This window comes from Kribbella sp. NPDC026596, from assembly GCF_040638415.1.
Classification (GTDB): Bacteria; Actinomycetota; Actinomycetes; order Propionibacteriales; family Kribbellaceae; genus Kribbella.
Genome location: NZ_JBEZYF010000027.1, coordinates 54,522 through 108,043, shown reverse-complemented (window position 1 = coordinate 108,043; position 53,522 = coordinate 54,522). Strand labels below are relative to the sequence as shown.

Sequence of the window (53,522 nt, the reverse complement as noted above, 5' to 3'; positions counted from 1 at the left end):
CGTCCTCCTCCTGCGATGGGACACCAAGCCCTACAAGCGCATCAGGAGGACGTTCCCGCGCCCGGACCGACACGCAGAACGTCTTTCTATGCCGCTGAGAGTGACGTGCGGTCCGAATTTTGGGACGTTCCTTCGGCGTCTTGATCGTCCTCCGCCCGCGGCCCGCCGAGCGCGCGGTTTCCGATACCGTCAGGCTATGGCTGGCTGGCAGAGTTTGCGCGTGGATCTGCGCTGGTTGAGCGAGGAGTCGCCGGGTGCGCTCGTGGTCTATCCCAACCCCGACGGCGAGCGGCGTGAGCCGCCGTTCGGCATCCAGTTGGCCGCTTGGGCCACCGACATCGCGGCCACGCTGACCGCCAAGTACGGGAGCCTCCTGGATCTGCAGGTCGGGGCGATGACCTTTCCGGCCAGACAGCTATGGGCGAGCGAGGACCTACCCCAGCTACGCGGCGCACCCGCCGAATCCGCCGGCCTCGAGGTGGAAGCCGTGTCGCCGTTGTCGGTCCGGACCGGGCGGTCCACGCACGAGGACGTGCTGGTAACCAACCGAGCCGCGCACGAGCAAGTGCTCCTCACCAGCGGTGCCCTGACCTCAGCGGTGACCGACAGCTCCGGCGGCATCGTCGGTCTGTACGTCGGTCCGCTCTACGCGCGCCGGGTGGGGTTCGCGCTCGAACCTCACCAGAGCCGCCCTGTGCCGGTCTTGATCGGCACAGCCTCGATGGTTCCCGACCTGGGGTACGCCGTACCGCCAGGAAAATGGCGGCTGGTCATCGCGCTTCACACCGACGGCGGCAACATGCTATCGGCGCAGCTGGACATCACCATCGCGCCCTAGACAGCACACGTCGCGCTTACCAGCCCCTCACCGGGATATACGCCACCCGCGCAGACCTTGCCCCGTCCTGGGTAGCAACCAAGAACGCACTGATTTGCCGCTGTCGGTGAAGGACGGAACTGTCGATGTGAGTGCCTGTGCACGCAATGGCCGGTACGATCCTTTGCTGCTTGGAGGTGTCGTGGAAGCCCTGTATGACCAGATGCTGGCTGTTGTAGAGGCTCCTCTACATTCCCTGATCCAGCCGACGGTCCAAGTTCGGGCTGGGGCGGTCATCGAACGGTGGCGCTTGCCTGAATCGGATTGCTCGGCGCTGCGCACCTGAGGCCTGCCCGAAGGGCCCTTACTCCGTCCGACGCCGCAGGCCGAGTCCCACCCTGTGCTAGCACACCCAACATTGCCAGTGAGGCAGAACGCCGGCTTCTTTCGCCCGAGCAAAGCCTGTATCTCCTCGGCATCTATGGCGCCGACTTTGATCCCAGTACCTCGATCCGAGTGGTTCACGCAGTTCGCGATCAGCCCCGGCAGTTCCTGCAGCCATGCCGGACCGGCGGAGTGATACGACCGGATCCGATCCGCGAGGGACGGTGGAACGATGCTCTCGACGTCTCCAAGTCTGCCGTCGTTCACGTCAACGCCCTTCGAGGCTCTGTGGATCACGCAGCGGGACGGGACTCCACAAACCAAGATGCGAGCGATGCCAGCCAATTTTGGCTCAGCGATGACGCGTCGTGCCCTCCGCGTGCCCTAACGAGAACATGCCAGCGGGCTCGACCGGTCACCAACGGGGTTCAACCGGTCGAGCCCACGCTTAGCGATCCACCGCTGAGCTACGCGGGAGCGTCACAACCGCCTTTGCAAGGCGGTGCTAACTGACCCCAACGACCCCGCACAACGAGCACGGAGCAGTCGCGCAGCACCGGAGACCGGGCCCCACGATGCGACGGGTGATGGGCATGGTTTTGGGCACGAACTCGCGTCTAACCGGGTGTGCGGGAGTCTACGGCGCGCGAAGCCAAAGACACTGAAGTACGCTCCTGGTGACTGCCTTCTACGACATGCACGTCTCTACGGATCAGAAGGTTGGGGGTTCGAATCCCTCCGAGCGCGCAATGTGATGTCTCACCTCCGAGCGCGCAACACCTCCGAGCGCGCAAACGAACCCCCAGGTCAGGAGCTAGATGACCTGGGGTTTCTGCTTGTTCGTGGCGGTTCTTGCTAACACTTCTGCTAACACGGCACCACCGCTGACGGATCTGGTCCGCCGTCTTCGTCGTCCTGGTCCTCGTCGACATGGTCAGCGGCAGCGGCGAACACCTTCAGCCCGACGCGGCGATCACGGAGCCGGCGCACGACCTGCCGACCCAAAGCCAGCCGGAGACCTCAGCTCGCCGGGCGCGGATCACTCTCATTCCGTCTATCGCCTGACGCCGTCCCACTGGCTGGGCATCAACGGCAGCATGGAATGGTGGAGGGATCTTTGGCTCTCGAAGGGTGTCCATGTCCAACGTGCCGGTTGCTCGCCCGAAGATCGTTTGTCTGTGCGGTTCCCTGCGCTTCAGCAGGGAGTTTGCGACCGAGCGCACGCGCTTGACGCTCGATCTGGCGATCGTCCTGGCTCCGGAGGCCACCGAGGCGCCTGTGCTGGACCCTTTGCTCGTGCGGGCCTTGGGCGAGCTGCACCTCCGCAGGATCGACCTCGCAGATGAGGTACGAATCGTGAACCCCAGTGGCTACATCGGGGAGGCCACCCGCCGCGAGATCGCGTACGCCAACGCATTGGGCAAGCCCGTCACGTACTTCCACGAACTGGCGATGGGGGACAGCTAGTCGGTTTCTCTGACCGACCGGCAGTACATCACCTAGTGTCGCGGATCTCCTGGCGGATCACACCCTCCCGCCGATCCTGTCGCCGATCCCACTTGCCGAATTTGGCTCTTATGGATCAAGGCGCGCGGCCGTGCGCATGCGGCCTCCGGCCGTTCACCGCCCGCGCCCGGTCTCGGTGTCTTTCCTCAGTACCAAGGGCATTGCCTCCGGCGAGGGCCTCACGACTCCGGGATGACGGGTCGATTTGGCCGGCTAGGGCGGAGTCGGGGCGGGTGCGTCTTCCCGTCGCAGGTCACACGACACGGCACCGCGGCATGTACCGGTGGAACCCCTCACCCGATGCCAGGGATCGTGCGCCGAGCCACTGTCGCAGCGAACAGCTCGACTTGCTCCGGGGCATGCTGGCACTCCCTCAGACAAGCAGCAGAGGAATCGCGCTCAAGGCCTCGTCTCGTACCTGGTCAGGATCACGCCGCCGGGAAACGTCCGCGTCTCCACCAGGTTCAGGTTCACCCAGCTGTCCAGCGCGGTAAAGAACGGTGTGCCGCCGCCCACCAGCACCGGATGAGTGACGATCTCGTACTCGTCGACCAGGCCGGCCCGCATGGCCGCCCCAGCGAGCGTTGCGCCACCCACCCTCATCGGCTCGCCGTCGTCGGCCTTGAGCCGGGTGATCTCCGCTACAGCGTCGCCGGTGACCAGGCGAGCGTTCCAGTCGACCTTGTCGATCGTCGAGGAGAACACCACCTTCGGCGTGTCCCGCCAGTTCCGCGCGAACTCGATCTGCGCCGGGGTGGCGTCGGGCTGCTGGTCGCCGGTCGGCCAGTGGGAACTCATCGCCTCCCACAGCTTGCGCCCGTACATGAACAGCCCGATCGCCAACTCCTGGTCGAGCCACCACTGAAACAGCTCGTCGCTCGGCCTGCCCCAGTCGATGTCGTCGCCGGGCGCGGCGACGTAGCCGTCCAGGGTCAGGTTCATGCCGTAGATCAGTTTCCGCATGGCGCCATGCCTTTCTGTCAGTCCGGCGGCCTTTCTCCGGCTGCCCGTCACCCCTCCTACGAACGCCTCACTCCGGATCCGACAGGTCATTGGCAGAAGTCTCACGAGGCTTCTCCGTCGGCGCGCCTATACGGCAGTGGCACTTGCTGGAGGCCCGCGCGGATGAGCTCCTTGGACTCCGGGTATGGGCCGGTCTCGGGAGTCTAGATCGGCTCGGCGCAGGAAACTGATCAATGCGCGATCTGAGTTCGGCGGTAGTCATTCGTGCTCGGTGCGCGCAGCAGTCTGCCCCCAACAGGTCCACACGAACCGCCATCGGGACAAAACTGGGCTTTGTGTTCTCCGGGACATGCCAGAAGGGGTGCTCGTCGCGCGATGGACGACCTAGGGCCAGAGCGGCAGTCGTGGACAAGAAGCTCGTTGAACTCGTCCGCCAGGTCGGGCACTCATATGGCGAGGTGGAGGCGGCAGTCGACCCACCCGGACCGACGCCAAGCCCGTTGGGGACGGGGCGGCGGCAACTTTGAATCTCGAGGACCTGGATCGAAACTGGCAGGGGAGCACCGCAAGACCCAGGTCAGCGCGGCGAGTGTGGCAATCGGTTCCGCTGCCAGGCATATGCCTGCCATGATTCCTGAGTGAGCACAGACCGTCGCGCGGGACACCGATTACCCGATGGTGCGGTCAGCCGCTGTTGGCGGGTGAGCCTGGCCGTCCGGCTCGGGATTGGAGTAGGGATCCTCGCTACCGCCCCGATCGCCCTGATCTCCACCGCGATGCAAGACGACCATCCGATCAGCGACCCGCTCACGGCGATCGTGATGTACGCGGTGTTCTGGTGGTTCGGCATCGTGCGGCCCGCGGTGTGGCTCTCGCGCGACGAGCTGGTTGTGCGCAATCCGCTGTGGACTCACCGGATCGCCAGAGAGAACGTCGTTTCGGCGAAGCCCGGATCGTTCGGGGCTGCGATCGGTCGGCGAGATGGTCGCCCTTGCATCGCCTTGGCCTTGCACAAGCCCAAGATCGCCGCGGAGGACCGCACGGACCGCGCGGTTGGCCTGATCAACTACTGGGCGCAGACCTCGCGATCGAGCAATCGAGGCGAGGTCCCTGAGAGCCTGTTCGCGGAAACGCCGGAAAAACGGAGCAGGCGGCGAGTTGGCGACATCGGGGCCGCGGCCGGGCTCGCTATCGCCTTCACCATTCCGGCCATACTCCTGGCCTGGCCGAGACACCCTCCGTGGGTCTCCCCAGTGGCCTGCCTCGCCCTGGTCATCGCTGTGGTGCCGTTCGCCGTGACTCGACCACCAGGGGACGCGTTCCGAAGCGATCGCTGAGGCGTGCCCTTCGTGCGCACCTCCGGGAGCGTGCCAGTGCGCACAGGTGGCCACACACGGGTACAACTTCCGTGCCCACTGCTCAGCCGGTAGCCGCTCAGACCAGCGCGACCGCCTTCCGCCTTTGCGCAGCAGTGCTGGCTGACCCCAACGGCGAGCACGGAGCAACTAGGCACGCGATGCCCGGCTAGGTTCGGCGACGTAGGACCTGAGCACATGCAGGCTCCTACGGATCAGATGGTTGGGGGTTCGGATCCCTCCGAGCGCGCAGATGAAACCCCAGGTCACAAGGTGGATGACCTGGGGTTTCGCTTTGTCAGGGGTGGATTTTGCTAACGCCTCTGCTAACACAGCGCCCCCGCTGACGGGTCTAACCGTCGTCGTCTTCCGCGGCCTGATCCTCGTTGACGTGGTCAGCAGCGGCGGCGAACACATCAGCGATTCCGGCAGCGTGGCGACGGATCACGGGCGTACACCCGGAGGTGATCGACGGATCAGCGTGCCCCAGCCGATCCGCCACGACGTGCACAGGTACAGGCACCAGTCGCGAGCTGACTTGGTGATCACTGAACGGACCTGCAACCTGCCGACTCGACCTCGTTGATCGAACGTCGGCCCCGATGTGCGGCCGGGCGCTGACGTGATGTCGCGAGACCCGAGGAACTCTACCGGCACCGCGCTTTGCGCCCGCACCGCCGCCAGCGCTGTCTGTGGCGCCTTGGAGCTGAGCGTGATCGCCACCCCGGAGAAGTCATGGCTCGACCCAGCCGAACCTCACGACTCCGGGATGACAAGGCCGATTTGGCCGCCGGCTATCTCGGAGCGGGTCGGGGGTGTGTGGGTCCTAGCTACTTGCAAGGCGGCGCAGATGCGGCCAACCAGCTCATCCGTTGCGCACGAAGCCCAACTCGTTGCCGTCCGGGTCCGTGATCGTGAACTTCCGCGTTCCGTAGGGCGTATCAAACAGCGGCTCGACAATCACGGCCAGGTCGCGAACCTCGTTCCAGAGGGCGTCCGGGTCATCAACGGTGAAGTTGAACCGCCCGCCTCGACCTTCGGCCTCCATTACTGCAAACGTCGCACCAGCCTGTGTCTTGAAGTGCGCGTAGTTCGGCGCATCCGGCGGCCAGTACGCCTCGACCTCGAAGCCTAGAACCGTTGTGTACCACTCGACGGCGGCGTTCAGGTCCTTCACGTTCGCGCGGACATGCTCAAGACTCGTCCCAGCCATGCCCCGAGCCTGCCACAGATCGAACCCTGGGGCTTAAACCAGAAGATCCCGCCACTGACGGTTGCTGCCCGTCCTCCAAGTCGTCCGTGGCGGGGTCGACGGCTGCGGTCAGCGATCCCGGCCGCGTGCTGACGGATGACGGATGACGTGGGCGTACGCCGCAGCGTGGTTGACCGGTCAGCGTGCCCGAGTCGGTCAGCAACCACATGGACGGGTACGCCGGCCAGGAGCAGCATCGTCGCGTGGACATGGCGGAGGTCGTGCCGAGCGTGCGGAGGAGGTGGACCGGCCGCAGCTGATGAGGTCGAGTACTTGGTGCTCGTCTCCGAGTTACCAGCCGTGGGTCTGGAGAAGTCCGCAGTGATCACACTGGCTGGCTCGGATCATTGCGCTGGTTCTGACGGCGGTGACGGCGTAAGTGCCTGAAATGTCACCAGAAATCAGGGCAGGATCGTCGCATGACCGCTCGGGACCGACTCGCGCGACATTCCGCCTTCTCCGACCCTGGCCGGCACGGTCGGCTGCTGCGTGAGCTGGCCGGGATCGAGGAGATCTGTACGGCCGTCAGCAATGTCGTGCTCCACTATCGCGCCGAGGCGCACCTGCTGCGCGATGACCGTCGCGGCGAGATCAACTCGCGCTGGGTCTCGGCCCTTCTGGACCTTGATCAGGCACGGCATCCCGGCCCGCTGCTGGATCCACGGCCGCCTGGCGACCGGGTAGCGGGATGCTGTCGTGATCATTGCCTGCTCGCGGTCGCCGCTCTGCGCGAGCACCAGACCCCGGCGCGGACCCGGGTGGGCTTCACCGGCTACTTCGCTCCGGACTTCCGCGGTGATCACGTCGTGGCCGAATGGTGGAATGGCGCCCGGTGGCAGCGGTTCGATCCCGAGCTCGAGCCGGGGAGTCGTTCGTTCGACGTCCGCGATCTGCCGACCGGTGAAGGGGCGCCTTTCGAGACCGCCGCGGAAGTCTGGACCGGCTGTCGTGCCGGTCGCCTCGATCCCGCGCGCTATGGCGTGGCTGCGGGGTCGGCGCTATCCGGTCCGGGATTCATCCGGACGTACGTGATCATGGAAGTCCTGCACCGCTTCGGTCACGAGGCACTCCTGTGGGACGAGGTCGGCACTGCGATCACAGATTCCGATGCCGACGTGGTCGCCCGACTGCTGCTGGCCGCCGACGCCGGAGATTCGGCGGCCGAAGATCACCTGGAGCGCCGGTTCCGGACCGATCCGAAGCTCCGACCGGCCCCAACAGTCACCCAACTCTCGCCATACGGAGACCCACCGGTCACGATCGACCTCACGTCGCGTCCGCGGCCGTGAGGTCGCCGCGAAGTGGATCTGTACCGTTGGGGCGTCACCCCGGTCGACTCCGTCCAATGGCCCGGTAAGACGTACCGAAGCACCGTGATGACGCTCGACCTGACCAACGACCGCCCGACCCGCACAACGAAGTCCGCACCTCAGGCTGCTCACAGACCGCCGGTTAGCTCCGTCCCCGTGGCCGCTCGGTCATACGGCCACCACGACGCGCATCAAGAGCGCGGTTAATGGGTTCGCCAGGCGGGCCGCTGGCACTGAGAATGCGGGTCATGACTATCTCCTCCCGCGTGGTTCGCTTCGCCGAGATGACCAGTACCGCATTGAGCGCGTTGCTGGCCGACGACCGTCCAGCGGCAGAGACCGAGCTCGGCTTCCCACTGGGCGACGAGTTCTTCACTGACAGGGCCAAGTGGCTCTGGAAGTACCGCCTCGATCAGCTGACCCAGGATCCAAGCACCTTCGGGTGGCTCGTAAAGCTCGTCGTGGCCGACGGGATCGTGGTCGGGTATGCCGGTTTCCACGGTCCACCAGACGCGGCTGGCATGGTCGAGATCGGGTACACAGTCGACCCACCGTACCGGCGACAGGGTTACGCCAAGGCGATCGTGGCCGCGCTCCTGGAACGTGCGGCGGCCGAACCCGTTGTACGGACCGTGCGGGCCACGATCAGCCCCACCAACCAGGCATCGCTGGCCACCATTGGGGGCTTCGGCTTCGTCGCGAACGGCGAACAGTGGGATGAGGAGGACGGCTTGGAGCTCATCTTCGAACGCCCCAGCCGCTGACCCGCATGTGGCTACGTGGCGCTGGTCGGCCGGGGATCAGTTGGCGGCCTAGGACGGTGCGGCGGCAACTCCTTTGGGGGAGGTTGAGGTTCGCATCCCTCCGAGCGCGCAACCAAAGCCCAGGCAGATCCCGGTCTGACCTGGGCTTTGGCATTTCTCGGGATCGCATCCGACGTCGACGTAGATGACCTTGGTGACGGTCGGCGGAGGTTTGGCGTCGGCGCTAGGTCGCCAGTGTGGCGACGGTGGCGAGGTAGTTGTGGGGTATCTCGGCTCGGGTTTGGAGCTCGATTGGATCGGCGTGCGGGACGAGGCGTAACCACGAGACGAGGCGGTGCACGCCGAGCAGCGCCTCGGTGGCGGCGAGGTCGGTCCGCAGGACTTGTGGGTCGGCGTCGAGGTGATCGCGCCAAACCGTCAGATAGACGTCGAGCAGCTCGTCGCGGTCTGTGCGAGACAAGGGCGCTCTGGTCCATTCGACCACTGAGTCGAGGAAGCCGTGCAGCGAGACGAAGGGGTGACCCCAAATCGCGTTACCGAAGTCGAAGAACCGCGGCCGGAATGCGCCAGCCGAGCGGTCGGCGAAGATGTTCGCGGGGTACACATCGTTGAGCTCCAGGTCGAGCGGAACGATGTCGCTGAGGGACGCGGTCCGTCGATCCAGTACCTCAGCGGCAACCACAGCTCGTTTCAGTACGTCTGGCCCGGGCCGCAGCGGATGTTCGGGCTGCAGCGACGCCCACTCCTGGGCGACGGCGCGCACGCGGTCACCGGCCGCGCTGGGTGCGAGCTCGATGACCCCGGGGTGCTCGGTCACGTTGAGTCGGCCGAGGACGGCGCACTGAAGGCGGGCCAGCGCACGGACGACGATGCAGCGCGTCGGCTGATCACGAACGTCAGGATGCGTGAGCGTCGTTCCCTGATCGTCCGTGAGCAGCCAACCGCGTTCGCGATCGACTGCGATCGGCACGATCACGTCCTCTGGCGCGAGCCGCGCCAACGCGGCGACCAAACCGGCCTCGAATCGATGTCCAGGATTGTTCTCCTTGAACCACACCAGTCCCTCGACGGACGGATAGCAGCGGACCACGGACCAGAAGCGAGCCCGATAGGTAACCGGCTCGCCGCTGACCCGGCGACCACGCTCGGCGAGGCGACAACCAACCCAAGCATCTGCAGTCCGCGTCCACTCTGGTGATGTCCAGCGGTGGACCCATTGGCCCTCAGCGTCTGGGCCTAGCGGTCTCGCCGGCGGCGGGTAGTACGGCACCCACGGGACGCTATCGCCCAGCCCCGACAGATCGACTACGAGACATTTGACGCTCGCGCGGCAGGTCGTATCGCCCACCTAGACTCGGCGGCATGTCTGGGTACCTGCAGGTCCCGACAGCAACGGCGACTCGTGATGAGGCGGTCCAGCTCGCGGGCTCGGCGGTCGGTGCCGGCCTTGCGGCGGGAGCGCAGGTTGTGGGGCCGGTCGTCTCGGTCTTCTGGCACGAAGGACAGTACGGCGAAGGCGAAGAGTGGCAGGTCCTGTTGAAGACCACGGAGCGCCGGTACGCCGACCTCGAGGCTCACCTGCTGGAGCACCACTCGTGGGGCAACCCTGAGGTGAGCGCAGTACCGATCACCGCAGGCTCCGCGGCCTACCTGGACTGGCTCGACCGGACGACGAAGGACTAGCCGCGAACCAGCTCGAGCCCGGCCGGAACCTCAGCGGCGCCTAAGAGTCGGACGCCGCGTCCTTGGCCAGCTCAGCCAAACGGAGCGCACATGCCGGACAGTCCCGGACACTTCCGCCCCAGAACGGGTTGCGCACGATAGCGATCTCGTCGTCAGGGACGCCGCAGAGTGTGCCGCCCGAGTCGTCGACGCCGTGCTGAAACACCTTCGAAGGACTCGTCTTCGACAAGGTACGCAGCCGCGACCTGCCCGTCGCTGCTGGATGGAGGCCTCGGGACAGATCTGAGTGATCAGTTTGGCCGCTAGGTTTCTCTGCGTACGTGTTCCATGGGGCCGTGTTGATGGGAGCCGGATGGGTGACGTCGTTGTTGTCCAGATGTCGGGAGTACCGGGCGCCGGCAAGACGACCATCGCTCGTGAGCTGGTGCGCCATCGCCGGCTGGTCGCGATAGACCGCGACGTCGTACTGACCGCGATGCTGGAAAGTGACGGCGCAGACAACCTGGAACGTCACGGCGCCTTGACCTTCGCCCGCGTCGCCAGCTACGACGTGGTGAAGGCGATGGCTGACGACGTCGTGGCACAAGGGCTCGGCGTGGTCATCGACAGCCCTTGCTTCTACGACGAGTTACTGGCGGCCGGGCAGGCGCTCGCGGCCAAGCACGGGGTGGCATACCGCTACATCGAGTGCGTCACCGAAGACATCGGCCTGCTTGACAGACGTTTGAGGTCCCGGCAGGCACTGCGCAGTCAGCGGCCATCTGTCGACGCGCCGCCGATCGATTTGGCCGCTGATCGCGAGCGCTCCGGTTCGGACCTGTTCGCCGACGGGATCGCGAACATGAAGCGGCCGGACACCTACCTTCGGCTCGACACAACCCAGCCGTTGCACGAGTGCGTCGCGCAGGCCTTGGCGTTCCTCGACAGCGCCAGTACGTGAGACCGCATGCGGCTGCCACACCGATACCGACCTGCCCTGCTGAGACTCTGCTGGAGGCAGCACCCTCGTCAGCGTTGGGGGCGGCCCGTGGTTGTCTGCGATCCTCTTCGTATGGCGGACATGTCATCGCGTCTTCGGCGACGGATCCGATCCGATTTCCCGGAGCCTGGAAGCGCGGAGGAAGTTGTGCGACTCGTGTCTGAGGCTAGTGACTCGGAGCGTGTTCAGGCCGCGATCGTCGTGTGGGCCCGAGGCGATTTGAGCCGGCTTCGCAGCTCATTGGAGCTGGCGAACAGTGATTGGCGCGATGTCCTCGTACGTGGTGATCTCGCGGACGCAGACTGGCCCACCAAGCTTGATGCGGAGCTGGGTCCCCTGAAGTAGTCGTGGCACGAAGCGCACTCTCCTGCCGCACTCCGCGCGTCGACCACCGCAGATCTACCTAGCGATTGTCGCCGCTGCCGCCGAGCATCGCTCGTTGCTGCCTGTCGGCAAGCTTCGCAATGTTGAGTTGCGCAACGTCCTCAAGAGGGACATCGAAGTGGTCCGCAATAACAGCGACGTACCACAGCGTGTCACCGAGTTCCTTTTTAAGATCCTCGATGTCCCACTGGGAGAAGTCGCTGTCTTTGTCGCGGACAATCTTCTTGGCTTTTTCGGCGATCTCACCTGTTTCACCTACGAGCCCGAGCAAAAGGTGGAACAGCTCGTTATGTTTCTCCTTGGGTGCAGCGGTGCGAAGGGCTGCCTGTTGATAGGAGTTCATATCCACGACGCAACTATAGGCTGACCAGCGAGGGCTCTTGTCGACGGTCGTGCGGGCTATTGTGGCTGAGTCCGCTGGGACGGGGCGTTGAGTAGTACCTCGTACAGGTAGAGGTCTCCGTCATCACCTACCTGGTTGAATCCGGCGCGTTCGAGGGTTCGTTGGGATGCGATGTTGTCCTTGGTTGTGTCGGCGATGACGCGTGACAATCCGTGCTCGGCGGCGATACCCAGTAGGGCGACGAGGGCCTCGCCTGCATAGCCCTGACCACGGGCCGATGGGGACAGGCCGTACCCGATCTCGATGCATCCGCCGTCCGGCCGGCCTTTGAAGCCGATGCCCCCGATGGCGTTCCCGTCGCTGGAGCGGGTGATCCGGTAGTGCCCGAGGGGACGTTGGTCCCCGTGCGCGGCCGTGCTTCGGAGAAAGGCTGTGACGCCGATGACATCTCCGTCGAACGGGAAGTCCTCAGCCCAGGCATCCCCGTCACCCGGACGTCGAGCGACGATGCGTTCGCCCTCTGCCGTGTCGATGGCATGCAAGCTCAGCCGGGATGTCTGGATGTCTGTCACAGCGCCAGCGAAGCAGGACCCGCCATCCAGGGCAAACACATTTCGGGAAGCGGATACTCGGCCCACGGCGGGTGGATGCCGGTGAAGCTCAAGCGGTTAGCGGAGGGTCGGTAGCCAGGGGTGGTCGGGGTAGCGCGGTGCGATGCGGTCGAGGAGCCAGCGTCGGCGTTCCGGATCCAGCAGCCCGGCGACGTCGGCGAAGTCCTCATCGTCCTTTGGGCGACCACCGCGTGACTTGAACAGGAGCACGATCTCCGGAGCCAGGTACGGGAGGCCGTCAGGCGACGTGAGCGTGATCTCGGCGAGAGGCTTCCGGATCGTTCCTCGACCCCGGTGGTAGACCCACTCGTCTGCATCGGACGCGGCGAAGAGGATCTGGATCGGGCAAGGATGCAGGTCGTCGGGGAAGACCAGCGCGTTGGGGCCGGGTGTGAGCTGTTCGCCGTGTGCCCAGGGACGGCGGACACCCGTCTCGGGATGCTGGACCAAAGGTCGCGGCCTGGTGAACGTACTGGCGACCTGGTCCAGATCGCGCGCAAGGACAACAACATCGACATCGCCGTGTGGCCGTCGTACGCGACCAGCGCACAGGTCGAGCGCCCAGCCTCCCGCCACCCAGTAGGCACACGGATAGTCATGGAATAGCGCGCGCACAGCGCTCAGCGCTACAGATCGGTCGATCGAACTCAAGGAGGACTCCTCGCACAAGTTGGATGCGGTGAGCCCCGGTGAGGGTCAGAGCCGCTGGAGATCCCGGCGAGGCGGCACCGCGCGTAGACGACGCATGTGGACCACCTCCTTTGTGCTCTGACGCTCGACGCAGCGTAGCAAGGATTGGTCACCCTATTCGGGCAGGCGGATAACCGGTTGTCTGGTTGTGGGTGGTCGCCCAGACTTCGGTCGGGTGGATGATGCTGAGCTTGACGTGTTGCTGAGGAACGAGCGGTATCCGCGGTCCGCTGGGTACTCGGGCCGGTGGATGGTCGACGGGGGAATGGGGCCGAACCCCGTGTGGCAGGCGGAGGCGTTGGCCGACCTCATGCCGCTCGACGCCGGTATGCGGGTACTCGACCTGGGTTGCGGAACCGCTTTGAGCTCGATCTTCCTGGCCAAGGAGTTCGGTGTTGAGGTGTGGGCGACTGACCTGTGGGTCAAGCCCGACGAGAACTCGCGCCGCGCGGCCGAGGCACACGTGGAAGACCAGGTTCACCCGATCTACGCCGAAGCCCATGCCCTGCCGTTCGCCGAGGACTTCTTCGACGCGCTCGTCAGCATCGGCGCCTACCACTACTTCGGCACCGACGACCTTTATCTCGGCTACTACTCACGCTTCGTGAAACGCGGCGGCCAGCTCGGCATCGTTCAGCCCGGTCTCGCCGAGGAGTACGAGACGCTTCCGCCACCACACCTCGAGCCCTACTGGAAATGGGACTTCTGCGCCTGGCACAGCCCCGCCTGGTGGCGCCGGCACTGGGAGAAGACCGGCCTGGTCACCGTCGAGGTCGCCGATCGACTGCTCGACGGGTGGCGAGACTGGTTGCAATGGAACGACGCATGCGACCATGACAGGGGTACGCCGGGACGGGAAGAAGCTCAGATGCTTCGCACCGACAGCGGCCGTACGCTCGGCCTCTCCAGAGTCATCGCCCGCCGGAACAGCTAGGCGCCTAGTGAACCACGCGATAGTCGACGAGAAGGTGGCCACTAGCTGAGGCAGTGCAGCGGATCGTCTCGAGCCGGATAGGCGGCAAACCGTCGAACAGTCGCTGCCCGCTCCCGACGATCGTCGGTGCGACAACGAGCCTGAGCTCGTCGACGACGCCGGCGGCAAGCAGCGTCCGCGTGACCGAAATGCTGCCGTGGACGCCGATGTCGCCGCCCGGCTCACCCTTGAGGCGCCGTACGAAATCGACCAGCTCGCCGTCGATCACACGCGAGTTGGTCCACTCGCGTTCGAGCGGCGTCGACGTTGCGACGTACTTGGGAACGGCGTTGATGAAGGAGGCGAAAGGCTGGATCTCGCTGTCCGGCCAGAACGCAGCCCACTCGTCGTAACTGCGGCGGCCGAGAACGACCGTGTCCTGGGTTTCGATGAGCCTGGCGCCGCTGGCATCCGTTTCGTCGTCCCAAGCGGTGATGAACCGGTCGGGAGCCTCAGCCACTCCATCGAGAGACAGGAAGTAACCGGCGACTACCTTGCGCGGGAACGACATGGTGGGGCTCCTTCGGACGATGTCGGCAGTGATTGATAGTCACCCCTACGTCGAACAAAGCATGGACATTTCGACACCGAAGCCGAGGAGCTTAGCGGAAGGCGGGTGGGCCGCCTTGGAGCCCGCGGCGTACGGCGTCGTCGTCGGCGAAGAAGTTCGGCACTCGGTCCTCGGTGTCGTAGTAGCGGTGGAAGACCGGGGTCTGCGAGCCGGACATCGGTGGCACGATCCAGCTCCAGTCGGCCGGGCAACGGCGACCTGCCCGCTCCTCGCGCTCCAGATGGATGAGGAACCTGTGGGACTCGGTGTGGTGATCGGAGATGGTGACGCCGTTCGCCTTGAACGAGTGCAGGACCGCACGGTTGATCTCGACCAAGGCCCGGTCTCGCCACAAGGTCGCTTCGTCGGAGGTGTCCAGCCCCAACTGTTCCGCAACCTCCGGGACCAGGGCGTAGCGGTCGCCGTCCCCCAGGTTGCGGGCCCCGATCTCCGTGCCCATGTACCAGCCGTTGAAAGGTGCGGCCGGGTAGGAGACGCCGCCGATGACGAGCCGGAAGTTGCTGATCACCGGGACCGCGTGCCACCGGATGCCCAGGTCCGCGAACCAGGGCAGCTCGGGGTGCTCGAGCGGGACCTCGTGGACCGCTTCTTCGGGGAGCTGGAACATCCTCGGTCCGTCCTCGACGGTCTCCACGACGAGCGGGAGTACGTCGAAGGCTCCCGGGCGTTCGGGCGGCTGCCACCCGCGCTTGATCAGTTCGGTGGTGTAGGTCAGGTAGCGGGGGTCCCCGAGAACACGCCCGTCCGGCTGCTCGTACCCGGCGTACCGAACGAGTTGCTCGCTCCAGATCCTGGGGGCGGACCGGTACGGCGTCTCGGGAGCGAACACGCTGATCATCGGCCGGATCTTGCCGCCGTTATGAGCCGCGCGCAGATGGTCGAAGCAGTGCCCGGCCACCTCGCCGGCGTTGGACACGGTCCGCAGGTCGCGCACCTGCAGGCTGCGCCAGTACAGCCGGCCGATGCACCGTGAGTTGTTGCGCCAGGCGACGCGGGCGCCGAAGGCCAGCTCCTCAGGGGTGTGCCAGTAGGTCCCGGTCAGGTCGATCTCGCGCATCACCGCGGCGACCCGCGGCCCGATCGACCCGGCCTGGGGGTTCTCGGCCCGGAAGAGCTCGAGGAACGCCGCGGCCTCGGCCCGAACCGCCTCGATGTCGACGTTCGCGGGGCTTCGCTCGGGGGCGGGCTGGCTCACCGGGTGGCGCCGCGTCGCCCGGATCCTCCCGGGACCTGGTGACCCCGGACGGCCGACCTGCCGGGTCTTGCGCCACGGCCTGTCGCCGATCTGGAGCAGCTGTTCTCCGGCGTGGACCGCAACGCTGTGGCGGGCGCGGATCCGAACGCCGAGGAAGAAGATGGCCAGGCTCAGTCCGAGCAGTACGACGGTCGCACGGCCGGTCGGCACGTACCAGCCGAGATCGACCGCGCCGGGACCGGCGACAGCCAGTCCGACGACTGCGAGCGGGAGGGCCAGAAGCCGGCGATTCTTCGTCGCCGGTGGGTCGGCAGGGGTCGTGTGGGCAGGGCAGAACTCTTGACGTTGCGTCTTCATATCACTCCGTCGGGAGCGTGATGACCGGCTTGTGGCCGGCGGGCACCTGGATGGTTGGCTACGAATCGCTCAACCGGTCAGTCCGAGCCCGCAGACTGCGGGCCGCCGCTCTTCCGGAAGCGGATCTGCCGGTCGCCCATGTCGTCGAACAACGGGTCGCCCTGATAGGTCGCCGCAGAACTCGGCTCGCCGGACAGAGGTGTGGTCCCGAGCCGGTCGACGTCGCTGGCGAACGACTCCATGATCGACTGCATCTGCGCCTGAGCCGTCTGTGCGTACGAGCGAACCTGCTGGCCGGCCGAGTCCATGGCTGCGTCGACGATCCTGCGCTCCTGGGCGCGTGCCTGCCCGATGCGCTCACGGGCATCCCGGCTGACGTCCTGGACCATCTCCTCGGCCACCAGCTGTGCTTGGCTGAAGAGTTGGACGACCTGCTCGTTCACTCGGTCGCCGAGTTGCTCGCGCTCGTCGAGCTCCGCCTGCACGCGTTGCAGTTCCGCCTGCACGCGCCGCAGCTCTGCCTGGAGACGTTCGTTCTCGGCCCGCTTCTCGCTGAGCTCTCGCTCCTTGGCCAGTGCCTGCTCAGCGACCAGATCGAGGTATCCATACACCTCGTCCGAGTCGAGACCCCTCATCCGACGCGGGAACGTCTGGTCCCGGATCGACTGGGCTGTCTGGTAACGCGGAGAGCCGTGGCGGTGGTTGCTGTTCGTCACCTGTTGTCTCCTGACCTGGTAGCGCCGGCACTCCGGTGTGCTGGTCCGCGGCTGCGTAGTAGAAGTGCTCGTACTTGATCTGCTCGGGCCTCATCCCGGCGGCGGCCAGCTGCTCCAGCGTGTGCGCGACCATCTGCGGGCCGCCGCACACCATCGCCGTACGCCCGTACAGCGCCTGCTGGGCCGCGACCGTGCCGACCTTTCCCCGTGTGCCGGGATAGGACGGGTCGTCCGACACGACCTCCGTGTAGTCGAACCATGGCCGCCTCTCGGCGACTTCTCGCAGCCGAGGGCGGTCGTAGAGGTGCCAGGGCATCCGGACGCCGTGGAGCAGATGGACCAGGGGGCCGGTGCCCGACTGTTGCCACTGGAGATCGATCTGCTCGAGGACCGCGAGGAGCGGGGCGAGACCGGTTCCGCCGGCGACCATCAGCAGGTCGGTCGCGTCGTTCTCCCACCGGGTCAGCCGGTCGCCGACCGGCGCTCCCAGCTTCACGGTGTCGCCGACCTTCAGCGACCGCACGACCGCCGGGCTCATCTGGCCGCCGTCGATCTGTTGCACGTGCAGGTCGATCGAACCGTCCCGGCGCGGGGCGTTGGCCGGGCTGAAGTACCGCCACAGCCGGGGGCGTTGCGGTATCTCCATGGACAACGACTGGCCGGGGCGGAACTGGAACGCGTGCCTCGGCTGGACGGTCAGCAAAGTGAGGTCCATGGTCCGCCGTTCGACCGAGACCACGTCGGCGTCCCACCAGTCAGGGCTGGACTCTTCGGACGTCTCCGCCGCCTCGACCATGATCCGCGCGACCAACTGGTAGGCCGCTGTCCAGTGGACGGCGAGATCCTCGTCCCACTCGGCTCCCAGGAAGTGCTTCAGGGTCGCGCACAGCGAAACACCGACCGCGTTGTAGTGCTCCGCGACGACGGCGTACTTGCGATGGTCGCGGCCGAGGTGTTGCACGAAGGCCGCATCGTTCTCGATCTGGTCGGCGTGGCTGACGATCCTGCCGAGTGCACTGACGAACTTGTCCCGCTGGTTCGACATCGAGAGCGGGAACATCGACCGCACCTCGGGATGGGACACGAACAGGTGCGAGTAGAAGTACAGCGGTACCTGTTCTCCGTGCTCCGTCACCCGGTCCCAGCTCTGCTGGAGGGCATTGGCATCCATCAGGTTTGGCTATCCGTCCCGGGGAGGCAGCTCCTCGAACGAAACGCGCAATCCATCAGGGGGCATCACCTGCTGCCGTTCATCGGCAGTTCGAGCCGTCGGGTACCGCATCGACAAGAGTTCCTCCCAGTCCAGTCCCCGAGACTCTTCCGGTCGTCCGTGCTCCACCCGACCTACCCGGGGGCCGGCGGGTTGAAACCGCGATGAGACTGAGACGTCTCGAAAACCTTTGCGGGAACAGCTTTTCGGCGACAGCGCTCGCAGCTGTTGCAATCGCTTGCTTCACACCGGCTCGATCACCAGTGCTCGACAGCCTTGTGGTCCTTCTATGCGGTCTGTAGTTCGGCGACGAGCTTCTCGACGCGGGCTCGGATGTCGTCGCGGACTTCGCGGACGACCTCGAGCGGTTGGCCGGCGGGGTCGGTGAGTTCCCAGTCTTCGTAGCGTTTGCCGGGGAAGATCGGGCAGGCGTCGCCGCAGCCCATGGTGATGACCACGTCGCTGTCCTTGACGGTCTCGGTCGCGAGCAACTGGGGTGTCGCGCCGGTGATGTCGATGCCGACCTCGCGCATTGCCTCGACTGCGATGGGATTGATCTGGTCGGCGGGTTCGGATCCGGCCGACCGGACCTCGACGGTGTCACCGGCGAGGTGGCGCAGCCAGCCGGCGGCCATTTGGGATCGGCCGGCGTTGTGGACGCAGACGAACAAGACGGTTGGCTTACTCATGAAGATGCTCCGGTGGTGTCGGGGTGCGGGGTGACGACGTCGTCGGCGGCACGCCCCGCGTCGGCGTACAGCAAAACCACAAGCCCGGCGCCGACGACGCCGCCGAACAACTGAAAGACGATGAACGCGGGCACCGAGCTCGGCGCGATGCCGGCAAAGGTGTCGCTGAACGCGCGGCCGATGGTGACAGCAGGGTTGGCGAACGAGGTCGACGAGGTGAACCAGTACGCCGACCCGATGTACGCCCCGACGGCGGCCGGCGCAAGGTTGGCACGGCCGGTCCACGCGAGCGCGAAGATCAGGAGAATCAAGCCCGCGGTGGCCACGACTTCGGCAAGCCACAGGTGACCGGCGGAGCGATGCGTCGTCGACCACGTCACGGCGGTCTCGCCGTACATGAGGTTGGCCAGTACGGCGCCGGCAATCGCCCCGCCGACCTGCGCGGGGAGGTACGCGGCGAGATCGCGAGACGTCAGTCCGGACCCGGTGGCACGTCCGAGCCACCAGTCGACCAGCGACACCACAGGATTGAAATGGGCGCCCGAGACCGGCCCGATGGCAAGGATCAGTACGGCGAGACCGAGCGCTGTCGCGAACGCGTTCTCCAACAACTGCAGACCGACATCACCATGAGACAGCGACGCCGCAGCGATCCCGGACCCGACAACAACCGCAACCAGAAGCCCGGTGCCGAGCCCCTCGGCCGCAGCGCGCCGCCACAACGGAGCTACCGGGCCACTCACGCGCGCTCCGGGGCAGCGAGGGCGGGGGCGAGGCGGTCGATGCGGTCGGCGATCTCGCGGTAGGCGGCTTCGAAGGCTGCGTCAGTACCTGCCGGCGCTGGGTCTGGGACGGACCAGTGCAGCCGCGGTCGTACGTCGGGATGGAGGTGCTCGTACGCGTTGTCGCACACCGCGATGACCAGGTCATCGGACTGGACGACGTCCTCGACCTGCGACGTACGCCAGGTGTCCGGGTTGAGTCCGTGCTTGCGCGCGACCCGGACCGCGCCGGGGTGAACGCGGGCGGCAGGCTCGGTGCCGGCCGACAGCGCGGGGACGTGACTGCGCCGCGACCAGACTGCCGCTGCCAACTGTGAACGGGCCGAGTTCTGCGTGCACACGAACACCACCCTCGGCGCCGACAGCACCGGTGCGGTGATCGTGGTCAACGCATCCGGAACAAGGCGTACGTACGTACGACGTCGATCGCCCTCGGATCGGGTCCTGACCACCACGCCCGCGTCCTCCAGGACCTTCAGGTGATGGGCAACCAGATTGGTCGGCATGTCGAGCGCCGCCCCGAGTTCACCCGGTGCCACGTCACCGGCGATCAGGGTGTCGACGATCGCCAGCCGCCCCGGTTCACCGAGCGCGGCGTGGATCCGGGCTCGATCGGCCAGGGTAGATCGCTCAGTGTTCATTGACTCAATGGTCACTGAGCTATTTCAGGAAGTCAATCCACCGCCAGGAGGCCGGCGATCCACTGCATGCGCTCGCGGATCGGCCAGTAGTAGACCCAGGTCCCGCGCCGCTCGCAGTCGACCAACCCTGCCTCACGCAGGACTTTCAGGTGATGCGAGATCGTCGGGCCGGACACATCGAACTGGGGCGTGATGTCGCAGACGCAGACCTCCCCACCGGCCGAGGCGATGATCGACAGCAGTCGCAGCCGCACCGGGTCACCCAGCGCCTTGAACGCCGCCGCACCCTCGGCCGCCTGTTCGACATCGAGCACCGCGGACGAGATGGGAGCGCAGCAACCACCCGCCGGAGAGGCGATGAGCTCGATCTGCTGTTTAGACATAGATCTATCTTGACTTCCATCTAATCAAGAGGCAAGCTGGGCGCTGATTAGATGAACTTCTAGATAGTGGGGATGAGGACATGACCGAAGCTCCGGTGGTGGTGATCGGCGCGGGCCCGATCGGCTTGGCGGCGGCCGCGCACCTGGCCGAGCGCGGGATCGAGTTCGCGGTCCTGGAGGCCGGGCCGAGCGTGGCAGCGGCGATCGACGAGTGGCGGCACGTGAAGCTGTTCAGCCCGTGGCGCTACGACCTCGACTCCGCCGCACGGCGGCTGCTGGAACGCGCCGGCGGCTGGACCGAACCCGAACTGGGCACGCTGCCCACCGGCGGCGACCTGATCGACGACTACCTCGAACCACTCACCAAGACCCCCGAGCTGTCCGGCCGCATCCGGTACGACGCCGAGGTCATCGCAGTGACCCGAGTCGGCTTCGACCGGATCCGTACCGCAGGTCGCGAAGACGCGCCGTTCCTGGTCCGCCTCGCCGACGGGTCCGAGTTGCTCGCGTCGGCGGTGATCGACGCGGCCGGGACCTGGCGTCGCGCGAACGTTCTCGGCGGCTCGGGCATCCCCGCCCGCGGTGAGTCGATCGCGGCTGACCACATCGCGCACGCGCTCCCCGACGTACTCGGCCGCGACCGTGACCGCTTTGCAGGCCGCCGTACGGCGGTCGTCGGCGCCGGTCACTCCGCTTCGACAACGCTGCTGGAACTGGGCGAACTCGCCGAAGAGGTCCCCGGCACGGAGGTGCTGTGGGTGGTCCGCGGCACCGACCAGGCGCGTACGTACGGCGGTGGCGACGCCGACGAACTGCCTGCCCGCGGAGCGCTCGGCACGCGCTTGAAGAAGCTGGTGCAGTCCGGCCGCGTCGAATTGGTCAGCGGGTTCCGGACCGAGGAACTGGCGCCGACCTCCGACGGCCGCGTGGAGCTTGTCGCCGGCGAACAGCGCGTGGTTGCCGACACGGTCGTGAACTCGACCGGGTTCCGCCCGGACCACGACATGGTCGGTGAGCTACGCCTCGACCTGGACCCGATCCTCGGCTCAACGCGGGCACTGGCGCCGCTGATCGACCCGAACCAGCATTCCTGTGGCACCGTTCCGCCGCACGGCGTCGACGAGCTCGCCCACCCCGAGCCCGGCTACTACGCGGTCGGTGCGAAGTCCTACGGCCGGGCGCCGACGTTCCTCCTCGCGACCGGGTACGAGCAAGCCCGTTCGGTCGTCGCCGCACTCGCCGGCGACTGGGAAGCCGCGCGCGACGTCCAGTTGGACCTGCCCGAGACCGGAGTCTGCTCCTCGAACCTCGCCTATGGCGACGGTGCCGAGGAGTCCGGCGGCTGCTGCGGCCCCGCACCACAAGCCGTCCCGGCGGGGCGCGGCCTGGCGACGGGTATCACCGGCGGCCTACTGACCGTCATCGACAACACCCCCACCAAGCAGTCAGGCTGCTGCAACTGACGACAGCCACCACCTCCGCGGCCGGCACACCAGTTGCCGGCCGCGGAGGAATCCGCCGCGAGGTCGTCGCCGCTCTCGCTGTCACCACCACCATCGGGTACGGCGTTCTGTACTACGCGTTCAGCGCCCTCCTCGAGCCGATGCGCACCGACCTGCACATCTCCACCACCACCGCGACCGGCGCCCTCGCTGTCGCCTCCCTGACCAGCGCCGTACTGGCGATTCCGATCGGCCGCTGGCTGGACCGACGCGGCGGCCACGGCCTCATGACAGTCGGGTCGATCCTCGCCGCAGCCTCGGTGCTGGCCTGGTCTCATGTCCACACCACGACTGGCTTGTACGCCGCCTTCGTTGCCCTCGGCATCGCATCGGCGATGGTCCTCTACCCGCCGGCCTTCGCGGTCATCGTCGCGTCGACCGCACCGCAAAGGCGCACCACGGCCTTGCTCGGCATCACACTGGTCGCCGGCTTCGCCAGCTCGATCTTCATCCCGCTGACCGGCCAGCTGATCCACGCGTACGGCTGGCGCCAGACCCTCGCCATCCTTGCCGGCGTCATCGCGGTGGTCACGATCCCGTTGCATGCGCTGGCACTCCGCCGTACCCGACCCATCACGGCACAGCCCGCACACCATCCGCGACCGGCACCCAGCCGCGCTCTGCATGACCCCGGATTCTGGCTACTCGCGACGGCCTTCGTACTGCACAGCGCGGCACTGGCCGTCATCGGCGTTCACCTGGTGACTTACCTGACCCGACTCGGCCACCAGCCAACCACCGCCGCGACCCTGGCCGGGCTGCTCGGCCTGCTGTCAGTCACCGGTCGAGCCACCGTCACCATCCTGGGCCGTTGGCTCCCCATGACCGCGATCACCGCCGTCATCATCACCCTGCAAGGCATTGCGCTAGGACTACTCCCCGCCGCCGGTCGGAGCGTGGCAGGCGCCGCCATATGCCTGATCCCGTTCGGGCTCGGATTCGGTGTCGCCTCGATCGCCAAGCCGGCCATCCTGCTCGACCGGTACGGCGACCACGGTTACGCCACCATCGCCGGCATCCTCGGCACCCCCACGAGCATCGCCGCCGCCACCGCCCCACTCGCAGCCGCAGCGCTGGCCACCGTCCTCGGCTACACCCCCCTCATCCTCACCGCCGCGGGAAGCTGCGCCCTCGCAGGCCTCGCCCTGACCGTGACACATCACCTCCACACCTCGCCCGCACGGATCTTGCGATGAGCGGACGTCATCGGTGCGTGTGATCGCGACGTGCGGCGTATCGTCGGGGCAGGGGGCGAGATGACGAAATTGACGGTTGCGGCTGTGCAAGCGGCGTACGTGCTGATGGATCGCGGGGCGACGCTTGCCAAGGTGGAGGAGTTGCTGGCCGACCCCGCAGTACAGGCGGCCGACCTGGTCGTGTTTCCCGAGGCGTTCGTGCCTGGTACGCCGATCTGGATCGACGGGCCGCCGATCTGGGACGGTGACGAGCAGTGGTTCGCGATGCTGGCCGACCAGGCCGTCGTCGTACCGAGCGAGGCCACCGACCGGCTCGGGGCAGCGGCTCGGCAGGCGGGGGTCTATCTGGTGATCGGGATCAATGAGCGCGAGGCCGCGGGGAGCACGATCTACAACACGTTGTTGTACTTCGATGCCAACGGCAACCTCCTCGGCAAGACCTATCACGCCGGGGTGGCCGGTTCGTCCAACCGGCCGGGGCCGGCCTTGCTCGTGACATTGGTGACCGGTGCGATGAATCCCTGGGCACCGGCGACAACGAAGTAGGCCACGCCCAGCAGAATGCTCTCGGTCGCAAGGAAGAGATACATCGACAGCGCACCACCGAGGGCGCCCATCGGTATGGCCGACCGGCTGAGCCAGCTCTGGTTCACAGCAGCGACGATCGCCGCAACCCCGATCGCGGACCATGCCGATGCCTCGGGCCACACCGACACGACGGTAACGCCGAGGAAGCCGGCGAAGACGAGCTGCCGAGTGACACTGTTGACCAGCAGCGTTACGCCGTACACCGCGCGCTCGAGCGTGGTCACCGGCTGATACGGCCTGACCTTGTCGCCGGAGACCATCGTGATCCTCCCGCTGCGCCGCACCTGCACCAAGCGGGTAACCATGACGGCCAACAGAGCGACCGCCAGTGTCGCCGAAAGAGAGGCCGCGTTCGTTGGCGACCGCAAACCAAGATATTCGAGCTGACCACCATCGGCGGTTACCACCAGGGCGACTGCCACAGCCGCGATTGCCACGTTCCGTCCGGCGGTGCTGGTGTACTGACGGATCCGACCATTCGCATCACCAGCGGCAAGCGATTGGACGAGCAGTCGATGGCTACGGCGTGCGAGCCATGGCGCGACAAGCAACAAGTAGGCCCAGAGGATAAGAGCGAAGGCGAGGTTCCAGCCGCGCACCTCGGCACCACCTATCGGTTGACGGAATGGTGGGAGCACCCTACCTGCGGCGCCGACCGCCACTGCCGATGATCGGTGGGACGATCGTGATTATTGCGTTCCAGGAAGGATCGGACGTCATGGTTCGCTTGGTGGTGATGCGCCGGTTGGAGGCGTACAGGCGCGCCCCGCTGTCGGTGCGCAGGGCGATGGCGGTGATCGTGGCCGCAACGGTGGTGAGTGTGCTGGCCGGTGGCGTGCTGATCACCGTGGTTGATCCGGAGGAGTTCCCGGACCTGGGTACGGGGCTGTGGTGGGCGTTGCAGACGGTGACCACGGTCGGGTACGGCGACGTGACCCCCGAGAACACGGCTGGGCGGCTGGTGGGGGCGCTGTTCCTGCTGGAGGCAATCGCGTTCGTGACGATCGTGACCGCGGTGATCACCTCCAACTTCGTGGAGCGGGCGCACCAGGAGCGGATCGCGGATTCCGAGACCGCGGAGGCGGTGGGTATCGAGCAGCTGACCGCGCAGCTCTCGGAGATCACCTCGAAGCTGGAGCGGATCCAGCGAACCCTCGACGTCGGAGGACCGGCCGGAGCGCGCACCACGCTCAGCTGAACGTCCGCGCCTTCGGGGGGCGCGGTTGGGGAGTTTGGTCAGTGCCACACGTTGTTGTGCTCGGCGGCGCTCTCCGGTATCGCGATCAAGGAGGCCATCAGGCAGATCGCCACGTAGAGGGCCATCGTCAAGGCTTCCTTGCCGAGCTCCGACCTGTGCTCACCCACGCCCGACAACGGGGCGGCAGGTTCGTCCGCCATGGCGCCATCTTCCCATTCAGCTCTGCGACCGTCCACGCACTCCGCCCAGGTTGGTTGTCGTGGTTGGTGGGTACCGCTGCGGAGTGACTTCTCCGACCGAACAGCTTGCGCCTGCTCTCGATATCGACGCCCGACTCACCGACATCGAGCGCAGCTTGGATCTGCTGCTCAACATCACGCCGGTCAATGGGGCAGAGGCGTGGGCGGACTTCGAACGGGGTGACTTCGGGATGGCCCCCACCCTCCGGCTCAGGCCGCTGGAATTCGAGCCGGACCTGGTGCGACGTGACCTCTACAGCCTCGAGATCGAGAATGTCACCGACCCTGCGCTGCACACACTCTTCCGGGTGAAGCGGGACGAGATCGCACGACAGATCACGGCCCTGGAGGATCGCGACACGTCACGGTTCGTGTACGGATCGCTGCAACTGTACGGCGGGATCGCGCAGCCCCTCGCGTCCGCCGCGGAGGAACTGCTCGAGACCATTCCAGCCCAGGCTCCCAGCTCCCGCAGTGTCACGGCCGGCGTGTTCGCGGAGGCGGCTCGTGCGGAGTTCGATCGATACCGTGCTCTGTATCCGGACTTCCCGGTGCACGTCGAGGTGCGTGACGACATCTCCGAACTGATGGTGTCGTTCGGCCGGCTGCTCATCCCCGAAACCGCCGCGATCAGGTCGGACCGCGTCGAGCCCTTGCTGCACCACGAGGTCGGCACCCATGTCGTCACCTACCAGAACGGCGCCAGGCAACCCCTGACCCTGCTGACGATCGGACTGCCTGGGTACGACGAGACCCAAGAGGGTCTTGCCGTGCTCGCCGAGTACCTGACCGGCGGACTGGACCCGCGGCGTCTCCGCGTACTCGCGGCGCGAGTTGTTGCCATCGGCAAGATGCTCGACGGCGCCGAGTTCCTGGAGATCTTCGAATCGTTGCGGGCAGATCATCAGATACCGACGAGGACCGCTTGGTCGATCGCCATCCGGGTCGTCGTCGGGGGCGGTTCCGTGAAGGACGCGATCTACCTCCGCGGGATCACGCGTCTGCTCGAGACCCTCGCGGAGGGCAGCAGCCTCGATGTCCTGTTCGTCGGCAAGCTCGCGTTGGACCACATCCCGTTGATCCAGGACCTGCTCGACCGCGAGGTACTCGAGGCACCGTGGGTCCGCCCACGCTGGCTGGATGTGCCCGGCGCTCAGGAGCGCCTCGACCGACTGCGTGCGGGCGCGTCGGTCACGGACCTGTACGAAGGAACGGTGTCGGCATGAGGCTTGCATTCTTCGTCAACAACGTCGCTACCGAGATCGACGAGTACACGACTACGCGGCTGGCGAGGGCCGCGGCCCAGGGCGGACATGAGGTTTGGTACGTCGGTGTCGGAGACGTCGAGCTCGGTGAGAGCGATGGCCGACTGGTGGCCCGGGCTCATGCCGCAGAGTTCGCGAAAGACGACACGCTCGAGACCTTCATGGAGCGCATCAAGGAACGCGATGCCGAACGGATCGTCATGGACGACCTCCATGCGTTGTTCCTGCGCAACGAATCGATCGCAGATCTGCAGGAGCGGCCGTGGGCAAGTCCACTGGGTGCGGTCTTCGGCCAGATGCTCAAGGCGCGCGGCGTCACCGTGGTCAACGACCCGATGTCCCTGACTCGCGCACCGAGCAAGCTCTACCTCGAGGAGTTCCCCGAGAAGATTCGTCCCCGATCGCTCGTGACGCGCGATCCAGAAGCGATCGAACGGTTCGCCGGCAAGGTCGGGCACTGCGTCGTCAAGCCGCTGTACGGCGCCAAGGGCCGGAACGTGTTCATGATCGGCGCCGGCGGCGAAGCGAACCTCGCGCAGATGACGGAGGCCGTGCTCCAGGACGGCTACGCGATCGTCCAGGAGTTCGTCGACGGCGGCGAGGACGGCGATGCCCGGATCTTCTTGCTCGAGGGACAGATCCTCGAGCGCGACGGACAGCCGGCCGCCTTCCGGCGGGTGCCCACGGGCAACGACCCGCGGGCCAACATCAGTACGGGCGGACGTTCGGTCCCGCTCGAGTTCGGTGACGTCGAACGCGGCATCATCGAAGCGATGAGCGAGAAGCTCGTGGCCGACGGCATGTACTTCGTCGGCATCGATGTGATCGGCGACAAGGTGGTCGAGATCAACGCGGAGAGCCCGGGCGGAATGCAAAGCGTCGAAAGGCTCTACGACATCGACGTCTGCCCCACCATCATCGAAGCCCTGGAACGCCGTACCGCCTCGAAGCCGTGAGCCGCGGCGGCCTCGGGCAGACCGCGCTCGACTTCGCCAACCACTTCGCCCCGGCCAAGGCGACCTAGCCGTCTTCGATGTTCGCGGTGTTACCAGTTGATCGGGCGGAGTTCGGGGCCGACGATGTGGCCCTGGTGGGGAGAGGTGTGCGCCTGGTCGTGGAGGAAGTGCCCGGCGTACCAGACGACCACGTCGGTGGAGTTGATGGACTCGGCGGTCAGGTACTGGTCGAGGCGGCATTGGGTGTCCGCTGGTGAGCCACCGACGACGCCGACGCCATCGTCGAGTTCGGTGGCCCGATAGCGGAGGAACCACAGGTCGGCCACGCCATACGCATCGGCGGTGCCGTCCGCCGGTCCGGGTGTGATGCCATAGCCGCGGCCACTCTGGGCGTCGAGCACGCGCCAGCGACGAGCGAACAACGATCGCGTCCGCTTCGTCTCCCGGACCAGACGCCACCACGGCGGAAGACCGGGGAAGATCAGGCCGCGCTGCTCGACAACGTCGTTGCCGGCGCCCTCGATGTCGAAGTCCAGGCGCCAGTACACATGGTGCTGGTGTCGCATGCAGGTCCGGGGATTGCGGGTACCGGCGAACCCGAACCGCGGCGCGATGGTGCCGTCGTCGCGCAGTCGCCAGTCCGACATGTAGCGGTACCAAGCGGCTTGGACCTCGCTGACGATGCGCAACTCGCCGTCCTCGTACCACAGCGCGACGCCCTGGAAGTTCCCCGCGTCGGTCCCGGACTCCAGGATCGTTGCCGGCGGGGACGTGCACACCCGCCAGCCCGGCCCGACCGGGTCGAAGCCGTTGGCGAGGAAGGGGGTCTCTTGGTTCTGCCAGTCGCGGAAGGTGACGCCGTTGTCGTAGAGCACGTTGAGGATCGGTACGTGCGCCTGCCACAGGACGAGCCGCCCGCGGTAGGTGACGTGCCTCAGCTCCACGCCGGACCCTTTGCCCAGATGGGTAGGTGCGGACGCGCGCGGCCGGACGACGACCAGATTCCACAGTTCCTGGCCCCCGCGCAGTACCCGGACGCGGACCCAGTCACGGCCTCCGGCGTCAGGCAGGCTGTCGACGCCCACCGGCAGGCTCTCCTCGCAGTCCCCGTCGAGCCCGTGGAAGGGATCCGGGTCCCACTCCACGAGCCGGTCGCCGATGTCGACCGCGACGTAGCGGTGGCGCCGTTCGGCCTCCGGGTCGAACACCCCTAACGCGATTCGCCGCAGGGTCGTCCCGTCGTCCCGCTCGACATCCGCGAGCGGTGGCATCGGCTGGTAAACCACGACATCGTCCCGGCCCCGCAGCTCAGCGAACTCCGGGTCATCACGGAGCACCTCGAGCGCAGCACCAAGCTCGCCGGTGGTCGGATTCGGCCGGAAGGCGCTCTGCGTCAGCTCGACGTCGTCGCTGTCGAGCCGACCAGTCACCTCGACCGAGCTGTTCTCTCGCGGGTCGAAGACCATCGCGACGAATCGTGAGCTCTCGTCATGCTTGCGCCCCAACAGGGTCGGGCCGAGAACTATCAGAGCGGATGGGTCGGCATCACCGAAGTGCTCACGGACCCGTTCGTGGCGCACCAGGACATTCCGCGCATGCACCAGCCGCTCGGACAGCTCGTCCTCGTAAGGCTCGACGACAACCTCAAGATCCTCAGGCATGGCAACCCCCTTTATTACCTCGGAGGCGACCGGGCCAGGACCAGATACATCGGGACCACGCCGGCGCCAACTGATGCGGCCGTTTCTTGTCGGAGGGGCGTGTTAGCTTGCGGCAACTGGGTGGCGAGAGGGGATGTCATGGCTAGTTTCACGCGGTCCGATGACCTGCAAGGCGCGGAGTTCGTCGATACGAATCTGCGGGGGGCGCGGTTCGTCGGGGCTGATTTGTCCGAGGTCGTGATGCGCGGCGTCGAGGTGCGCGCGGCAGACATCGACGCACCCTGGCTCTCTGACGGCGAGACGTTCTTCCGCGTCAACGGCGTCAACGTGATCCCCTTCGTCGAGGCCGAGCTCGACCGCCGCTTTCCCGGCCGATCCGAGCGACGGGCCGAGGATCCGGACGATCTGCGCGCGGCCTGGGCTGCCCTCGAGCGCACCTGGGCGGCCACGCTCGAACGCGTCGCGGCGATGCCGGCCGACACGGTCGACGTGTCAGTGGCCGGCGAGTGGTCGTTCGCGCAGACGCTGCGGCACCTGGTCCTTGCCACGGACATGTGGCTGGGCGGGGCGATTCTGGAGAAGGAACAGCCCTTCCACCCGATCGGTCAAACAGACACCGGGACGGGGGACGACGGCCGCTTGGACATGTCGGTCTTCACGACGGTCAAACCGACGTACGCCGAGGTGCTCGACGTCCGAGCGGGTCGCGTCGCGATGGTGCGCGACTTCCTCGCCACAGTCACACCGGAGGTACTCGCCGCGCAGCGCAAGAATCCCCACGCCCCCGACTACCCCGAGACCGTTCTCTCCTGCCTGCACGTGATTCTCGAGGAGGAGTGGGAGCACCACCGGTACGCCGTACGCGATCTCGACACGATCGAGGCAAAGCCCGACGCCTGAGCAAATGCTGTCGGATCAGCGGATCGCATAGCCGCCGAGGGAAGGTTCGAGCTGTTCGAAGGCCTGGCGCGCCAGGTCGGCGAGCTCGTCCGTCGTTTCGGCACGCGTCTTGCCTTCGAGCGTCATGCGAAACGCTTGCCGGAAGAGGACGCGATGAACCGCGGCGAGTTGGGCCGCGGCGACCGCCAAGGTGATGTCTTCGCCCGTCTCTGTGCCGGTCTCTGCGGCGAGCGTGTCAGCGATGGCCACTTCGCGCTGTTCGTCGATCTCGCGTAGCCGGGCGAGCAGAGCGGGACTACCGGTGATCATCTTGACGAATCCCTCACTGGCCAGCCCGACCGATGCGTCCTGACGTCTGAGTGCCTCGAAGTACGCACGGTGTAGCGCAGCCAGAGCCGATTCCCCGCTCGCGCGGCCGGCGATCGCTTGTGCGGCGTGCGAGGCGAGCTCGACGTGCTGGTCGAAGACCAGATCTTCCTTGCGCGGGAAGTAGTTGGTGACCGTCATCTTGGCGACGCCGGCCGCCTCCGCGACCTCGGCGATCGTCACCTCGTCGAAGCCACGCTCCAGGAACAGCCCCGTCGCCACGTCCGAGATCTGCTGCCGGGCCAGCTGTTTCTTCCGCTCCCGCAGTCCGGACCCACGCTCACTCATACGTCGCAGCCTAGCGCATTTATGTCCGACCCATAGATAGGTTTGACATAAAATTAGGTCGAGCATATGGTTTTGCCGAACCTAGAGAGACGGAGGTGCGGCATGCCAGTGGAGACCGGTCACCGGGCTGGGAGGCGAGGCGGGCTGGTTCCGCTCGACCCGATGCTGCTGCGGTTGGGCGGCGTACTCAGCCTCGCCGCGGTGCTGGCCGGGTTGGACGCGACGATCGTGAGTGTCGGCATCGACTCGATCGCGAGCGATCTGGGTGGACCGTTGTCCACGCTGCAGTGGGTGTCTACGGGCTATCTGCTGGCGATCTCGATCGTCATCCCGCTCTCCGGATGGCTGGCTGATCGGTTCGGTGGCCGGCGAGTGTGGATGGCGTCGGTTGCGCTGTTCGTGGCCGGATCGATCCTGTGCGGCTTCGCCTGGTCGGTGCCCGCGTTGATTGCGTTCCGGGTCATCCAGGGCGTCGGTGGCGGAGTGATGCAGCCGGTCGGACAAGGGATCCTGGCGCAGGCGGCCGGACCTGATCAGCTCGGCCGGATCGTCGGCGTACTGGTCATCCCGGTGCTGTTCGCACCAGTCGTGGGTCCGGTCATCGGCGGAGTGATCGTGCAGGACCTGGACTGGCGCTGGATGTTCTTCGTGAACGTGCCGGTCGGGGTGCTCGCGCTGCTGATGGCAGTGCGAGTGATCCCTGAGGACCGGCCCGCAGCAGGTCGCGAGCAGCTCGACTGGCTTGGGCTGGGCCTGTTGTCACCGGGTCTTGCTGCGCTGATCTTCGGCTTGTCCGCGGTCGGCGATCACGGCGCCGGCTCGGTCCGTGCGATCGTCCCGCTGATCGGCAGCGTCGTACTGCTCAGCGCTTACTGCGTGCACGCGGTTGTCACGAGGAAGGCGCCGCTGATCGACCTGCGCCTGTTCGCCCGTCGTGGTTTCACCGCTGCCACGACGAATTCATTCCTTCTCGGCGCCTCGCTGTACGGCTCGATGCTCGTCCTCCCGCTCTACTTTCAACAGGTCGAGCACAGAGGTGCCATCGAGGCCGGATTCTCACTCGCACCGCAGGCCCTTGGTGCCGCGGCCATCTCGCACGTCGCCGGCCGTCTCACGGATCGCATCGGTCCTCGTGGGGTGATCTTCGTCGGCATCATGCTCAGCCTGGTCGGCACCGTACCGCTGGTATTCCTCGGCTCCGGCCTCGCCAACTGGATCATGCTCGTCGCGTTGGCCGTCCGCGGTGCCGGGATCGGCGCGACGATGGCTCCGGGGATGGCGACGGCGTTCGGCAGTGTCGAGCGGTACCAGGTTCCCCGTGCCGCGAGTGCCTTGAACGTGATGAACCGCGTCGGCGGCTCCATCGGCACCGCAGTACTTGTGCTCATCCTCCAGGGCCAACTGGCCCAACACACAGGCAATCCGGCCGCGGCGTACGGCGTCACCTTCGCGTGGGCGCTTGGGCTGTCGGTCCTTCCACTTTTCCCCGCACTGGCGTTTCCCGCCAAGAACAAGGAGATCCCATGTCCTCCGAAGTGATCGTGGTCGGGGCCGGCCCGGTTGGGTTGACGCTCGCGATCGAGCTTCAGCTCGCCGGAGTCCAGCCCCTCGTGCTGGAGCGGCTGGCCGAACCCGCTCCCCAGCGCAAGTCACGCGGTGTCGGTCCGCTGGCCTTCGAGGCGCTCCAGCGCCGTGGACTCGGCCCGGCGCTCGAGGCCTGCCAGCCCGAGCGGCAGGACGAGAAGAAACGAGATCATGGCAGCGCGAAGAACCACTTCGCGTGGATCCACAAGATCGATCCTGAGCTGCAGGAGGAGCCCGATCGCACCGGGCGGCTGATCTGGCAACCGGACCTGGAGCGGATCCTCGCCGACCACGTTGTTGCCCTCGGCATCGACGTACGGCGCGAGTACACCGTGACCGACCTCGTCCAGCACGCCGGGGGCGTCTCGATCACCGTCACCACACCTGATGGTGAGCGACGGCTCGAGGCGGCGTACGTCGTGGGGTGCGACGGTGGCCACAGCGCGATCCGCAGGCTGGCCGGATTCGACTTCCCGGGCACCCCGCCGATCATGACGGCGCGCCAAGCCCAGGTCGAGATCGTCGATCCGGACAAGCTCCCGCCGTCCGGCCGGCTCGAAGGCGGGATGTTGATCCACGGCCCGGGCGTGCTGGGTACGTTCGATTTCGTCGAGGGTCCCGACGTACCGCGGGGTGCGGTCACGCCAGAGGAACTGCAGGCGAGCGTACGGCGGGTCGCCGGCGTGGACGTGAGTATCACCGAGGTCAGCGACGCGCTCCGCTTCACCGACAACGCCCGTCAGGCGAGCACGTACCGACTCGGCCGGGTCTTGCTTGCCGGAGACGCGGCCCACGTGCATTCGCCCAACGGCGGACAAGGTCTCAACCTCGGCCTGGTCGACGCGGTCAACCTGGGGTGGAAGCTGGCGGCGCAAGTACGAGGCGTGGCGCCTGAGGGGCTGCTCGACAGCTACACCGAAGAGCGGCACCCCGCCGGCGCCGCCGTACTGGCCAACACCCGCGCACAGTCCGCCCTGATGCGCCCCGGTCCCCACACCGACGCACTGCGCGACATCGTGTCCGAACTCATGGACATCCGCGAAGTCAACCAGTACTTCGGACGCCTCCTCGGAGGCCTCGCGCACCGCTACACCTTCCCGTACACCAAACCCGACGACCACCAACTAATCGGCCACCACTGCCCCGACCTAACCTTCACCACCGCGACCACTTCCTCCCGACTCAGCCAGTTCACCCGCTCAGGCCGCGCCGTACTGCTCACCCCACCCCACACCCCCACCCTCAAGGCGGCATCCGCTTGGCGCGATCGCCTAGAACTCATCGAGATCAACTCCATAGACGACAACCGCCTATCCGCCCTCCTAATCCGCCCCGACGGCGCAATAGCCTGGGCCACCACCCCCGGCGAACCGCCAAACGAGCTGCAACTCCAAACAGCCCTCACCACTTGGCTAGGCATTCCGTCAACGTCGCGGTCGGATGCGATCAGGTGATGCCAGCGGTTAGTTGAGCAACTTCAGATATGGCGCAATCGCGGCGGTGTGGTGGTTCAAGCGCTCGCGCGGGTCATCCCAGGCGATGCAGATCCACAGGGGTCCGGAGCTTTCAACGGTCCCTGTGCCGTACTCGAAGTGGTCGACCCTGTCGTCCTTCTCCAGGTCTCGCCAGGTCAGCGTGGTGCGGTCAGGGCGCCGGGACAGGGCATCGTCGACCGGCGTCCTGACCAGTCCATGGGTGAGCGCTGATCGGTTCTCCTCGCTCTTCCGCATGTGAACACCCTGGCCGTCGTCGGATGCTTACAGCGAGTAGTCGCTTGTATTCCTCGGCGAGAGGCGACAGGAATACGGAGCTGGGGGAGACTTGGGTTATGACCTTTGGTGACCGGCTGCGTGAGTTCCGCGAGCATCGCGGGTGGTCGCTCGGTGACCTGAGCAAGGCCACGCACTTCAGTCGTGGGCATCTGAGCAACATCGAGAACGGTCGGAAGACGCCGACAGATGGGTTAGTCAGCGCATGTGATCGCGCGCTCAGGGCCAAAGGCGAACTGATTGCGGCCGCGCGCAACGCGACGCTCCTCAAGCTGGATGAGGTGCCGTGGCAGACGGCGGAGCTGGTGCAGCGAATGCAGGCCAGTGACACGACGCCTCAGACGCTGGAGATTCTGCGATCCACAGTTGAAGAGCTGTGCTGCCAGTACAACCGGCGCGATGCCTTGGAGCTACGCGAGGAGGCTCATGCGTGGCTCAACCACGTCGGCGATCTCCTCACCCGTCCAGTCGGCTTGAAGGCACACCAGGAACTGTTGGTGGCAGGCGGTTGGCTGGCGCTGCTGGCCGGTTGTGTGGAGTACGACCTCGGCCTGCGGGCGGCGGCCGAGTCCACCCGGACAGCGGCGCTTCAACTCGGGCTCGAGGCAGGCCATCCGGAGATCGCCGGCTGGGGTCACGAGATGACCGCATGGTTCGCCCTCACCCAGGGGCGCTTTCGTCAGGCGATCGCGGCGGCACAGCAAGGTCAAGCCGTCGCGAAGACCTCCAGCGTTCACGTCCAACTCATCGCGCAGGAAGCCAAGGCCAAGGCTCGTCTCGGTGAATCGGGCCTTCAAGGCCTCCTGGAGTCCGGCCGCGAGATGCTCGACCGCTTGCCCTACCCGGACCGGCCCGACAATCACTTCAAGGTGGATCCCGCGAAGTGGGACTACTACTCGATGGACGTCCATCGCATCGGCGGCGACGACCAGATGGCGCGGCAGCACGCCGAGACCGTCATCCACGACAACCTCGCTCCGGACGGTACCGAAGTCAGCCCGATGCGCATCTCCGAATGCCGGATCACCCTCGGCTTCATAGCGGGACGAGAAGGCGACCTGGAGCAAGCCGTCGACCTCGGTCTCGACGGCCTGAAAGACAGCCGCCAGTCCCGCCCGCACCTCCTGATGATCGCCGGCGAACTCGGCCAGGAACTCCGATCCCGCTACCCCGCCGAAACCCTCGTCCACAACTTCGAAGCCACCCTGAAGACCGTCTGACAACGGCCCCGCCGCCGAACAGACCCCTCCAGAAACAAAGTCCTTGGCCGCGGTCAGGCGAGCGCATCTATACGAGGGGAACCCATGCTGAGCAGGCCTACCTCGGCCTCGGATTCCAGCTGTGGGGTCGGTTGCCTGGTGGCTTCCGCGATCGCGATGGCTTGGTCTTCGACGAGGTGCGCTTGTGGAGGCCGATCACGCCCAAGACGTCCTGATCGATCGCCGAAGTGGTTCAGGGGCACGGGGGTGGATCTGCTGGATTCGTTCAAGACTTGGTGGGGTCCGCTCGTAGGTTCGGGCTTGTGATGGTCTAGCGGAGGAGTGATATGAGCAAGGTGTTCAGTGCGCACGCTGTATCGGTTGATGGGTATATCAGTGGGCGGACTCCCGATGGGGCTGACGAGTTCGGGCGTGGGCTTGGTGATGCGGGGATGCTCTTCGACTGGTACTTCGACGGGGAAACGCCGAGCGAGCTGTTCGGCGGGTTCAAGTTGAGTGAGCCGAGCGCCAGGTTCTTCGACATCATCGCGGCGCGGGTGGGGGCGACCGTCTCCGGGCGTACGACGTACGAGCACTCGAGCCACTGGGGAGGCGACGGGCCGCATCCGACGGCACCGCTGTTCGTGCTCAGCCACCGGCCAGCGCCTGAGATCAGCGAGAAGCAGACGCTCGTCACCACGGGGATCGAGGACGCGATCGCGGCGGCGCGGGAGGTTGCCGGGGACAAGGATGTCGCGGTCATGGGCGGCGGCGCACTGACCTCGGCCCTGGCGGCGGACCTTGTCGACGAGGTGATCCTGCATCAGGTGCCGATCCTGCTCGGCGGCGGTCGCAGCTTCTTCCAGGAGGTCCCGAAGCACGTGCGGCTCCGGCTGGTGGAGGCCATCCCGGCACCCGGTGTCACGCACCTCCATTACGAGGTGGTCCGATGATCCTCGTCACGGGCGGCCTGGGCATGATCGGTGCCCACACCGCCCAAGCCCTCCTGGATCTCGGACATGAGGTCGTCGTCACGACACACCGCCGTACCGAGGTCCCGTCATTCCTCGCCGGCCAGGTCACCGTGGAATCCCTCGACGTCACCGACCGGGAAGCCTTCCTCGCCCTGGGCGAACGCCATGACATCAGCGACATCGTTCATCTCGCCGGCAGCATCCCCGACGAGGACCCGGTCGACTTCTTCCGTACGGACGTGACCGGCCTGCTCAACGCGTTGGACGCCGCCCGCACGTGGGGAGTCCGCCGGTTCGCTGTCGCGAGCAGCCTTGGCGCGTACGTCGGCCGGACCGAGATCCCCTGGCACGAAGAGCTCCCGCTGCCGACCGCGCAACTGCCGCACCTGATCATCGCGTTCAAGAAGGCCGTGGAGCCGCTGACCACGCACAGCCTCCAGGGCAGCGGTGTCCAGCCGGTCGTACTCCGGATCGGGACCATCTGGGGACCGCTCGTCGATCCGGAATCACCGTTCTTCTACATTCCGCCGTACATCAGCGCCGTACTCCGCGGTGAGCAACCGAAGCCGCTGTACGCCGACGACGGCGGCGACTGCTGTTACGCGTCGGACGCCGGGCGCGCGATCGCCCTCCTGACGACCGCGGAGACGTTGCGGCACGACACCTACAACGTGTCCAGCGGCCGGCCGTACACCAACCGCGAGTTCGCAGAAGCCCTGCAGGCGATCACGCCTGGCCTGAAGCTCGACCTCCTGCCCGGGCGCCAGGCCGGTCCCGGCGCAGACCCGTACCTCGACATCACCCGGCTCACCCACGACACCGGCTTCGAGCCCACCTTCGACGTCGCCAAGTCAGTCGCCGACTACGCCGCCTGGCGCACCAACAACCCCCGCTGACCGAGTCACTTCGCGGCTGATTTGAGAAGGAACCAGTAGTTGGTAGTGGGGCCTCAAGAGGCGCTGGTACGGTTTGGCGTTGGTCATGAGTGTCAGCGTTTAGCCCCGGCTTGCTGGCCGGCAACCCTCCGTTCGTGGGTGGGGTGCCCCGGGTGAGGACCAGGCTCGGCGCAGGAGTGCCGGGCAAGCCGCGAGTGGGAGGTTTGGCATGGCATCGTTGCGGTTCCGTTCGGCCGGGGCGGAGGACGCCGACCAGGTCGCGTTTCTGCACGCCGATAGCTGGCGTCGGCACTACCGGGGCGCGTATGCGGATTCGTTCCTCGATGGGGACATCGACACCGATCGTCGGTCGGTCTGGTCAGGACGGCTGGCGGCGCCGGCCAGGTCCGCGACCATCCTCGCCGAGTACGACGACCAACTGGCGGGCTTCGTCCACGTCGAGTTCGACAAGGATCCGCGGTGGGGCAGCCTTGTCGACAATCTGCATGTTGACTATCGGCAACGCCGTACCGGGATCGGCACTCAGCTTCTGGCCCGCGCCGCAAACGCGGTCATCGGCGAGGCGAACAGCAACGCGATGTACCTGTGGGTGTTGCAGCAGAACACAGACGCGCAGCACTTCTACCGGGCGGCGGGAGGCAGCTCGGTAGAAACGGCCGCCGTACCACCGCCTGGCGGAGATCCGACTCGACTCAACGGCACTCCGAAGTGCCAACGGATGGCCTGGCCCGATGCATCGCAGTTGGCCGGATCGCTGAAAGCGGATTGAATCCGTCGTCTGGGAGATTGGGGAGATAGAGCCCAAGGAGGAGACCATGCGACCACTGATCGTCTTCAGCGACATGACCCTCGACGGATTCATGGCCGGACCGGACAACGACCTCGACTTCATGGCCGATGACCCGCAACTGACGAGCGAGCTGACCGGCGAGCTGATGTCCGTTGCGGACACGATCATCTGGGGCCGCAAGTCGTTCGGACCGTCGGCCGCCTACTGGACGACCACCGAGGGCGACCTGGCTGCGTGGCTCAATACAACGCCGAAGTTCGTCCTGTCATCGGACAAGAGCTTCGACGTCAGCGCCTGGGAGAACTCGACCCTGGCCGCCGGCGACGGAGCGGACCAGGTTCGCCAGTTCAAGGAGTCCACCGGCGGCGGCCTGGTCGTGTTCGGAGGAGTACAGACCGTACGCTCGCTCGTCGCCGCCGATCTCGTGGACGAGTACTGGCTCAAGCTCAACCCCGCGATCGTCGGTCGCGGCGGATCGATGTTCTCCGAGGTGGGCGAACGCAGGAAGCTGACGTTGAACAGCGCGCGGTCCTACCCCTCCGGAACCGTTGCGCTGGTCTACTCGACGCACACAGGCTGAACCGAGAAGGTGGTTGCGACGTAGGGATCTGTGTCTACGCTCATCGGGGAGGGCGATTGGTGCGGATCCGGCTGCTCGGAGGTTTCGGGGTCGATCGAGGGGGACAACCCGTCGATGGCCACGTCTGGCGTCTGCGGAAGGCGCGGACGCTGGTCAAGCTGCTCGCGCTGACACGGGATCAGCGGCTGCATCGCGACGTACTGCTCGAGGCGTTGTGGCCCGATCGGGCTCCGACGTCCGCGGTCAACAATCTCCACCAGGCGCTGCACGTCGCCCGTCGGGCGCTCGCCGGTGACGAGCCGAGCAACGGTCTGCTCGAGTTGCGCGACGACTTCGTAGTCCTGCTCGCGGACGGTCTCGTCGAGGTCGACGTACGGACGTTCGAGCAGTTGGCCGCGCTCGGGCGGACCAGCGGTGACCTCGCCGACCTGCGCGCCGCGGTCGCCGCGTACGCCGGAGATCTGCTCCCCGAGGACCGGTTCGAGGACTGGGCCGACCGGCCGCGGGAGGAACTCCGGGCGACCTTCTGCGATCTCCTCGTGGACCTGGCGGAGGCGACGGAGAACGACGTAGAGGCGCTCGACGCCCTGCAACGCGCCCTCGCCATCGACCCACTCCACGAGCGCGCCGTCCGCGACCTGATGCGGCGTCATGCGGCGATGGGCCGATCATCGGAGGCCTTGGCCCAGTACGAACGCCTCCGCACCGACCTGCGTACGACGTACGGCACCGATCCGGATCCGGAGACCCAACGCGTCTACCGCGACCTCCTGACAGGAAACGACGAGGAGAACCGGCCCCGCCACAACCTCGCCCCCGCCCTGACGAGCTTCGTCGGACGCGAGCGCGAGATCGCCGACCTCCATCGCCTGCTGGACCGGGGCCGGTTGGTCACGCTCACGGGAGTCGGCGGTGCGGGCAAGACGCGACTTGCGGAGGAGGCTGCGAGGCGGCTGCTCGATGCGTACGCCGATGGCATCTGGATCGCCGACCTGGTCCCGGTGGCAGATCCGCGGCTCGTGCCCGACACGGTCGCGGCCGCATTGGGACTGGATCCCGCAGCGGGCTCGGACCCATTGCGCACACTGATCACCCGCTTGGCTCCACGAAACCTCCTCCTCGTTCTGGACAGCTGCGAACACCTGCTCGCTGCCTGCGCCGGACTCGCGAGCGCAGTACTGCGAAGCTGCCCTGGCGTCACCGTGCTCGCGACGAGCCGCGAGCCTCTGCACACGCCGGGCGAGGTGACCTTCCGGGTGCCCTCACTCGAGCTGCCGGAGCCTGAGGATGCCGGTGACCTGAGCCGGCTCGGGACGCTGGCTTCGGTACGGCTCTTCGTCGACCGGGCCCAGGACGTCCGGCCCGGCTTCGTCCTCGATGCGGACAACGCCGCGCCCATCGTGGAGATCTGCCGTCGTCTCGACGGCATTCCACTGGCGTTGGAACTGGCCGCCGCCCGCGCATCGCACCTGGAGGCGGCGGAGATCGCCGAGCGGTTGAGCCAGGCTCTTCCGTTGCTCGGCCGGCACGGCGAGATCACTCGGCATGCAACGTTGCGGGCCGCGCTCGAGTGGAGCCACGCGTTGCTCTCGGACGACGAGCAGATCCTGCTGCGGCGGCTCGCGGTCTTCGCCGGCAGCTTCTCGTTGCCGTCGGCCGAGGAGGTGTGCGCGGACGATCGGATTCCCGCCGCGGACGTGCTGGACGGCCTCGGTCGCCTGGTCGACAAGTCCCTCTTGCAGGTCGACCACGACGGTCCGCGTTCGCGCTATCGCCTGCTGGAGACCATCAGGCAGTTTGCGCGGGAGCGACTCGTCGCCGCGCACGAGGTCGAACCGCTGGAGACAGCGCACTTCGAGCACTTCCTGGAGTTGGCCTGCGCCCAGGATCCGGAACGGTCCAGCGTTGTCGTCGAACGTCCACAGTCGCTCGACGTCGACCACGACAACCTCCGCGCGGCGCTCGCGTGGGCGGTGCGTCACGATCACCAACAGGCCCTGCTGCTGGGGGTGAACCTGTCGCAGTACTGGCTGGCGCGGGGTCATTTCGCCGAAGGAGCCGGCTGGCTGGAACGCATTCTCGACGTGGCCGTCGTACCGTCCCGGGATCGGGTCCGGGCGATCTTCGCACTCGCGGTTCTCGACGCCCGGAGTGGTTTGAGCGACCGGCTCCCGGGGCTCGGAGACCAGGCTGTCGCCGTCGCCGAGCAGTCCGACGATCCCACCGACATCGTGTCCGCCCGGGTCCTGCGCGGCACGCTTCTCCTCGGCAGCGGAGACCTCAACGAGATCGAACAGACCGCCATGGAAACGCTCGCGCAGGCCGACTTCCTGGGAGCGGCACCCGTCGCCGCCTCCGCCCAGCAGTTGGCCGCGATGGCCGCGTTGTTCCGCGAGGACGTGAAACCGGCACAGCAACGGTTCGCCGAGTGCCTCGAGCGGCTGAGCGTGATCGACCCGGCAGTTGGCCCGTTCTTCCCTGCCGTGACGGCGTGTATGCCGCTCGCCCCTGTCGACGGCTCGATGGTGCCGGTGTTCGAGGAGACCTTCCTGCTCGGCCGTCGGGTCGGCGCCGTCCGCGGCCGGGGCTACGCCTTGTCGGCCTTCGCTGACGCCCACCGGTTGGCGGGAGACCTGGCCGGCGCGCTCGACGCCGTACGGCGGTCTGTCGAGGTGTTCGCCGGTGTCGACGACGCGGCGGGTCTCGGCCACGCGCTCAACCATCTGGGGTGCATCGAGCGCGACCAGGGACTGTTCGAGCCGGCCGAGGAGCATCTCCGCGAGGCGCTGCGGATCCGGGAGCAACTGGGCGACCGCCGCGGCGAGAACCTGACGCTGGCCAACCTCGGACTGCTGTCCGCGGCGGCCGGCGACCCCGCGACGGGCCGGCGGCTCACCCGCGTCGCCCTCGACCGCGGCGAGGCGGTCGACGACGTGCCAGGCGCGGCCGGCGCGCTGCTGAACCTCGTCGTCGTCGAACTTTTCGCCGGCCGGCGGAAGGCCGCCCGGATGCTGGCCGAACAGGCGGTGGAAGCCTTTCGGCCACAGGGTTATCTGCGCCTGGAGGCATGGACTCGGCTCCTCGCCGCCGAGCTCGCACGAGACGACGGTGACGTGGAGACCTTGTCCCGGCACGGCTGGGTGGCGGTCGAGATCTTCGCCCGGCTCGGCTCCCGCATCGGCATCGCACGGGCAGCCGCCCTCCCCCTGACAGCAGCACGCTAAGTCACGCTAAGCCATTGCGAAGTCAGCCTTCCTACTGTCGTTCGGGTCCAGGGAAACCCCTGGGTTCGACGAATCAGGAGTAGAGATGACAACGACGCAAGCGCGGCAGGACACGCTCGGGGAGGCCACGCTCGGTGAGCTCGCCGAGGGACTTCGTGGCGAGCTGATCCGCCCGACCGACGCTTCGTACGACGAAGCACGGTCGATCTGGAACGCCGCGCATGACAAGAGACCCGCGCTCATCGTGCGCTGCCGCGGGGTGGCCGACGTCATCCGGGCCGTGGAGTTCGCCCGTAGCGAGGGGTTGACGCTGGCCGTCCGGGGCGGCGGTCACAGCATCCCCGGTTTCTCGACGACGGACGGCGGCCTGGTGATCGACCTGTCGCCGATGAACTCGGTCCGGATCGATCCCGACCGGCGCCGCATCGTGGCGCAGGGCGGCTGCGTCTGGGGAGACGTCGACGCCGAAGCGCAGGCCTTCGGGCTGGCCGTCACCGGCGGCCTGGTGTCCACAACCGGTGTCGCGGGCTTCACCCTCGGCGGCGGGATCGGCTGGCTGGTCCGCAAGGCCGGCCTCGCGTGCGACAACCTCGTCGGCGCCGACATCGTCACCGCGGACGGCCGGTACCTGCACACAAGTGAGGAGGAGAATCCGGAGCTGCTCTGGGCGTTGCGTGGCGGCGGCGGCAACTTCGGTGTCGTCACGTCATTCGAGTTCAAGGCGCACGAGGTCGGCCCGACGGTGTTCGCCGGTCTCGTCTTCTACCCGGGCGACAGCGCAGCCGACGTACTGCGCGGCTTCGGTACGGCGGCCGCCGGCGCACCCGACGAGTTGTCGCTGGCCATCAACCTGACGACCGCGCCACCGCTGCCGTTCCTGCCCGAAGAGGTGCACGGCAAGCCGATTGTCGCCGTACTGGGCATGTGGTCAGGGCGGGTCGAGGAAGGCGATGCGGCGACCAAACCGTTCCGCGAGCTCGCGCCGGTGGTTGCCGATCTGTTCGGCCCGATGCCGTACAACGCGATGCAGACGCTGCTCGATCCGCTGTTCCCGCGCGGCATGCGGAACTACTTCCGCTCGGCGTTCTTCAGCGACCTCGAGCAGCCGACCGTCGACGCGCTCGTCTCGGCCCACGCCCAGGTGCCGAACGGCGTGTCCGAGCTCCACGTCCATCACCTCGGAGGGGCGATGGGCCGGGTTCCGGCGGACGCCACCGCGTTCGGCACTCGCGACCGTGAGTACATCCTGAACGTGGTCGCCCGTACGCCGGACGCGGACGGCTACGACGAGGCCGTCCAGTGGGCTCGCGCCTCGGGCGCCGCACTCGGCCCGAACGCGGCGTCGTACGTGAACTTCACCGGCGAGACCAACGAGGACATCGTCCGGGCGTCGTACCCGACGACGACCTACGACCGCCTCGTCGCCGTGAAGAACACCTACGACCCCACCAACCTGTTCCACCTCAACCAGAACATCCAACCCACCAAGTAGCAGCACGCAGGCCTCAGGCCCAGGTCATCGACCTGGGCCTACGGGCTGTCGACGCGGGTGAGGATGCCGGGCAGACAAGTTGGACAGGTCGGTGCGACGACATCTGCTGCCATGGAGCCAACGTACGTCACTTGATCAGCGCCGTCGCTGCTTCGTGGATCTTGGTGAGGGCCTTGATGAGGTGGGCGCGTTCGGCCTTCGTCAGCGTGGCGGTGAGCTGATCCTCGAGGTGCTGACGCTCGGCCTCGATCGGTTTACGGAGGGCGCGGCCGGCGTCGGTGAGCCAGAGGCGGACGAGTCGGTGGTCGTGCGGATCGGGCCGGCGTTCCATCAGCCCGGACTCCGCCATCCGGGTCGCGAGCTTGGTGACGGCGGGCGTGGTGACGTTCACCGCGGCGGCGATCTCGCCCGGCGTACGCCCGTCCTGCTCCCACAACGCGGCCAGCAGATGGTCCTGCCCGAGCCGCAGCCCATGCCGTTGTACGGCGGCGTCCGCGGCCACCCGAAGCGCCTTCGACGTCTTGCTGTGCAGGTCCAGGAACTCAGGCATCAAGGGACTCCAGATTGACGACCAGATCGTTTACCGGTTAACGTTCCCAGAGAGATCGTTAACCGGTAAAGGAGTCTCCCATGCTACTCATCACCGGCGCCACCGGCCACGTCGGCCGGCTCCTGGTCGACGAGCTCGACCGCCGCGGCGCCGAGTTCAAGGTCCTCCTGCGCGCACCACGCACCGACGTACCCGGCGAGCACCTCATCGGCGACCTCGGCCGGCCGGAAACGCTTGCACTGGAAGGCGTCGACAAGGTGTTTCTCCTCGCGCCCGGCATCGGCCTCGAGCACACCGAGAACGTCGTCACCGCCGCCCGGGCGGCGAACGTGCGGCACCTCGTCTACCTCTCGTCGTACGCCGTACTCGGCGAACCGATCCCCGCCATGGGCCACTGGCATCACGAGCGCGAGCAGTTGATCCAGCGGGCCGGGATCCCGGCGACCTTCCTCCGGCCGACCGGCTTCATGAGCAACGCGTTCGACTGGCTGCCGACGATCCGGGACGGCGGCTACGTGCTGGACCCGATCGGCCCCGGCCGTGCCGCACCGATCGACCCGGCCGACATCGCGGCGGTCGCGGCGACCGTCCTCACCGAGGAAGGACACGAGAAGAAGGACTACACCCTGACCGGCGGCGAGACGTTCACGGTGGCCGAGCAGGTCGTGATCCTCAGCCAGGCCATCGGCCGCGACCTCGAAGTCCGCACCGTCGAGACCCCAGAGGACGCGGTGCGGTTCCGCTACCCCGACGGCGCCCCGCCGGCCCTGGCCGCAGCGCTCGTCGAGGGTCTCCAGCTCATGCGCGCCGACACGGTCGGCCTGCGCACAGGCGCCGTACGCCGCCTCACCGGTCAGGACCCACGGACCTTCGCGGACTGGTGCCGGCAGAACGCCGCAGCCTTCAGGTAGACGGTTGAAGTAGCTCCGCAGTACCCACCTCAGGGCGTGGTGAGTACTGCGCAGCCGCCTAGTTGGCCTCTTTGGTGGCCCAGTAGTGCCATTGTGGGGACGCGACCGGGGAGCGGGTCAAGCCGTCCGGCCAGGTAGCCGGCAAGTCGTGACTTCGCGCCGCGTACAAGATCACCTCCGATGCGGTGCGGTCGCCGCGGACGGCGACCCGTGCGGCGGTTTCGGCACGCATGTCGTTGAGGTAGTGGATGGCGGGCAGGAACTCCGCACTCAGCCGTGGACTGAGCCGGCCGACGGGTTCGTCGTCCAGCCGGATCTCGACCACGATCCGATGCCGGTCCTGGATGCCGTCCTCCTCTTCGATCGCATGCATGGTGGCGTACGCCCAGCACTCGCCTTCCGCCCGGAAGAACGGCGCCAGTACGTCGGGATGGACCTCGCTGCCCGGTACGACGATGCCGCTGCCGGGCGGCAGCAGGTGGAAGCTGCCGGGTGGCGGCAGATTCACCGGGACGAGCATGTGCGGCTGGCCGAGGGCCACCGCCACGCTGGCGTGGAACTCGGTGCCCTGGTCACCCTTGCTGTCCCAGTCCGCCGGCTCCCACTCACTCACCCACAGATGGCACGGCACCTGCGGTTGCAGGCCTTGTGCCACCAGTTCTGACAGCACCGGGTGGTACCGGTGCGCGTCGTCCCTCGGCAGATAGCCGACAACCTTCCCCTGCACCCGTACGGCGATCGATCGGGGGTCGAACCGGTTGTGCGGTTCCGGGACGAGGTCCGCCTCGGTGTCCAGGTCTGCGCCACGCGCCGGGATGGGGTCGGGGAACAGGCTTCGGATCGCCTGCTCGTGCGGAGTCTCCCGCACGACTTCCTGACCGCACCACAAGGCGTCGCCCCACAGACTGAACGGAATCAGTTCCATCCTGCCCTCCAGTCCTTCTGACCGGCTTTACTCGGCTCATCCCGTCCAGACCCCTGGCCGTTACACCGAGTGAGCGTATGAAAACTAGAATCCCCATGGAAGGGCCGTTTCACGCATCGTGCAAGAGTCTGATGCGCAAAGGTATCCCTCCGTCCGTAGTGTGGACGCGAATCGTCTTGTGCAGCGAGCGAATCGGCAAGGATCGTGCAAATGCACGGGAAGGAAGCTCATGCAGGGCAGTAGTTCAGTCGCTCGATCGACAACCGTCACAGGCCCTTCGGCCCTTGACGCGGCAGCGATCGAGGCCGCGGTCAAGCGACTCGACAGCGTCGCGGTGCGTACACCGTTGCAACGCAACCTCCGCCTCTCCGAACGCACCGGCGCGCAGGTCTGGCTGAAGCGGGAGGACCTGCAGATCGGCCGGTCCTACAAGCTTCGCGGCGCCTACAACCTGATCGCCCAGCTCGACGACGCGGCCAAGGCGGCCGGGGTCGTCTGCGCGAGTGCGGGCAACCACGGTCAGGGCCTGGCGTACTCGTGCCACATCCTCGGTGTCCACGGCAAGGTCTACGTTCCGCGTACGACGCCACGCCAGAAGCGGGACCGGATCGCGGCACTCGGCGGCAAGCAGATCCAGGTGATCGTCACCGGCGACACGTACGACGACGCGGCCGCCGCGGCACTCGCGGAAGGCGAGGCCACCGGCGCCACGACGGTCCCGGCGTTCGACGACCTGAGAACCGTTGCAGGACAAGGGACTGTGGCCGTCGAGCTCGTCGAGCAGCTCGGCCAGGCGCCCGACGTACTAGTGGTTCCGGTCGGTGGTGGTGGGCTGGTCGCGGGGGTCGCGACGTGGCTGGCCGAGCGGCATCCCGGCGTACGGATCGTCGGCGTCGAGCCGGCCGGAGCGGCGAGCATGGCCGCGGCGCTGGAAGCCGGCGAGCCGGTGACGTTGCCACACCTGGACAGCTTCGTGGACGGCGCCGCCGTACGGCGGGTTGGCGACGTGACACTGCCGTTGGTCCAGGCGGCCGGCGTCGAGATGATGTCGGTGCCCGAAGGACTTGTGTGCTCGGAGATGCTCGAGCTCTACCAGACCGACGGGTTGATCGCCGAGCCGGCCGGCGCGCTGTCGACAGGTGCCTTGGGCAACGGTCTGGCGGTGCGGCCGGGTGAGACGGTGGTCTGCCTGCTGTCCGGCGGGAACAACGATGTCAGCCGGTACGGCGAGATCCTCGAGCGATCGCTTGTGCACGAAGGGCTCAAGCACTACTTCCTGGTGACGTTCCCACAAGAGCCGGGCGCACTCCGCCAGTTCCTGGACGAGGCGCTCGGCCCGGATGACGACATCACGCTGTTCGAGTACGTGAAGCGCAACAACCGCGAGACGGGTGTGGCACTGGTCGGCATCGAGATCAGCCGGCCGGGCGATCTCGAGGGACTGAAGGCACGGATGGACGCGGCACCGCTCGAGATCGAACGCATCAACCCGAACTCACCGGAGTTCCGCTACCTGATCTGAACGCACTGATCCCGCCGAGCGTTCTCCGCGCCGGCGGGATCACCACCTCGTCGTCAGTTCTTCGTATGCCTCGCAGTCCGCGGATCCTGCGGATGCGTGCCATCGGCCCAGTCCTGATCCCGATCCTGCGTCAGGTCAGCTGCCTGCGCGCGGTGGTCCTCCGACTCCGCACGGGCTTCCTGCGCGGCCTCCTGCCGCTCAGCCGCACCGGCCGCGAGGCGACGTGCCTCAGCTGCCTTCTCATCGGCGATCGCTTGCGCCTTGCGCGAGCGCGCCTCGACCTCATCGGCCACAGCCTGCTGCCGCTCGGCCTGCACTGCCGAAGCCCTGGCCTGCTGCTCGTGCTCGTAAGCCTCCTGACGCTCCCGCTCAGCCCGTCGCTTCGACGACCGCGACGAGGCCCCAGCGAGCAGAGCCACCAGGATGACCAGCACCGCAACAGCCACAACAATCCACAAAATGGTCATTCCGTCCATCGCCCCTCCAAGGCTCGATGTCCAGAACCCCCGGTACCCGGACCTGCCTCGGCCTAACGCCGAAGCCGGTCCGGGTTGAGGTTCAGACCAGTCCGCGGCGGGCGGCCCAAACGATCGCTTCGATGGCGGTGCTGAAGCCAAGGCGGTCGCAGACCAGGCGGGTACGGCGGCGGACAGTACGTTCGGACAGGTCGAGCCGGCGAGCCACCGCGTCGACCGGCAGCCCGGTGGCGAGCAGTCGCAGAAGTTGCAGGTCGTCGTGGCTGATCTCGCGAGGTGGCACCCGGCGAGCGAGGGGGCGGAGTTCCTGGGGGAGGACGGTCATACGGATCACCTTGTTCCGAACATCCGGGACTCGGCGGCGTCCCAGTCGGCCGGTTTGCCCTGCGGGTCGTAGCGCCGCAGGTGATGGGTGGACCGGACGAGGGCGCGCATCGCGCTCAGGTCCGGCAACGGCTCGCCCAACGCGCGAGCCTGAACAAGGACGTTGCCCAACGCCGAGGCCTCGACCGGCCCGGCCAGTACAGGCAACCCACAGGCGTCGGCGGTCAACTGGCAGAGCAACTCGTTCTGCGAGCCGCCGCCGATGACGTGCAGTACGTCGACCGCCCGGTCAGCGATGCTCTGCGCCGATCGCAACGTCCGGCGGTACGCGAGCGCGAGACTCTCCAGCACACACCGCACCGCGGCGGCGCGCGATCGCGGCGGCTCCTGCCCGGTCGCACGGCAGTGCTCGTCGATCCGTTGCGGCATGTTGCCGGGGGCAAGGAACTCCGGGGCGTCCGGATCGATCAGTACGGCGAACGGCGGCGCGTCGGCCGCCTCCTGCAACAGCCGCGGCAAGTCGTCGTCCCCCCAGACGCGCTGGCACTCCTGCAGAATCCACAACCCCATCACGTTCCGCAGGAACCGGGTCCGCCCGTCCACCCCACCCTCGTTGGTGAAGTTCGCCGACCGCGCTTCCTCCGTCAGCACCGGCGCCTCCAACTCCAGCCCCACCAACGACCAGGTGCCCGACGAGATATACGCAAACCGCTCATCCCCAGCAGGTACGGCGACCACCGACGAAGCAGTGTCATGCGACCCCACCGCAATCACCGGCGTCGCAGCATCAAGCCCAGTCTCCTCAACCACGTAAGGCAGCAAAGTCCCCACCACCTCACCCGGTTCACGCAGCGCCGGCAGCAGTTCCCGAGGGATCCCCACCTTCGCGGCCAGCACGTCACTCCACCCCCGCGCACGCACGTCGTACAGCTGAGTGGTGGAGGCGTTCGTCCGCTCGGCCCCGACCTCCCCGGTAAGCCAATAGCTGAGCAGATCCGGGATCATGAGCAGCACCTCGGCCCGGTCGAGCGCGTTCTCTGCAGCTAGTTGGTAGATGGTGTTGAACGGAAGTTGCTGCAGGCCCGTGATCTCGTAGAGCTCGGAAGCGGACACCTTCTCCAGGACCCGTTCCATCACGCCGTCGGTGCGGGAGTCGCGGTAGTGGACGGGGTTGCTGAGGAGGCGGCCGGAGGTGTCCAGCAGGCCGTAGTCGACGGCCCAGGAGTCGATGCCGATGCCGTCCACCGCGCCCGCCGTACGGAGGCCTTCGAGCAGGGAGCGGTAGAGGTGGAGGATATCCCAGTGGAGGGTGCCGGAGACCTGCACCGGACCGTTCCAGAAGCGGTGGATCTCGGTCAGGTCCAGGCGGCCGTCGCCGACCGCGCCCAGCATGACCCTTCCGCTGGACGCGCCCAGATCTACCGCGGCGACACGTTTCATGGGGAGACGACGGTCAGGTCGAGGTCAAGGAGGTCAGCGACCGCGGCCAGGTCCTTGGCGCGGTGACCGGTACCGAGCGCCCAGTGATGCGCGACCCCGGAGGCCGACCACGCGTCGGTCCACTCGCCCGGATCGCACCCGAAGTCGACCCGCGACGTAGTGTTCCCGATCTGCAGCAACGGCCCTGGTACGACGGTGCCCTCGGACGCGATCAGGTTGAACGAACCGTCCCGGCGCTGACCAAGTCCGCACGCCGTCACCGGCCCGTGCTTCACGTCGAACTCGACCGACACACCCCAACCGCGCTTACCGTGATACACCCCGAGCCCACGCAGCAACGGCTTGGACGAGCTGATCGCCAGGTGCGCCGGTCCGTCGTGGCCCATCTCGACCACGTTGTCGTTGAAGTTCAGCGCCTGCAGCTCGGTGAACGATCCGCCCGCACCCAGCCGATCCATCACCAGCATCGCCAGCGACGTCCGCAGCTCGTACTCACCGGCCGCCGGAATACCCCTTGCCGTGAGCAACGAAGCACCCAGGATCATGCCGGCCGCGACCCGTTCGTGCGTCTCTCCGTCGAGCCCGCGGTGGTAATAGGCCAGCGAATCAAGGGAAAAGTCGGCCACCAGCCGGTCGAGCGCGACCGACACCGTGGCACCCCACCGGAAGTCGTCCCCGTTCACCGAGTCGTCGAGGGCGAAGATGTCCTGCGCGAGCTTCATCCGCTCGTCCGTCTCGGCCGAGGTGACCTTCTCGACGCGGACCCGCAGGTCGTCGATCTCGAGGATCTCCACGTGGCCGCCGAGCTGCGACGAGACCAGCGTCGGGTCGGTGATCACGTCCATCATCCCCGGGTACAGATGCCCGAGCAGACCATGCCGCCCATGCCGGAACGCCGCCCGCACCCCGGCCGCGCGGATCCACCGATCGATCCGCCCCCACGCCCGCTCGTCCTCCAGATAACCGGACACGGATCGGAAGTCGACTCCGCACCGCTCGAAGGCGTTGGCCATCTCCGGCAACGGACAGGCCCCGCAGTAGGCCAGCCAAGCACCCGTGTCGAAGGTCACGTGGTCCATCGCCTCTGTCGGCTGCAGATTCAGCAACAGCACCGGCGCACCGCTCCGCTGAGCGATCGGGACCAGCATCGACGCGGTCATGTACGTCGTCAGAAAGCCGACAATCAGATCGCAGTCAGCGACCCGCAGCTTCTCGGCCGCGACAGCACCTTCCTGCGCGTCCGAGATGAACCCGACGTCGACGACCTCACAGTCCAGCGCGGAGAACCGCTCCGAGACGCGCCGCGCAGACGCCTGCAACTGCGGCAGCAGGTCGGGGAACTGCGGCCAGTAGGCCCCGAGCCCGCCGGCCACGAGCCCGATCCGCGTCTTGCGCGTGGTGATCCGCTCCAGCCCGGGGCGGACGTCCAGCTCGGTCATCAAGACTCCTAGCGAAGGAAGGCGGCAGCCACGCCGGCGTCAACGGGCACGTGGAGACCGGTCGTATGCGTGAGCTCGCCAGCGGCCAGCGCGAACACAGCGGCCGCCACGTGCTCCGGCAGGACCTCCCGCTTCAGCAAGGTCCGCTGCGCGTAGTACGCACCCAGCTCCGACTCGGGCACGCCGTACACCGCGGCACGCTGCGCTCCCCAGCCCTTGGCGAAGATCCCGGAACCGCGTACGACGCCATCCGGGTTGACGCCGTTGACGCGGATGCCGTGCTCACCGAGCTCGGCCGCGAGGAGCCGGACCTGGTGTGCCTGGTCCGCCTTGGCCGCGCCGTACGCGACGTTGTTCGGGCCGGCGAAGACCGAGTTCTTGCTGGAGATGTAGATGATGTCGCCGCCCAGGCCCTGGTCGATCAGCACCTTCGCAGCCGCCCGCGAGACCAGGAACGAACCCTTCGCCATCACATCGTGCTGCAGGTCCCAGTCGCGCTCGGTCGTCTCCAGCAACGACTTCGAGATCGACAATCCGGCATTGTTGACAATCAGATCGACACCACCGAAAGCAAGTACGCCCTCCCGCAGCGCCGCTCCCACTGCCTCGGCCGACGAGACATCGGCGCCGACGGCAACGGCCACGTCGGACGACCCGATCTCCTTCGCCACCGCCTCGGCCGCTGCCAGATCCAGGTCCGCCACCACGACACAAGCGCCCTCGGCCGCCAGCCGCTGAGCGATCGCCTTCCCGATCCCCGACCCGCCGCCGGTTACAAAGGCGACCCGGGTCGCCAGCGGCTTCGCCTTGGGCATCCGCTGCAGCTTGGCCTCTTCCAGCGCCCAATACTCGATCCGGAACTTCTCCCGCTCGTCAATCGGCGCGTACGTCGACACTGCCTCGGCACCGCGCATCACATTGATCGCGTTCACGTAGAACTCGCCGGCCACCCGCGCGGTCTGCTTGTCCTTGCCGAAGCTGAACATGCCGACACCCGGAACGAGCACGATCGCCGGGTCCGCACCCCGCATCGCCGGACTGTCCGCCGAGGCGTGCCGGTTGTAGTAGGCGGCGTAGTCCTCGCGATACTGCTCGTGCAGCTCGCGGAGCCTGCTGACTGCCTCGTCGAACGGGGCGGTCGGGGGCAGGTCGAGCACGAGCGGCCGCACCTTGGTGCGGAGGAAGTGGTCGGGGCAGGAGGTACCCAGCGCCGCTAAGGCGGTGAGCTTCTCCCGGGCGGTGAATTCCAGGACGACGTCCGAGTCGGTGAAGTGGCCGACCTGCGGCTTGTCCGTCGAGGCGAGTCCGCGGATCACCGGTGCCAACTCCGCCGCACGGGTCCGCCGGACGTCCTCCGGCAGAGGCTCGAACCCGGGGACCACGGCACCGAACGGCTCCGCGGATCCACGCTCCGCAAGGAAGCGTTCCGCCGTACGGATGATCTCCAGCGAGTTGGCCTCGCACCCCGCCGAGGTATCACCCCACGCCGTGATGCCATGCCCGCCGAGGATGCAGCCGATCGCGGACGGGTTCTCCCGCTTGACCGCCGCGATGTCGAGACCGAGCTGGAACCCGGGCCGCCGCCAAGGCACCCAGACCACCCGATCGCCGAAGCACTCCGCGGTCAGCTTCTCGCCGTCGGCCGCGGTCGCCAGCGCGATCCCGGAGTCCGGGTGCAGGTGGTCGACATGGGGAGAGTCGACCAGGCCGTGCATCGCGGTGTCGATCGACGGCGCCGCACCCCCCTTACCGTGCAGGCAGAAGTCGAACGCGGCGACCATCTCGTCCTCGCGGTCGACGCCCGGATAGACGTCCACCAGCGAGTTCAGGCGGTCCAGCCGCAGTACGGCGAGACCGGCCGGCGTCAGCGTGCCGAGGTCACCGCCGGAGCCCTTCACCCACACCAGGTCGACGGGTTGCTGCGTCACCGGGTCGGTCGCCGTACCCTTCGCGGACGTGTTTCCGCCCGCGTAGTTCGTATTGCGCGGATCGGCACCCAGTCTGTTGCTGCGCGCAACAAGTTCGGCTGCAGTGTCGGTCATGATGATTCAGGCTCCCCATCCGGCCTGCTGGCCGTCGGCTCGGTCTTTCACGATCTGTTCGAAGTACCCACTGCGCTTGTACGCCGCGACCGGCTGCGGATCGAGTCCCTGCGAGTCCCGCAGCTCGGCGAGCAACGGCCGTACGTCGGTGTTGTAGGCGTCCATCAGCGCAGCGTTCGCCTCCAGCACGTCACCCGAGGCCTGGGCAGCGCGCAGCGCGTCCCGGTCGACCAGCAGCGCCTTCGCGGTGGCCTCCTGGACGTTCATCACCGAGCGGATGATCGCGGGGATCTTCTCCTCGATGTTGTGGCACTGGTCGAGCATGAACGCGATCCCGCGGTCCGGGTCGAGCGCGTCACCGCGGACGATCTCGTTCATGATCCGGAACAGCTGGAACGGGTCGGCCGCCCCGACCATCAGGTCGTCGTCGGCGTAGAACCGGCTGTTGAAGTCGAAGGCGCCCAGCTTCTTGGTCCGGAGCAGGGAGGCGACGATGAACTCGATGTTGGTCCCCGGCGCGTGGTGACCGGTGTCGATGCAGACCGTTGCCTTCGGCCCCAGTTCGAGACAGTGCGCGTACGCCGTACCCCAGTCCGGCACGTCGGTGGTGTAGAAGGCCGGCTCGAAGAACTTGTACTCCAGCAGCATCCGCTGGTCGTCACCGAGCC

General features: G+C 67.0%; 55 protein-coding genes and 1 riboswitch (1 of these 56 only partly in view). Of the genes, 26 read left to right on the top strand and 29 right to left on the bottom strand.

What is annotated here, in order from left to right; all coding sequences use genetic code 11:
• The first annotated feature begins 196 nt into the window (after positions 1-196).
• Together AB0E63_RS23215 and AB0E63_RS23210 are read left to right on the top strand one after the other, a co-directional pair.
• The gene (locus tag AB0E63_RS23215; RefSeq protein WP_360369745.1) at positions 197-838 is read left to right on the top strand and encodes a hypothetical protein; all 642 of its coding nucleotides are present in this window, start codon (positions 197-199) and stop codon (positions 836-838) included.
• A gap of 1,500 nt (positions 839-2,338) precedes the next feature.
• On the top strand, positions 2,339-2,668 hold the full coding sequence (locus tag AB0E63_RS23210) for a hypothetical protein (RefSeq protein WP_360369742.1): 330 nt from the start codon (positions 2,339-2,341) through the stop codon (positions 2,666-2,668).
• A 438-nt stretch (positions 2,669-3,106) separates the two neighbouring features.
• On the opposite strand, the gene AB0E63_RS23205 is transcribed toward AB0E63_RS23210, so the two are convergent.
• A complete protein-coding gene (locus AB0E63_RS23205) occupies positions 3,107-3,670 on the bottom strand; it encodes a dihydrofolate reductase family protein (protein WP_360369739.1) in 564 nt (187 codons plus the stop codon).
• Positions 3,671-4,491: 821 nt separating this feature from the next.
• Here AB0E63_RS23205 and AB0E63_RS23200 point away from each other — a divergent pair.
• A complete protein-coding gene (locus AB0E63_RS23200) occupies positions 4,492-5,007 on the top strand; it encodes a hypothetical protein (RefSeq protein ID WP_360369736.1) in 516 nt (171 codons plus the stop codon).
• Positions 5,008-5,377: 370 nt separating this feature from the next.
• Here the strand turns inward: AB0E63_RS23200 and AB0E63_RS23195 are convergent, their stop codons facing one another.
• The 3 genes from AB0E63_RS23195 to AB0E63_RS23185 all read right to left on the bottom strand — a co-directional run bounded on the left by AB0E63_RS23195 (position 5,378) and on the right by AB0E63_RS23185 (position 6,606).
• Positions 5,378-5,548 (bottom strand): hypothetical protein, encoded by a 171-nt coding sequence (locus AB0E63_RS23195; protein WP_360369733.1) that lies wholly within the window; start codon positions 5,546-5,548, stop codon positions 5,378-5,380.
• Between the two features lie 342 nt (positions 5,549-5,890).
• Positions 5,891-6,238 (bottom strand): VOC family protein, encoded by a 348-nt coding sequence (locus AB0E63_RS23190; protein WP_360369730.1) that lies wholly within the window; start codon positions 6,236-6,238, stop codon positions 5,891-5,893.
• On the bottom strand, positions 6,199-6,606 hold the full coding sequence (locus AB0E63_RS23185; RefSeq protein WP_360369727.1) for a tyrosine-type recombinase/integrase: 408 nt from the start codon (positions 6,604-6,606) through the stop codon (positions 6,199-6,201). The genes AB0E63_RS23190 and AB0E63_RS23185 overlap by 40 nt, the downstream gene beginning before the upstream one ends.
• A gap of 90 nt (positions 6,607-6,696) precedes the next feature.
• Between AB0E63_RS23185 and AB0E63_RS23180 the strand changes: the two genes are divergently transcribed.
• Positions 6,697-7,566, top strand: coding sequence for a transglutaminase-like domain-containing protein (locus AB0E63_RS23180; RefSeq protein WP_360369724.1), 870 nt, complete (start codon positions 6,697-6,699; stop codon positions 7,564-7,566).
• A 269-nt stretch (positions 7,567-7,835) separates the two neighbouring features.
• A complete protein-coding gene (locus AB0E63_RS23175; RefSeq protein WP_360369721.1) occupies positions 7,836-8,351 on the top strand; it encodes a GNAT family N-acetyltransferase in 516 nt (171 codons plus the stop codon).
• Positions 8,352-8,574: 223 nt separating this feature from the next.
• Here AB0E63_RS23175 and AB0E63_RS23170 read toward each other — a convergent pair whose 3' ends face one another.
• On the bottom strand, positions 8,575-9,441 hold the full coding sequence (locus tag AB0E63_RS23170) for a hypothetical protein (protein ID WP_360369718.1): 867 nt from the start codon (positions 9,439-9,441) through the stop codon (positions 8,575-8,577).
• A 272-nt stretch (positions 9,442-9,713) separates the two neighbouring features.
• Here AB0E63_RS23170 and cutA point away from each other — a divergent pair, with 272 nt between their 5' ends.
• Positions 9,714-10,034 (top strand): divalent cation tolerance protein CutA, encoded by a 321-nt coding sequence (gene cutA, locus AB0E63_RS23165; protein WP_360369715.1) that lies wholly within the window; start codon positions 9,714-9,716, stop codon positions 10,032-10,034.
• Positions 10,035-10,386: 352 nt separating this feature from the next.
• Positions 10,387-10,974 carry an AAA family ATPase gene (locus AB0E63_RS23160; RefSeq protein WP_360369712.1) on the top strand — a complete coding sequence of 196 codons (588 nt, stop codon included), beginning with the start codon at positions 10,387-10,389 and terminating at the stop codon, positions 10,972-10,974.
• Positions 10,975-11,416: 442 nt separating this feature from the next.
• On the opposite strand, the gene AB0E63_RS23155 is transcribed toward AB0E63_RS23160, so the two are convergent.
• The 3 genes from AB0E63_RS23155 to AB0E63_RS23145 form a co-directional block, all read right to left on the bottom strand.
• Positions 11,417-11,740 (bottom strand): nucleoside triphosphate pyrophosphohydrolase family protein, encoded by a 324-nt coding sequence (locus tag AB0E63_RS23155; RefSeq protein ID WP_360369758.1) that lies wholly within the window; start codon positions 11,738-11,740, stop codon positions 11,417-11,419.
• 56 nt (positions 11,741-11,796) lie between these two features.
• The gene (locus AB0E63_RS23150) at positions 11,797-12,312 is read right to left on the bottom strand and encodes a GNAT family N-acetyltransferase (RefSeq protein WP_360369709.1); all 516 of its coding nucleotides are present in this window, start codon (positions 12,310-12,312) and stop codon (positions 11,797-11,799) included.
• A gap of 96 nt (positions 12,313-12,408) precedes the next feature.
• A complete protein-coding gene (locus AB0E63_RS23145) occupies positions 12,409-13,002 on the bottom strand; it encodes a hypothetical protein (RefSeq protein ID WP_360369706.1) in 594 nt (197 codons plus the stop codon).
• A 214-nt stretch (positions 13,003-13,216) separates the two neighbouring features.
• On the opposite strand from AB0E63_RS23145, the gene AB0E63_RS23140 reads away from it, so the two are divergent.
• Entirely contained in the window at positions 13,217-13,975 is a 759-nt protein-coding gene (locus AB0E63_RS23140) for a methyltransferase domain-containing protein (protein ID WP_360369703.1), read from the top strand.
• Between the two features lie 4 nt (positions 13,976-13,979).
• On the opposite strand, the gene AB0E63_RS23135 is transcribed toward AB0E63_RS23140, so the two are convergent.
• The 8 genes from AB0E63_RS23135 to AB0E63_RS23100 all read right to left on the bottom strand — a co-directional run bounded on the left by AB0E63_RS23135 (position 13,980) and on the right by AB0E63_RS23100 (position 20,558).
• Positions 13,980-14,525 carry a dihydrofolate reductase family protein gene (locus AB0E63_RS23135; RefSeq protein WP_360369700.1) on the bottom strand — a complete coding sequence of 182 codons (546 nt, stop codon included), beginning with the start codon at positions 14,523-14,525 and terminating at the stop codon, positions 13,980-13,982.
• A 91-nt stretch (positions 14,526-14,616) separates the two neighbouring features.
• A complete protein-coding gene (locus AB0E63_RS23130; protein ID WP_360369697.1) occupies positions 14,617-16,137 on the bottom strand; it encodes a nitric oxide synthase oxygenase in 1,521 nt (506 codons plus the stop codon).
• A 77-nt stretch (positions 16,138-16,214) separates the two neighbouring features.
• Positions 16,215-16,772, bottom strand: a complete 558-nt coding sequence (locus AB0E63_RS23125; RefSeq protein ID WP_360369694.1) for a hypothetical protein — start codon at positions 16,770-16,772, stop codon at positions 16,215-16,217.
• Positions 16,720-18,024 carry a globin domain-containing protein gene (locus tag AB0E63_RS23120; protein ID WP_360369691.1) on the bottom strand — a complete coding sequence of 435 codons (1,305 nt, stop codon included), beginning with the start codon at positions 18,022-18,024 and terminating at the stop codon, positions 16,720-16,722. The genes AB0E63_RS23125 and AB0E63_RS23120 overlap by 53 nt, the downstream gene beginning before the upstream one ends.
• 326 nt (positions 18,025-18,350) lie before the next feature.
• Positions 18,351-18,752, bottom strand: a complete 402-nt coding sequence (locus AB0E63_RS23115) for an arsenate reductase ArsC (RefSeq protein WP_360369688.1) — start codon at positions 18,750-18,752, stop codon at positions 18,351-18,353.
• Positions 18,749-19,495 carry an MIP/aquaporin family protein gene (locus AB0E63_RS23110; protein WP_360369685.1) on the bottom strand — a complete coding sequence of 249 codons (747 nt, stop codon included), beginning with the start codon at positions 19,493-19,495 and terminating at the stop codon, positions 18,749-18,751. The genes AB0E63_RS23115 and AB0E63_RS23110 overlap by 4 nt, the downstream gene beginning before the upstream one ends.
• Positions 19,492-20,175 (bottom strand): helix-turn-helix domain-containing protein, encoded by a 684-nt coding sequence (locus AB0E63_RS23105; protein WP_360369682.1) that lies wholly within the window; start codon positions 20,173-20,175, stop codon positions 19,492-19,494. Before AB0E63_RS23105 ends, AB0E63_RS23110 begins: the two co-directional genes overlap by 4 nt.
• A 32-nt stretch (positions 20,176-20,207) precedes the next feature.
• Complete coding sequence (locus AB0E63_RS23100) at positions 20,208-20,558, bottom strand: metalloregulator ArsR/SmtB family transcription factor (protein ID WP_360369679.1); 351 nt, start codon at positions 20,556-20,558, stop codon at positions 20,208-20,210.
• Between the two features lie 80 nt (positions 20,559-20,638).
• On the opposite strand from AB0E63_RS23100, the gene AB0E63_RS23095 reads away from it, so the two are divergent.
• Genes AB0E63_RS23095 through AB0E63_RS23085 form a run of 3 tightly spaced genes read left to right on the top strand, consistent with a single transcriptional unit; the run spans position 20,639 to position 23,802 of the window.
• On the top strand, positions 20,639-22,021 hold the full coding sequence (locus tag AB0E63_RS23095; RefSeq protein WP_360369676.1) for an FAD-dependent oxidoreductase: 1,383 nt from the start codon (positions 20,639-20,641) through the stop codon (positions 22,019-22,021).
• Entirely contained in the window at positions 22,009-23,256 is a 1,248-nt protein-coding gene (locus tag AB0E63_RS23090; RefSeq protein ID WP_360369754.1) for an MFS transporter, read from the top strand. The genes AB0E63_RS23095 and AB0E63_RS23090 overlap by 13 nt, the downstream gene beginning before the upstream one ends.
• 60 nt (positions 23,257-23,316) lie before the next feature.
• Positions 23,317-23,802 carry a nitrilase-related carbon-nitrogen hydrolase gene (locus AB0E63_RS23085; protein WP_360369673.1) on the top strand — a complete coding sequence of 162 codons (486 nt, stop codon included), beginning with the start codon at positions 23,317-23,319 and terminating at the stop codon, positions 23,800-23,802.
• On the opposite strand, the gene AB0E63_RS23080 is transcribed toward AB0E63_RS23085, so the two are convergent.
• Positions 23,700-24,443 (bottom strand): hypothetical protein, encoded by a 744-nt coding sequence (locus AB0E63_RS23080; protein WP_360369670.1) that lies wholly within the window; start codon positions 24,441-24,443, stop codon positions 23,700-23,702. The two genes, AB0E63_RS23085 and AB0E63_RS23080, sit on opposite strands and share 103 nt — an antisense overlap.
• A gap of 119 nt (positions 24,444-24,562) precedes the next feature.
• Here AB0E63_RS23080 and AB0E63_RS23075 point away from each other — a divergent pair, with 119 nt between their 5' ends.
• Positions 24,563-25,042 (top strand): potassium channel family protein, encoded by a 480-nt coding sequence (locus AB0E63_RS23075; protein WP_360369667.1) that lies wholly within the window; start codon positions 24,563-24,565, stop codon positions 25,040-25,042.
• A 38-nt stretch (positions 25,043-25,080) separates the two neighbouring features.
• Here AB0E63_RS23075 and AB0E63_RS23070 read toward each other — a convergent pair whose 3' ends face one another.
• Positions 25,081-25,242 carry a hypothetical protein gene (locus tag AB0E63_RS23070; protein WP_360369664.1) on the bottom strand — a complete coding sequence of 54 codons (162 nt, stop codon included), beginning with the start codon at positions 25,240-25,242 and terminating at the stop codon, positions 25,081-25,083.
• Between the two features lie 83 nt (positions 25,243-25,325).
• Between AB0E63_RS23070 and AB0E63_RS23065 the strand changes: the two genes are divergently transcribed.
• Together AB0E63_RS23065 and AB0E63_RS23060 are read left to right on the top strand one after the other, a co-directional pair.
• Positions 25,326-26,507 (top strand): tyrosine/phenylalanine carboxypeptidase domain-containing protein, encoded by a 1,182-nt coding sequence (locus AB0E63_RS23065; protein WP_360369661.1) that lies wholly within the window; start codon positions 25,326-25,328, stop codon positions 26,505-26,507.
• On the top strand, positions 26,504-27,502 hold the full coding sequence (locus AB0E63_RS23060; RefSeq protein WP_360369658.1) for a glutathione synthase: 999 nt from the start codon (positions 26,504-26,506) through the stop codon (positions 27,500-27,502). The genes AB0E63_RS23065 and AB0E63_RS23060 overlap by 4 nt, the downstream gene beginning before the upstream one ends.
• A gap of 89 nt (positions 27,503-27,591) precedes the next feature.
• Here the strand turns inward: AB0E63_RS23060 and AB0E63_RS23055 are convergent, their stop codons facing one another.
• Positions 27,592-29,163, bottom strand: coding sequence for a hypothetical protein (locus AB0E63_RS23055; protein ID WP_360369655.1), 1,572 nt, complete (start codon positions 29,161-29,163; stop codon positions 27,592-27,594).
• Between the two features lie 138 nt (positions 29,164-29,301).
• On the opposite strand from AB0E63_RS23055, the gene AB0E63_RS23050 reads away from it, so the two are divergent.
• Entirely contained in the window at positions 29,302-30,063 is a 762-nt protein-coding gene (locus AB0E63_RS23050; protein ID WP_360369652.1) for a DinB family protein, read from the top strand.
• A 15-nt stretch (positions 30,064-30,078) separates the two neighbouring features.
• Here AB0E63_RS23050 and AB0E63_RS23045 read toward each other — a convergent pair whose 3' ends face one another.
• Entirely contained in the window at positions 30,079-30,717 is a 639-nt protein-coding gene (locus AB0E63_RS23045; RefSeq protein WP_360369649.1) for a TetR family transcriptional regulator, read from the bottom strand.
• Between the two features lie 102 nt (positions 30,718-30,819).
• Here AB0E63_RS23045 and AB0E63_RS23040 point away from each other — a divergent pair, with 102 nt between their 5' ends.
• The gene (locus AB0E63_RS23040) at positions 30,820-32,256 is read left to right on the top strand and encodes a DHA2 family efflux MFS transporter permease subunit (protein WP_360369646.1); all 1,437 of its coding nucleotides are present in this window, start codon (positions 30,820-30,822) and stop codon (positions 32,254-32,256) included.
• Positions 32,241-33,755, top strand: coding sequence for an FAD-dependent monooxygenase (locus AB0E63_RS23035; protein ID WP_360369644.1), 1,515 nt, complete (start codon positions 32,241-32,243; stop codon positions 33,753-33,755). Before AB0E63_RS23040 ends, AB0E63_RS23035 begins: the two co-directional genes overlap by 16 nt.
• A 9-nt stretch (positions 33,756-33,764) precedes the next feature.
• On the opposite strand, the gene AB0E63_RS23030 is transcribed toward AB0E63_RS23035, so the two are convergent.
• The gene (locus tag AB0E63_RS23030; protein WP_360369641.1) at positions 33,765-34,031 is read right to left on the bottom strand and encodes a hypothetical protein; all 267 of its coding nucleotides are present in this window, start codon (positions 34,029-34,031) and stop codon (positions 33,765-33,767) included.
• Positions 34,032-34,075: 44 nt separating this feature from the next.
• On the opposite strand from AB0E63_RS23030, the gene AB0E63_RS23025 reads away from it, so the two are divergent.
• The 7 genes from AB0E63_RS23025 to AB0E63_RS22995 all read left to right on the top strand — a co-directional run bounded on the left by AB0E63_RS23025 (position 34,076) and on the right by AB0E63_RS22995 (position 43,225).
• Complete coding sequence (locus AB0E63_RS23025) at positions 34,076-35,290, top strand: helix-turn-helix transcriptional regulator (RefSeq protein WP_360369638.1); 1,215 nt, start codon at positions 34,076-34,078, stop codon at positions 35,288-35,290.
• A 326-nt stretch (positions 35,291-35,616) separates the two neighbouring features.
• Positions 35,617-36,222: a dihydrofolate reductase family protein gene (locus tag AB0E63_RS23020; protein ID WP_360369635.1), complete on the top strand. Its 606-nt coding sequence runs from the start codon at positions 35,617-35,619 to the stop codon at positions 36,220-36,222.
• On the top strand, positions 36,219-37,139 hold the full coding sequence (locus AB0E63_RS23015) for an NAD(P)-dependent oxidoreductase (RefSeq protein WP_360369632.1): 921 nt from the start codon (positions 36,219-36,221) through the stop codon (positions 37,137-37,139). The genes AB0E63_RS23020 and AB0E63_RS23015 overlap by 4 nt, the downstream gene beginning before the upstream one ends.
• Positions 37,140-37,220: 81 nt before the next feature.
• Positions 37,221-37,335, top strand: a riboswitch (SAM riboswitch).
• A 12-nt stretch (positions 37,336-37,347) separates the two neighbouring features.
• Complete coding sequence (locus AB0E63_RS23010; protein ID WP_360369629.1) at positions 37,348-37,908, top strand: GNAT family N-acetyltransferase; 561 nt, start codon at positions 37,348-37,350, stop codon at positions 37,906-37,908.
• Between the two features lie 46 nt (positions 37,909-37,954).
• Positions 37,955-38,509 carry a dihydrofolate reductase family protein gene (locus AB0E63_RS23005; protein ID WP_360369626.1) on the top strand — a complete coding sequence of 185 codons (555 nt, stop codon included), beginning with the start codon at positions 37,955-37,957 and terminating at the stop codon, positions 38,507-38,509.
• A 59-nt stretch (positions 38,510-38,568) separates the two neighbouring features.
• A complete protein-coding gene (locus tag AB0E63_RS23000) occupies positions 38,569-41,733 on the top strand; it encodes a BTAD domain-containing putative transcriptional regulator (protein ID WP_360369623.1) in 3,165 nt (1,054 codons plus the stop codon).
• Between the two features lie 85 nt (positions 41,734-41,818).
• Positions 41,819-43,225, top strand: a complete 1,407-nt coding sequence (locus AB0E63_RS22995; protein WP_360369620.1) for an FAD-binding oxidoreductase — start codon at positions 41,819-41,821, stop codon at positions 43,223-43,225.
• A 127-nt stretch (positions 43,226-43,352) separates the two neighbouring features.
• Here AB0E63_RS22995 and AB0E63_RS22990 read toward each other — a convergent pair whose 3' ends face one another.
• Positions 43,353-43,775, bottom strand: a complete 423-nt coding sequence (locus AB0E63_RS22990) for a MarR family transcriptional regulator (protein WP_360369617.1) — start codon at positions 43,773-43,775, stop codon at positions 43,353-43,355.
• Positions 43,776-43,855: 80 nt separating this feature from the next.
• Here AB0E63_RS22990 and AB0E63_RS22985 point away from each other — a divergent pair, with 80 nt between their 5' ends.
• Complete coding sequence (locus AB0E63_RS22985; protein ID WP_360369614.1) at positions 43,856-44,686, top strand: NAD(P)H-binding protein; 831 nt, start codon at positions 43,856-43,858, stop codon at positions 44,684-44,686.
• A 58-nt stretch (positions 44,687-44,744) separates the two neighbouring features.
• On the opposite strand, the gene AB0E63_RS22980 is transcribed toward AB0E63_RS22985, so the two are convergent.
• A complete protein-coding gene (locus tag AB0E63_RS22980) occupies positions 44,745-45,611 on the bottom strand; it encodes an HIRAN domain-containing protein (protein ID WP_360369611.1) in 867 nt (288 codons plus the stop codon).
• Positions 45,612-45,840: 229 nt separating this feature from the next.
• On the opposite strand from AB0E63_RS22980, the gene ilvA reads away from it, so the two are divergent.
• Positions 45,841-47,133: a threonine ammonia-lyase IlvA gene (ilvA, locus tag AB0E63_RS22975; protein WP_360369608.1), complete on the top strand. Its 1,293-nt coding sequence runs from the start codon at positions 45,841-45,843 to the stop codon at positions 47,131-47,133.
• 53 nt (positions 47,134-47,186) lie between these two features.
• Here the strand turns inward: ilvA and AB0E63_RS22970 are convergent, their stop codons facing one another.
• The 6 genes from AB0E63_RS22970 to rhaI all read right to left on the bottom strand — a co-directional run.
• Positions 47,187-47,600 (bottom strand): hypothetical protein, encoded by a 414-nt coding sequence (locus tag AB0E63_RS22970; RefSeq protein ID WP_360369605.1) that lies wholly within the window; start codon positions 47,598-47,600, stop codon positions 47,187-47,189.
• A 91-nt stretch (positions 47,601-47,691) separates the two neighbouring features.
• Complete coding sequence (locus AB0E63_RS22965) at positions 47,692-47,934, bottom strand: helix-turn-helix domain-containing protein (protein ID WP_360369602.1); 243 nt, start codon at positions 47,932-47,934, stop codon at positions 47,692-47,694.
• A gap of 5 nt (positions 47,935-47,939) precedes the next feature.
• On the bottom strand, positions 47,940-49,373 hold the full coding sequence (locus tag AB0E63_RS22960; protein WP_360369599.1) for a rhamnulokinase family protein: 1,434 nt from the start codon (positions 49,371-49,373) through the stop codon (positions 47,940-47,942).
• On the bottom strand, positions 49,370-50,812 hold the full coding sequence (locus AB0E63_RS22955) for an L-fucose/L-arabinose isomerase family protein (RefSeq protein WP_360369596.1): 1,443 nt from the start codon (positions 50,810-50,812) through the stop codon (positions 49,370-49,372). The genes AB0E63_RS22960 and AB0E63_RS22955 overlap by 4 nt, the downstream gene beginning before the upstream one ends.
• An 8-nt stretch (positions 50,813-50,820) precedes the next feature.
• The gene (locus AB0E63_RS22950) at positions 50,821-52,854 is read right to left on the bottom strand and encodes a bifunctional aldolase/short-chain dehydrogenase (protein WP_360369593.1); all 2,034 of its coding nucleotides are present in this window, start codon (positions 52,852-52,854) and stop codon (positions 50,821-50,823) included.
• A gap of 6 nt (positions 52,855-52,860) precedes the next feature.
• Positions 52,861-53,522, bottom strand: the 3' portion of a protein-coding gene (rhaI, locus tag AB0E63_RS22945) for an L-rhamnose isomerase (protein WP_360369590.1). Its footprint extends 502 nt past the window's final position; only the last 662 of its 1,164 coding nucleotides appear in the window; its start codon lies beyond the right edge, outside the window — the gene reads right to left on this strand; its stop codon occupies positions 52,861-52,863.

What these genes read in the sequence shown, in the direction of transcription:
- AB0E63_RS23215 (WP_360369745.1), top strand. Translation starts at nt 197, where the DNA reads ATGGCTGGCTGGCAGAGTTTGCGCGTGGATCTGCGCTGGTTGAGCGAG.
- AB0E63_RS23210 (WP_360369742.1), top strand. Translation starts at nt 2,339, where the DNA reads ATGTCCAACGTGCCGGTTGCTCGCCCGAAGATCGTTTGTCTGTGCGGT.
- AB0E63_RS23205 (WP_360369739.1), bottom strand. Translation starts at nt 3,670, where the DNA reads ATGCGGAAACTGATCTACGGCATGAACCTGACCCTGGACGGCTACGTC.
- AB0E63_RS23200 (WP_360369736.1), top strand. Translation starts at nt 4,492, where the DNA reads ATGTACGCGGTGTTCTGGTGGTTCGGCATCGTGCGGCCCGCGGTGTGG.
- AB0E63_RS23190 (WP_360369730.1), bottom strand. Translation starts at nt 6,238, where the DNA reads ATGGCTGGGACGAGTCTTGAGCATGTCCGCGCGAACGTGAAGGACCTG.
- AB0E63_RS23180 (WP_360369724.1), top strand. Translation starts at nt 6,697, where the DNA reads ATGACCGCTCGGGACCGACTCGCGCGACATTCCGCCTTCTCCGACCCT.
- AB0E63_RS23175 (WP_360369721.1), top strand. Translation starts at nt 7,836, where the DNA reads ATGACTATCTCCTCCCGCGTGGTTCGCTTCGCCGAGATGACCAGTACC.
- cutA (WP_360369715.1), top strand. Translation starts at nt 9,714, where the DNA reads ATGTCTGGGTACCTGCAGGTCCCGACAGCAACGGCGACTCGTGATGAG.
- AB0E63_RS23160 (WP_360369712.1), top strand. Translation starts at nt 10,387, where the DNA reads ATGGGTGACGTCGTTGTTGTCCAGATGTCGGGAGTACCGGGCGCCGGC.
- AB0E63_RS23155 (WP_360369758.1), bottom strand. Translation starts at nt 11,740, where the DNA reads ATGAACTCCTATCAACAGGCAGCCCTTCGCACCGCTGCACCCAAGGAG.
- AB0E63_RS23135 (WP_360369700.1), bottom strand. Translation starts at nt 14,525, where the DNA reads ATGTCGTTCCCGCGCAAGGTAGTCGCCGGTTACTTCCTGTCTCTCGAT.
- AB0E63_RS23130 (WP_360369697.1), bottom strand. Translation starts at nt 16,137, where the DNA reads ATGAAGACGCAACGTCAAGAGTTCTGCCCTGCCCACACGACCCCTGCC.
- AB0E63_RS23125 (WP_360369694.1), bottom strand. Translation starts at nt 16,772, where the DNA reads ATGAGGGGTCTCGACTCGGACGAGGTGTATGGATACCTCGATCTGGTC.
- AB0E63_RS23120 (WP_360369691.1), bottom strand. Translation starts at nt 18,024, where the DNA reads ATGGATGCCAATGCCCTCCAGCAGAGCTGGGACCGGGTGACGGAGCAC.
- AB0E63_RS23115 (WP_360369688.1), bottom strand. Translation starts at nt 18,752, where the DNA reads ATGAGTAAGCCAACCGTCTTGTTCGTCTGCGTCCACAACGCCGGCCGA.
- AB0E63_RS23105 (WP_360369682.1), bottom strand. Translation starts at nt 20,175, where the DNA reads ATGAACACTGAGCGATCTACCCTGGCCGATCGAGCCCGGATCCACGCC.
- AB0E63_RS23100 (WP_360369679.1), bottom strand. Translation starts at nt 20,558, where the DNA reads ATGTCTAAACAGCAGATCGAGCTCATCGCCTCTCCGGCGGGTGGTTGC.
- AB0E63_RS23095 (WP_360369676.1), top strand. Translation starts at nt 20,639, where the DNA reads ATGACCGAAGCTCCGGTGGTGGTGATCGGCGCGGGCCCGATCGGCTTG.
- AB0E63_RS23085 (WP_360369673.1), top strand. Translation starts at nt 23,317, where the DNA reads ATGACGAAATTGACGGTTGCGGCTGTGCAAGCGGCGTACGTGCTGATG.
- AB0E63_RS23075 (WP_360369667.1), top strand. Translation starts at nt 24,563, where the DNA reads ATGGTTCGCTTGGTGGTGATGCGCCGGTTGGAGGCGTACAGGCGCGCC.
- AB0E63_RS23070 (WP_360369664.1), bottom strand. Translation starts at nt 25,242, where the DNA reads ATGGCGGACGAACCTGCCGCCCCGTTGTCGGGCGTGGGTGAGCACAGG.
- AB0E63_RS23060 (WP_360369658.1), top strand. Translation starts at nt 26,504, where the DNA reads ATGAGGCTTGCATTCTTCGTCAACAACGTCGCTACCGAGATCGACGAG.
- AB0E63_RS23055 (WP_360369655.1), bottom strand. Translation starts at nt 29,163, where the DNA reads ATGCCTGAGGATCTTGAGGTTGTCGTCGAGCCTTACGAGGACGAGCTG.
- AB0E63_RS23050 (WP_360369652.1), top strand. Translation starts at nt 29,302, where the DNA reads ATGGCTAGTTTCACGCGGTCCGATGACCTGCAAGGCGCGGAGTTCGTC.
- AB0E63_RS23045 (WP_360369649.1), bottom strand. Translation starts at nt 30,717, where the DNA reads ATGAGTGAGCGTGGGTCCGGACTGCGGGAGCGGAAGAAACAGCTGGCC.
- AB0E63_RS23040 (WP_360369646.1), top strand. Translation starts at nt 30,820, where the DNA reads ATGCCAGTGGAGACCGGTCACCGGGCTGGGAGGCGAGGCGGGCTGGTT.
- AB0E63_RS23035 (WP_360369644.1), top strand. Translation starts at nt 32,241, where the DNA reads ATGTCCTCCGAAGTGATCGTGGTCGGGGCCGGCCCGGTTGGGTTGACG.
- AB0E63_RS23030 (WP_360369641.1), bottom strand. Translation starts at nt 34,031, where the DNA reads ATGCGGAAGAGCGAGGAGAACCGATCAGCGCTCACCCATGGACTGGTC.
- AB0E63_RS23020 (WP_360369635.1), top strand. Translation starts at nt 35,617, where the DNA reads ATGAGCAAGGTGTTCAGTGCGCACGCTGTATCGGTTGATGGGTATATC.
- AB0E63_RS23015 (WP_360369632.1), top strand. Translation starts at nt 36,219, where the DNA reads ATGATCCTCGTCACGGGCGGCCTGGGCATGATCGGTGCCCACACCGCC.
- AB0E63_RS23010 (WP_360369629.1), top strand. Translation starts at nt 37,348, where the DNA reads ATGGCATCGTTGCGGTTCCGTTCGGCCGGGGCGGAGGACGCCGACCAG.
- AB0E63_RS23005 (WP_360369626.1), top strand. Translation starts at nt 37,955, where the DNA reads ATGCGACCACTGATCGTCTTCAGCGACATGACCCTCGACGGATTCATG.
- AB0E63_RS22995 (WP_360369620.1), top strand. Translation starts at nt 41,819, where the DNA reads ATGACAACGACGCAAGCGCGGCAGGACACGCTCGGGGAGGCCACGCTC.
- AB0E63_RS22990 (WP_360369617.1), bottom strand. Translation starts at nt 43,775, where the DNA reads ATGCCTGAGTTCCTGGACCTGCACAGCAAGACGTCGAAGGCGCTTCGG.
- AB0E63_RS22985 (WP_360369614.1), top strand. Translation starts at nt 43,856, where the DNA reads ATGCTACTCATCACCGGCGCCACCGGCCACGTCGGCCGGCTCCTGGTC.
- AB0E63_RS22980 (WP_360369611.1), bottom strand. Translation starts at nt 45,611, where the DNA reads ATGGAACTGATTCCGTTCAGTCTGTGGGGCGACGCCTTGTGGTGCGGT.
- ilvA (WP_360369608.1), top strand. Translation starts at nt 45,841, where the DNA reads ATGCAGGGCAGTAGTTCAGTCGCTCGATCGACAACCGTCACAGGCCCT.
- AB0E63_RS22970 (WP_360369605.1), bottom strand. Translation starts at nt 47,600, where the DNA reads ATGACCATTTTGTGGATTGTTGTGGCTGTTGCGGTGCTGGTCATCCTG.
- AB0E63_RS22965 (WP_360369602.1), bottom strand. Translation starts at nt 47,934, where the DNA reads ATGACCGTCCTCCCCCAGGAACTCCGCCCCCTCGCTCGCCGGGTGCCA.
- AB0E63_RS22960 (WP_360369599.1), bottom strand. Translation starts at nt 49,373, where the DNA reads ATGAAACGTGTCGCCGCGGTAGATCTGGGCGCGTCCAGCGGAAGGGTC.
- AB0E63_RS22955 (WP_360369596.1), bottom strand. Translation starts at nt 50,812, where the DNA reads ATGACCGAGCTGGACGTCCGCCCCGGGCTGGAGCGGATCACCACGCGC.
- AB0E63_RS22950 (WP_360369593.1), bottom strand. Translation starts at nt 52,854, where the DNA reads ATGACCGACACTGCAGCCGAACTTGTTGCGCGCAGCAACAGACTGGGT.